Genomic DNA, 57,053 nt, shown 5'->3' on the forward strand with positions numbered 1-57,053 from the left:
CGCACGTCGCCATCACCGTTCCAGCGGCGGGCGCGTACCGTGCCGGGGGCATAGGTTGCTGCCATGCGTGGGCGGTTCGTGGTGTCGTGGCTCATGGGCGAAATCCTCGGCATGAAGCGCCCCGGTGGAACCGGGGCGCTTATCTGCGGTGCAAGGTCACGCGGCCAGTGCCTCGGCCTGCGGCTGCTCATCCGCCACCGCGGCGGCATCCTCCGGCGCTTCGGCTTCGGCCGCCGCGTCCTGCTCGGCCTGCTGCGAGGTTTCGGGGCGGAAGATGGCGGGCATCCAGCCGGTGCCATCGGCCAGCCGCTCGGCTTCGCTGGCAATGTCGCCCTTCTTCAACTTCGACAGACGGGTGACATGCGCCGGGGCGTACTGGCTGACGGCTTCCAGAATCGCGGGCTTGGCGATGTGGCTGAAATAACCTTCGGCAGTCGGCTTCCACCATGCGGCCATGTCCAAGCCGACAGCCTGCGCCAGTTCCGCGCCGGGCTGGTGCTGCGTGGCGCGGGGTGTCACCACGTCCACCGTGGACGCCACGCACACGGCCAGCAGGCGCACCAGTTCATCTTGCGACTTCGCCAGCAAGGCGGCGAACAGTTCTGCGCTGTCCTCCGGCAACGCTTCGCCCGCGACTTCCTGCAAGGTGCGCAGCGCCACGGCGGCGGGCGATTCCGACACGTCCGGGGCAAGGCTTTCCAGCCGGTCTTGCACTTTCAGGCTCACGCCAAGCGGCAAGTCCTGGCCGTGGTAGCGGTCTTGCAACACGGTTTGCACCATGCCATGCACCAGCGCGGCCAGCGCCACCAGCGGATGCCGTGCAACTTCGATTTGCAGCGCGGCGGTGCGGTGGGCGCTCAACCGCTGCGCCAGCCGGTCGGACATGGCGGCGGTCTTGGGTTGCTCGTCGTCCTCGCCTTCGTCGTCGTGCGTTTCATCGCTCTGGCCGCTGAAACCTTGCCGCAGCCGTTGCAGCGTCCGCAGCGCCTTGGCTTCCGCTTCGCGCAGCAGGCCGCGATGAATCACGGCCTCGCCTTCGCGGTCGAGCGTAACGATGGCACCGGCCACGGCGCGAACGTCCGGGGCGTAGTCGCGCAAGCCTTCTTCGACGGCTTGCAGTTCCCCGGCCACCTGCTCGCGCCGTTCTTCCAGCGTTGCGGCCTTGTCCTCGTCCTCGGCGTCGTAGGCGTCTTCCAGTTCGGCGTCGATTTTCTCGATGCGGTTTTCCAGCGAGGCGATGCGGCGGGCCTCACGGGCGGTCGGTTCGCGGCGCAGGCGCGGCGCGTTCTGGAACGTCTGCCGCTCGGCATGGTTCAACTGCGGCACCGCTTCCACCCACGCCCAGCCCTCTACGCGCACAGCCTCGGCCTGCGCGTCCAGCTTGTCGCGCACCAGCGTTTCCAGTAACGCAGCATCGGTCAGGTAGGTTCCGGCATCGCCTTCGGCGAACAGGTCGCGGCGGATGCCGCCGCCTGCCGCCGTGTAGGTATCCAGCCCGACGAACCGCACCAGCGGATGCGTGGCGGTGGTTTCGCGCTCGGTCAAGCGCCCGCGCAGCGCGGTCGGGTTGCGCTGCCATTCGGGCGCAGCGTAGAACGCGGCTTCCTGCGCGGCGTGGTCGTCGGTGATGGTCAAGGCCATCAACTGTTCCAGCGTCGCGGCACCGGCGCGGTAGTCGGTCAGCAGGCGCGGCGATACGTTGGCGAGTTTGAGGCGGCGCTGCACCACCAGCGGGGACACGCCGAAGTCGGCGGCAATGTCCTCGATGGGCCGGCCTTCCTTCACCAGCGCGTTGAATGCCTCGAACTGGTCGGCTGGGTGCATCTGCTCACGCATCAAATTTTCGGCGAGGCTGACGGTACGGGCCGAAGCGTCGGGCACCAGCAGGCACGGCACTTCGTAGTCGGCGGCGATGCGCTTCTTCTTCGCCAGCAGCTTCAAGGCCGTGCGGCGACGATCCCCGGCCGCTACCTCGTATTTCTCTCCATTGGCGGCGAGAGTGACAACGAGGTTTTGCAGCAGGCCGACGCGGGCGATGCTCGCGGCCAGTTCGGGGATGGACTGGCGCGGGGTCGTGCGGACGTTGCGCTTGGAACGGCGCGGCAACAACTGCGACAGCGGAACCAGAATCAGGTTCTTGGTTGGGTCGGCCACTTCCAGCGGCGCGGCGGTTTCGAGGGCGATGGTTTCGGTCTTCAGAACGGCGTTCATGGTGATAACTCCTAGCGGTTGGGATGCAGCAGCGAGAGAAGCGGCAAGGGCTGCTGCCTGCCCCTGCCGCTGAGGGGTTCAGGCTTTCAACTGGCGCAGGCCATCGGCCAGCAGCCACAAGGCGCGATTGAGGCGGATGCCGTTGTCGATGCCTTGCACCGGGCGCGTGGTCTGGCGGCGACCATTCGCGGTGCGGGCGGACAGGCCACCTTTGATGAGGTTTTCTTGCGTGCGGTTGAACACGCTCCACAAGTCGCGGCGGCTGTCGTCGTGACGGCGCGGCATCAGGATTTGCGATTCGGTGATGGGCGCGGGCGTGTCGTCGTCGTACTTCAACGCCAGCGCGGCGCGGGCGAACACTTCCGATTCCCCGCTGTCCAGCGTGATGGCCTGCATGGCATCGCGGGATTCCTGCGCCCGGTCGAAACCGTGCAGGACTTCGTATGCGCCTTCGATGACGTGCCCGGATACGTCGCCCTTGTGGGGTACGCGCACGTCCGCCACGGTGTCGCCGCAAACGAGGCCGTTCTGGCACACGAAGCGGAACATCCCGGCCAGCATCTGATAGCTGCTCGTGCCGTCATGCGAGTTCAGCAGGATGATTTCGTTGGCTTCGCGGCCGTTGATCTGGCTGGCGTGGCGCAGCCGAATCATGTGCTTGGTGTATTCGCGGCGGTCGTCGTGGCGCACGCGGGTCTGGCACACCATGAATGGCTCGAAGCCTTCCCCGCGCAGTTCTTGCAGCACGGTCGCGGTGGGGATATAGCTGTACCGCTCGGAGCGGCTTTCGTGCGGCGCGTCGGCGAAGATGGAAGGCGCTACTGCGCGGATTTGGTCGTCGGACAAGGGACGTTCCGAACGCAGCACCGGCGAACGGGAAGCGAAGCGGGATGCGAGTTGCACGGTCGTTTCTCCTGACAAAGAAAAAGAGATTTGCTGTTCACACCGCACCGGATTCCTAGATTCGGAGCCCGCCTTTCGGTTTTCCGGTGTGGTTGGCGCGAAGAACCCGGTCGGCCTTGTTGCCCCGTCTTTCCTGAGTTCATCGCCCGCGAAAACCGGGCGCTTGCCGAAGGGCCGTCAAGGAAGAAGTGCGGGGTTGGTGCGGCCCGCAGCCGCAGGCGAGGACACGGCCACGCACGCCTTGACGGCACGCAGGCACGCGCTACGGTCGCGGGAATGGCGATGAAGGAGAGGAAAGACGGAGACAGGCAACGGGCGTCCCATTGCGCAGACCACACGCAAGCGAAGCGCGCAGGCCCGAAGCTGGAAGCCGGGCCGTAGGCGTCAGCGATGGAAGCCCGTCAGGGGGCGAAACTCGCGCAGCGAGGTTCGATGCGCAGCACGACAGCGCGCCCCGGCCGTGCCTTTCGGCCGGGAGACGCCCATGCCGCAGTGAAGATGCCGCATGGATCTCCGGTGTCGAACAACGATCTGCGACGGCTGCGGGGTTGCCGCGCCGGCGCAGCCGGGGCGGCGGGCGTTGAGGGGCGCCAAGCGCAGCGCGGCGGGGATGGCCGCATGGCCTTCCCCTGGAGTGCAAGCCAAGCGCGCAGCGCCGCAGGCGCGAAGGCATCCAGCGGCGCAGCAGAAAAAAAAGCGCGCCGCCCGCAAGGACGACGCGCCGGATGCAGCCGCGCGATCAGTGCGCAGTCATCGACTGCAACTGCTCGATCACGCCGGGTTCGACGAACACGCACGGCTGCTTGTCCGCGATCGGCACGTTGAACACGCGAGCGAACACCTCGCGTTTCAGGTGCGCCAAACGCCCCGTCCGGTACGCCTGTTCGGGCTTCATGCGATCAGCGCCGGAAGGCGAGCCGCAGCGCTGCGGGTCGCACTCGACCAGCGCGACAAAGCCATCGTCGGACAGCTTCTGGTGTTCGGGGCACAAGCCCCAGCCTGTCGCCGTGTGGCGCTCCATGCTCGCGCGCAGGCGCTTGTCCAGCAGGATCGCGCCGGTGTCGAAGCGAGCGCCGCAGACCAGGCAAACGTGTTGTTCGAGGGAAACGTGCGATTTGTCGTTCATGACGATCTCCGGTTGCACGGGCGGAATTGCCCGGAACCGTCGCCAGCACGGCGCAGCGCAAGCCGTCAGGGGTCAAGGACGGCCGCCAGGCCGCAAGTGTGCAAGCACGCGCAGCCCTTGACGGCGAGAACGCCGTGGCACGATTAAGGGGACAGCAAGACCGCCCCATACCTCCATGCAGGCCATGAATTTCCGAAACGCTGTCTCGGAAATCCGAGGCAGCGTTTTCGCCCGGCCCGCGCCGGGCGCAGCAAGAAAGGGCCGAAGCCCCTTCGTCAGATCAGGCCACGTTCGGCAAACGATGTGGTGTCGGTGCCCGCGACGATGACGTGATCCAACACGCGCACGTCCACCAGCCCCAGCGCCTCCTTGAGCCGCTGGGTCAATGCCCTGTCGGCCCCGCTCGGCTCGGGATTGCCGCTCGGGTGGTTGTGCGACACGATGACCGCCGCCGCATTGAGCCGCAGCGCCTCCTTGACCAGCTCGCGCGGATACACCGATGCGCCGTCGATGGTGCCGCGGAACATTTCGGCGTATTCGATCAGCCGATGCTGCGTGTCCATGAACAGCACCGCGAACACCTCATGCTCGAAGCCGGCCAGCTTGGCGCGCAGGTACTCCTTGACCGTCGCCGGCGACGTGAACGACGTACCGCGCTGCATCTTGCGTTCGATGGCCTGGCGCGCGGCCTCCAGAATTTGCTCGGCAGTCGCCAGCAGATAGCGGCCCTGTGCATCACGCACCATCAGCGAGGAATCGAACGAGGAAAAGGACAGTTGCGACATGATCGTGCTCCGGTTGCTCGGGCGGAATTGCCCGGAACCGTGGAGAGCACGGCGCAGCGCAAGCAGTCAGGGGTCGAGGACGGCCGACAGGCCGCAAGCGTGCAAGCACGCGCAGCCCTTGACGGCGAGAACGCCGTGATACGGTGAAGGGAACAGCAAGACCGCCCACACCCGCCCACTACACACACTCGTCTTTTGCAAGCGGAGCGCGCAGGCCCGCGAGGGCCGAAGGCGGCAGGGGTCAAAGCCGGATGGCCGCGATTCGGCACGAGGCGCGGGGCGCAGCCCGCGAACCCGACGGCGGCACGCCGGGACGCACGAATGCTGTTTGGGCTACTCGGTGTCTTGCTGGCGCTGCTCGATCTGCAACCGCGCCCGCTCGGTCGCCTGCTGCAACTTCTCGCCCAGCACCGCACGGGGCGGCAAGCTGGTCAGGTACTCGGCAACGTGGATGCCCGATTTATCCAGCTCCAGCAATTCGATCTGTTCGCGCTTCTTGCCCGTGCAGAGGATGATCCCCAGCGGCGAGGCTTCCTCCGGCTCCCGCTCGTGCTTGTCCAGCCAGCGCAAGTAAAGCTCCATCTGCCCTTTGTACGCCGCCTTGAACTCGCCGACCTTCAACTCCACCGCCACCAGCCGCCGCAGCTTGCGGTTGTAGAACAGCAGGTCGAGATGAAAATCCTCATCGTCAATCGGGATGCGCTTCTGCCGGGCGACAAAGGAAAAGCCGGCACCCAGTTCCAGCAGGAAGGATTCCATTTCGCGGATGATCGCCGCCTCAAGGTCGCTTTCCTGCCAGCTATCCCGCAAGCCAAGGAAGTCGAGGATGTACGGGTCGCGCATCACCAGCGCCGGCGTCATGCGCTGCGCATCGCGCAGGGTCGCCAGCTCCTGCGCAATGGTTTCTTCCGGCTTTTGGGATAGCGCCGTGCGCTCGTACAGCATCGAGTCAATGCGCTCGCGCAGCGTCCGCACGCTCCAGCGTTCGGCGCTGGCCATCTGCACGTAGTAGTCTCGCTGGAGCGGGTCTTTCAGCGGCAGCAGCGCCAGGAAATGCGACCAGCTCAATTGTCGTGACAGCGTCACGACAATTGGCTCGTCCGGGTAGGTAGCGGCGAACTGCACCATCCGGCGCAGGTTTTTGTCGGCGAAGCCGCGCCCGTAGTCGCGGACAAGTTGCACGGCCAGGGTCGGCAGGATTTCCTCGCCGTACCCGGCCCGCTGCCCGGCCAGCACCTCCGTATGGATGCGCTGGCCGATGCGCCAGAACAGCAAGGTCAGTTCCGCATTGACCGCCGAGGCGGCGCGCTGGCGCGATCCCTCGATCAGTGCCCGAATGTCGCCCAGCAGCGCCTTTGGCGCTGCGGGTGACGCGACGGATGCCTTGCGCCTGGTCATGCCGTTGCCTCCGCAGGGAGCCGCTTGGCGCCGGTGATCGTCTTGCGCCGGTTCGCCACCAGTTCGGCCGCCTTGCGCACCGGGTCATCCTCGGTGTGGACGTAGCGCATGAACATCGCCACGGTCTTGTGCGCGGTCAGCGCCATGCCGACCTTGACCGGGATGCCCGAGTTGGCAATGTCGGTCGCCGAGCGGTGGCGAATGCCGTGCGTGCCTACATGCGCCGCGCCTGCTGCCTTGAGCGCACGGCTCCAGCCGTTGTAATACTCGCCCGTGGTCAGGTGCTGGCCGGGATGGTTCGGAGATGGCAGCACATACGGGCAATCGTCCCGGCGCGGTGCCGTCGAAAGCAGCCGGTAGGCTTCCTCGCTCATGGGCTTGGACATGCCGCCGGTCTTGCTGTCGGGCCAGACGACGCGCCGGTTCTCGAAGTCCACCCAATCCCATTGGAGCGTGACGATTTCGCCGCGACGGCCGGCGAACTCGAATTGCAGCCGGATCGCCAGCGGGATGACGTAATGCTCCAGCCCCTCGGCTTCCAGGTGGTCAAGATGGCGGAACAGCTTGCCCATGTCCTCGTCGCTGATGAGGTGGGTGGCCTTGCCGTTGGGGAACATCGGAACATGGCGGCACGGGTTGGTGCCGTCGGGCCGATAGCCCCACACTTCGGCCAGATTGAACATGCGGCGCATGACGCTGAACGTGCGGTTCGCGTCGGCCGGCTTGTGCGTCATCTTCTTCATCATCCCGGCCACGTCCGGGCGCTTCACGTCCTGAACCTTCATCCGGCCGATCATCGGGACGATGTTGCGGTCGATGACGCTCTGATAGCCTTCCTGCGTGCTGGGCTTGTTGCGCAGCTTGGAGTAGTCCTCCATGAACTTCGTGCAAAGCTCCTTGACCGTGGGTGCCTTGCGCGCCTGCGCCTTGTCTGCGGCCGGGTCGCCGCCCCGGCGCACCTGGGCCAGCCATTCCTGAGCCAGCGAGCGGGCCTGTTCGACGGTCAGTTCCCCGTACTGACCCAAGGCAGGCTTGCGGCGCTCGCCGGCGTTCGTCCGGTACTGGAGCATGAACACCTTGCGGCCCGATGGGGTAATCTTGCACAAGAAGCCGGGCACCAGGGTATCCCGGAGTTCGACGGCCTGCGTCTGGGGTTGTGCCGCGTCGATAGCGGACTTGGTGAGCTTGATCTTAGCCATGATGACTCCTCGGAAAGACCCGATTCCCAAGAGCCTCATAGGGGCCACCAGCCGGGAAGTTGGGTCAGGTTTCGGAAAGCACCGGCATATGTTGAACTCGCCTAAGTCCTTGATAAACCTGCTGTATCGAGCTTGGGCGTAGTCCAGCAAAGTTCGGTGCTGGAGTCATCGTGAAATGAAAAATGCCGTTTCCCCCATAGGGAGAAACGGCATTCTTTTCTTCACCGCCGAGGCGGACTCGACTCAACGCGGCGCGCTGACACCGCCCTGGGACATGCCGAAGAGGAACAGCAACAGGTCGTGGTCGGGACGCGCCGCCTGCTTGGCCTGCACGTTCGCCGGCACGCGGCAGCTGGCCTGCTGGCCGTGGGAGCCGATCACTTCGGGGCCCGGCTCGTGCCAGGCAGCTGCCGCCAGCGTTGCCACGCCCAGGGCGCCAACGAGGAGCAAACTTCGTGTGATTTCTAGTTTCATGTCTGCAACCCTTTGATGGCGCTGCCAAACGCCGCTTCGTAACCATAGACAAAGGCCTGCCACTGCGCTTCCGTCCACGACGAACGGCGCTTCACCTGGCGCAGGTCGTGACGGGCCGCGCGCCTGGCGCTGAAGCGCTGGCGGGCCTTTTCCATGTCGATCAGGGCAACGTCGATCTGCTCGCCCTCGACCTTGACGAAGACATGCTTGAGGTACAGGCAGCCATGCTGCCAGCGGCCCAGGTTGAGCCTGGCCAGGGTCCTGCCGTACTGCTGCAGGACGCGCTGGTGCACGGCCTCGCCCCAGCGCTCGTGGTCGCCGCGGGCGTAGCAGTCTTCCAGGCTCGAATAGCCGTCCAGCGACTCGGTGACCAGCAGGGCCTGCCATTCGCCGTCCACCTTGCGGCAGCCGGCGTAGACCAGGGTCGGTACCTTGACGCCGAGGGACGCGGCGGCCTGCAGCGCATCGCGCTCGCGGATGGCGGTCGGGTAGCCGAAGGGGTGCAGCAGGTCACGGTAGATGTGCCCGACCTGCTGCTTGCGATAGAGCAGGCGGCCATCGTCGGTCAGCACGCGCTGGACCCCGCTCTCGCCGCCGCGGCGCCGGTTCGGCTCCTCTACCCATTTGCCGGGAATCTGCAACCAGCGGTCGATGGCATCTTCACCGGAAATTCGCTGCAGAGCTGCCAAATCAGCGCCCATCATTACTCCTTACGCAGAATGTAGACCCGCCACATGTGCACCAGCGGGACGAAATCGATATGGTCCTGCACCGCGAACCCGGCCTGGCGGAACTCCTCCTCGATGGTACGGGCAGGAATCACGAAGCGGTTCTGGTACGTGTGCTTCTTGCGCCCAGTCTCGGCGCGACGACGTTTCCAGGCCTTGAAGTTGCCGTCGACCCACAGCGAGAGGATCACACTGTCGCGGGTCACGCGGTGGAACTCGCGCAGCATGGTCATGCGGTCGCTCGATTCACCGATGTGGTGCATCAGGCGCATGCTGAAGATGCTGTCGACGGCGTTGTCCGGCAAATCGATGGCGAATGCCGAAGTCTGCAAAGGCCGCACGCGTTTGACAACCTCCACCGGCTGGCCGGCGCAGGCCACGGCGATCATGTCGGCGGAATTGTCCGCACCGATGATCACCCGGTTGTCCTTCTCGGCCAGCATCGGCCAGAAGCGGCCGGCGCCGCACGGCAGGTCCAGCACCAGGTTCGGCTGGCCGGCCAGCTTGAGCGCCTGGCGGGCGATCTGGACATCGCGCCAATGGGAAAGTTTCCGGGACAGCCCACTGCGATGCTTGCGCAGGTAGCGCTCGGCATGCTGACGGTCGTACTTCTGGGAAAACTCGAGCTCGACGGGCTTGTCGCTCATGATGGGGTTCCTGCTCATTTTTTATACGAAACTACGGGTGATTCTGTATCCATGCGGTCATGCGCATGTGAAAAATTCGTCAAGCCTCGCCGACCAGGCGGACCTCGAAACGGCAGCCGTGCGGCTGGGCCGGCGTCAGCTTGACCTCCCAGCCTTCCGCCGAGCAGATCCTCTTCACCAGCGAAAGGCCCAGGCCAAGGCCCTCGCCGCGCTGTTGCGGGCCGCGGACGAAGGGCTGGAACATGCGCTCGCGCTGCTCCTCGGGGATGCCTTGGCCACTGTCCTCGACGACGAAACCGCTGGCGGACAATTGCAAGCGGATGTGTCCTGCATCCGTGTAGTGCATGGCGTTGCGCAGCAGGTTGCTCATCACCGAGCGCAGGAAGGCCGCGTTGTATTGCTCCGGCGGCACCGCCTGTACCTCGTAGATCAGCTGCAGCCCCTTGGCCTCGATCGGCCCGCGCCATTGCCCGGCCAGGTCGTCGGCGATGCGCTGCAGGCCGGCCCGCGGGGCGATGTCCAGCTCCTTGGTGCGCGAGCGCGCCAGCATCAGGAAGGTCTGCACCAGGTCGCGCATTTCCTCGCTGGCGGTGGTGATCCGCGCCAGCTGGGTACGCGCCTTCGGGCTCAGGCCCGGTTCCTCGGCGAGCAGCTCGCTGCTGCTGGCGATCACCATCAGCGGCGTGCGCAGCTCATGGCTGACATCGCTGGTGAACAGTTTTTCCCGGGTCAGCACCTGGTGCAGTTGCCCGATGGCATAGTCGAACGCCGCCGCCAGCTCGCCGACCTCGTCGTGGGCGTAGTCCGGCGCCAGCGGCGGCGCCAGGTCCAGCAACTGGTCGCGGTGCCGCACCTGGCGCGCCAGGCGCACCACCGGCTCCATCACCTTGCGCGAGAGCAGCCAGCCGAGCAGGCCGGCCAGCGCCAGGCTGAGCACGTAGCCGGTCACCACGGCGGCGTACAGGACCTGCTCGCGCGCCTCGAAATCGCTCTGGTCCTGCAGCAGCACGTAGCGGCGGCCATCGGCGTCGCGCACCAGCGCATGGAACGACAGCTCGCCGTCGAACACCTCGTGGAAGCCCGACTCCAGGCGCTGCAGCGCCGGCGGCATGGCATAGACGCCGACGCCGTCGCTGACGAAGAAGCGCATGCCGGGGTCCAGCCGCGGGCCCCTGCCGCTGCGCAGGTCCTCGTTGATGATGCGGTCCAGCTCGCCCCCAGGTCACGGGAAATCAGGCGCTCCTCGACCACGTGCACCACGCCGACGATGCTCAGCGAAAACAGGCCGCCGACCAGCGCGGTCATGAACACGAAAGCAAAGACGATCCGGCGGGAAAGGCTCTGCCTATACTCCATTCGTTTCCTCCGCCAGGCGGTAGCCGACACCGTGGACGGTGTGCAGCAAGGGCATGGCGAAAGGCTTGTCGATCACCTGGCGCAGCTGGTGGACGTGGCTGCGCAGGCTGTCGCTGTCCGGGCAGTCGTCGCCCCAGACGGCTTCCTCGAGCACGTCGCGGCGCACCACGTGCGGGCTCTTCTGCATCAGCACCGCCAGCAGCTTGAGGCCGATGGGGTTGAGCTTGAGCGGCCTGCCGCCGCGGTTCACTTCCAGGGTATCGAGGTTGTAGCTCAGGTCCGCCACTTGCAGTTCTCGGCGGCCGCCGCCCTGGGTCCGGCGCAGCACCGCCTCGATGCGCGCGGCCAGCTCCGACAGGGCGAAGGGCTTGAGCAGGTAGTCGTCGGCGCCGGAACGGAAGCCCTGCAGGCGGTCGTCCAGTTGGTCGCGGGCGGTCAGCATGATCACCGGGGTGTCGCGCCGCGCGTCCTCGCGCAGGCGCCGGCACAGGGTGAAACCGTCCAGGCCGGGCAGCATCACGTCCAGGACGATCAGGTCGTAGTGCGCGGTCGCCGCCAGGTGCAGGCCGGACAAGCCGTCCTGCGCGCAGTCCACCGTGTAACCCTTGAGCCCCAGGTAATCCGCCATATTGGCCAGGATGTCCCGATTGTCTTCAACCAACAGAATCCGCATGTTCCTCTCCGCTTTGCAGGGCACCCTAGACTAGCTCGCTTAATTGGAACTTAAGCGTCTTTGACGTTTTTTTCACAACACCTCGGGCCGGCGGCGAGGCCGCGCCAGCCTTGGCGTGAAGGGAGCAGATACGAGGTGCTGCGAATGCGCGGGGGGCTTGCGTGCGGGGCTGCCATCCGGCGCCCCCGCGACGGCTCACTTGCCCATCAGCCAGTTGCCGGTGAACAGGCCGAGCAGGGTCATCGCCAGGGAACCGCTGACGTGCACGGCGATCGCCCCCATGGCCCAGGCCAGGCGGCCTTCCTGCAGCAGGGTGACGACCTCCGCGGAGAAGGTCGAGAAGGTGGTCAGGCCACCGCAGAAGCCGGTGATGATCAACAGCCGCCACTCCGGCGCTATGCCCTGGGCGCTGGCGAAGTAGGCGACGGCGAGGCCGATGATGTAGCCGCCGATCAGGTTGGCGGCCAGGGTGCCGGGGGGACGGTGGGCATCAGGCTGTTCAGCTTGAGGCCGAGGTACCAGCGCAGCAACGCGCCGATGGCGGCGCCGAGGGCGATGGCGAGAACGGGTTTCCACATGATCCTGTCCTTGAGGGGCTTTCGGACAGGCCGCAGGCGAACGCCTACGCGCCTGGTCCAGGTGAATGCGTAGGCATCATCAGCCACGGGGGCGGTTGAAGGAGGAATGCCATCTCCTGCGCGGCACATCTTGGCACAAAGCGCCGGAAACGAAAAAGCCCCGCCGAAGCGGGGCTCTTTCTCAGCCAGGGGCCGGGAGGCTTACATCATGCCGCCCATGCCACCCATGCCGCCCATGTCCGGCATGGCCGGAGCGGCCTTGTCGTCGACCACTTCGGCAACCATCGCCTCGGTGGTGACCATCAGGCCGCCGATGGAGGCAGCGGCCTGCAGCGCCGAACGGGTGACCTTGGCCGGATCGAGGATACCCATCTCGATCATGTCGCCGTAGACACCGGTAGCGGCGTTGTAGCCGTAGTTGCCCGAACCTTGCTTGACCTTGTCGACCACCACGCTCGGCTCGTCGCCGGAGTTGGCGACGATCTGGCGCAGCGGCGCTTCGACAGCGCGACGCAGCAGGGCGATACCGACGTTCTGGTCTTCGTTGTCACCCTTCAGGCCTTCGATGGCCTGCAGGGCACGCACCAGGGCGACGCCGCCGCCAGGAACCACGCCTTCTTCCACCGCGGCACGGGTAGCGTGCAGGGCGTCTTCGACGCGGGCTTTCTTCTCTTTCATCTCGACTTCGGTGGCAGCGCCGACCTTGATCACGGCAACACCCCCGGCCAGCTTGGCCAGGCGCTCTTGCAGCTTCTCGCGGTCGTAGTCGGAGGAAGTCTCTTCGACCTGCTTGCGGATCTGCAGGACGCGGGCTTCGATGTCGGCTTGGGCGCCGGCGCCATCGATGATGGTGGTGTTCTCTTTGCTCAGAACCACGCGCTTGGCGTTACCCAGGTGCTCCAGGGTGGCGCCTTCCAGGCTCAGGCCGACTTCTTCGGAGATGACGGTACCGCCGGTCAGGATGGCGATGTCCTGCAGCATGGCCTTGCGGCGGTCGCCGAAGCCCGGAGCCTTGACGGCCGCGACCTTGACGATGCCACGCATGTTGTTGACCACCAGGGTGGCCAGGGCTTCGCCTTCGACGTCTTCGGCGACGATCAGCAGCGGGCGGCCGGCCTTGGCGACAGCTTCCAGCACCGGCAGCATTTCGCGGATGTTGGAGATCTTCTTGTCGACCAGCAGCAGCAGCGGGCCTTCCAGCTCGGCAACCATGGTGTCCGGCTTGTTGATGAAGTAGGGCGACAGGTAGCCACGGTCGAACTGCATGCCTTCTACGACCGACAGTTCGTTTTCCAGGCCCGAGCCTTCTTCGACGGTGATCACGCCTTCTTTGCCGACCTTGTCCATGGCTTCGGCAATGATGTTGCCGATGGAGTCGTCGGAGTTGGCGGAGATGGTGCCGACCTGGGCGATGGCCTTGGTGTCGGCGCAGGGCTTGGCCTGCTCCTTGAGCTGGGCGACGATGGCGACGGTCGCCTTGTCGATGCCGCGCTTCAGGTCCATCGGGTTCATGCCGGCAGCGACGGCCTTCAGGCCTTCGTTGACGATGGCCTGGGCCAGGACGGTAGCGGTGGTGGTGCCGTCACCGGCAGCGTCGTTGGCCTTGGAGGCAACGTCTTTCACCAGTTGGGCGCCCATGTTCTCGAACTTGTCCTTGAGTTCGATTTCCTTGGCGACGGAAACGCCGTCCTTGGTGATGGTCGGAGCGCCGAAGCTCTTGTCCAGGATGACGTTACGGCCTTTCGGGCCGAGGGTGGCCTTGACGGCATCGGCCAGCACGTTTACGCCGACCAGCATTTTCTTGCGAGCGGAATCGCCGAACTTAACTTCTTTGGCAGCCATGTTCTGTTTCCTCGTAAATCGAATTCAGTGGGGGTTGGGGCGGACTGATCAGTCTTCCAGGACGGCGAGAATCTCGGACTCGCCCATCACCAGCAGCTCTTCGCCGTCGACCTTGATGGCGTTGCTGCCGGAGTACGGGCCGAACACCACCTTGTCACCCACTTTCACTGCCAGAGCGCGAACTTCGCCGCTGTCCAGCACGCGGCCGGTACCGACGGCGACGACTTCGCCACGGTTCGGTTTCTCGGCGGCGGAACCCGGCAGCACGATGCCGCCTGCGGTCTTGGTTTCTTCCTCGCTGCGACGAATGACGACGCGGTCATGCAGAGGACGAAGCTTCATAGTCGTAACTCTCCCAAACAGTGGTTTCCAACGGCCGGATCGATGTCCGGCAGGTTTTGTTGAAGCCGGCTTCGCCGGTTTGCGGCCCGACGGGCGAGCCGCGTAAGACAGCCTGTCCGAATGACAGGGACCTTGCGGTGCCTGCTACATGAGGTCGTCGTGGGGCATTTCAAGGCCGTGGGGAAAAAAATTTCAGCGCAGGCGATCGTTGTCGCGGCGTTCGAACTCGCCCTCGATCACGTTCGGCCCTTGCGGGCCGCGCGATTGCGCCGACGGGTCGCCGGCGAAGGCGCGGCGGCGCTCCTCCTGCTCGCGCATGCGCCGGCGCAGCCCGCCCAGCAGCAGGCTGCGGGTGAACGGCAGCAGGCAGAGCAGGCCGAGGATGTCGCTGATGAAACCCGGCAGCATCAGCAAGGCACCGCCGACCGCGATCAGCAGGCCCTCGAGCATTTCCTGCTCGGGCACCTCGCCGCGGGACAGGCGCTCGCGGGCGCGCCACAGGGTGGCCAGGCCGGCCACGCGCAGCAGCGCCGCGCCGAGGAAGGCGCTGGCGACCAGCAACAGCAGGGTCCAGCCCACGCCGATGACGCTGCCGACCTTGATCAGTACGGCCAGTTCGATCAGCGGGAAGAGCAGCAGGAAGAACAGGGTGACTCGCATTTCAGGGGTCCTTGGCGGGGCGTCGGCCCGGATATTCCGTAGTTGGCGCCGACACCCGCCTATTTCAAGCCTGGATCACCTCGTTGCCCGGCCAGGCCTGCGCCCGCGCCAGTTGCACCAGCGCCTGGCGCACCTCGCCAGGGTTGGCACAGGGCGCCGGGAACGGCAGCCAGTGGAGGATGGAGCCGACGCGCAGGTGGAAACCTTCTGTATCGATTCCCACCAGTTCCGGGGCCTCGCCCACCGGCAGGCCGGCCAGTTCCAGGTAGTGCACGATGGCATTGGCGTGGTCCTGGTTCATGTGCCCGGCCATGCCCTGCTCCACCTCGCCGGCGAAGGGGTTGGCCAGCGGCACGCTGTCGGCGCCCAGCCAGTGGATGTCGCCGAAACCGCCGATGAAGCGCCACTGCACCGGCTGCAGCACCCAGAAATCGAAGTCGTGGGCCTTGTGGTAGTCGCGCGAGCCGGGGAAGTAGGCGTAGTAGCGCTGCGCCGCGGCCTCGATCTCCTCGACGTCCTCCAGCGGACGGGCCTCGGCCAGCAGGGTCAGGCGGCCGGCGGCCTGGATGTCGTCGGCGCCACGTTCGCCCACCAGCAGCGAGCACTTGGCGTCGGCCTGCAGGTTGTGGGTGTGCTGGGCGATCCGGCTGATCAGGATCAGCGGCCGGCCGGCGCCATCCAGGCAGTATGGGACCACCGAGCCGAAGGGGTAGCCCGGCCACTTCTTCGACTGGGTGGAAAGCACTGCGCGGTATTCCTTGAGCAGCAATTCTCGGGCATTCTTGGCAGCTTTCACGCTCACCTTATGACTCCTCGCTAAGAATCCGTCGCAAACGGACGGGCACAGAAAATTCGTTCACCGTTGCCGGCGAGGCCATTCACCAGACATTGCCGTGGGGATTCCAACCATGCAATTGCAAGACAAGGTCATCATCATCACCGGCGGCGGCCAGGGCCTGGGCCGCGCCATGGGCGAGTTCCTCGCCGCCAAGGGAGCGAAACTGGCGCTGGTCGACCTGAACCAGGAGAAACTGGACGAGGCGGTCGCCGCCTGCAAGGCCGCCGGCGGCGACGCCCGCGCCTACCTGTGCAACGTGGCCAACGAGGAACAGGTTAGCCACATGGTGGCCCAGGTGGCCAGCGACTTCGGCGCCATCAACGGCCTGGTGAACAACGCCGGCATCCTGCGCGACGGCCTGACCATCAAGGTCAAGGACGGCCAGCTGAGCAAGATGAGCCTGGCCCAGTGGCAGGCGGTGATCGACGTCAACCTGACCGGCGTGTTCCTCTGCACCCGCGAAGTGGCGGCGAAGATGATCGAGCTGGACAACCAGGGCGCGATCGTCAATATCTCCTCCATCTCCCGCGCCGGCAACATGGGCCAGGCCAACTACTCCGCGGCCAAGGCCGGCGTCGCCGCCGACACCGTGGTCTGGGCCAAGGAACTGGCGCGCTACGGCATCCGCGTGGCCGGCGTGGCGCCGGGCTTCATCGAGACCGACATGGTCGCCAGCATGAAGCCCGAGGCCCTGGAGAAAATGACCGCCGGCATCCCGCTCAAGCGCCTGGGCCGCCCGGACGAGATCGCCCACTCGGTGGCCTACATCCTCGAGAACGACTACTACACCGGCCGCGTGCTGGAGCTGGATGGGGGCTGAGGCTGTAAAGCGGCGACAGGCTTCAGGCGGCAGGCTGCAGGCAGGAGCGAAGAGCCGAATCGCTACGCTCTTCGCCTGTAGCCTGTAGCCTGTAGCCTGTAGCCTGTAGCCTGTAGCCTGCCGCCTGTAGCCCTCTCTTACCAACCCACCCCGATCCCCAGCGTATAGCGCCGCTGGTTCACACCGCCGTCCTCGGCGCTCAGGCGGTCCCACTCGCCCTTCAGGCTCAGCGCCGCCCAGGAGGTCAGCTTGTAGCGGATGCCCGCCTCGCTCTCCACCTCGTAGTCCACCTTCGACGACAGCGGCTTGCCCACCTCGCCGTTGGTGAAGATCTCGAACTGCTTGGCCAGCAGGTAGCGGTTGTAGTCCCACTTCACGCTCGCCGAGTAGAAATGATCCTTCTCGCCGCCCACGAAGTCGTAGTCGTTGCGGTTGACCAGGGTGGCCAGGGAGAAGGCGCCCAGCTCGTTGTCCCAGAACTGGTAGCCGGGGCCGGTACCGACGGTGCGCTTCTTCTCCAGGTCCTCGACCCAGTCGCGCTTGTATTCCACCTTGCCCTGCCAGAACCAGTGCTCGTCCAGGAAGCGGTCCAGGGCGTACTCGGCGGAGTAATTGTTGACGCTGACCGAGTCGTCCTTCTTCTCGCGGTTGTACTCGCCCTGCAGGTTGTGCCGCCACATGCCGTGGCGGGCGTTGGTCTTGAAGTCGACGTCGTAGTCCTCGACGTCGTTCTCGGCCATGCTGTGGTCGACGGAGAAGTCCACCTGGCCCTTCCACACCCAGTCCTGCAACAGCGGACGCGGCGGCACTATCTGCTCGATGCTGGCCAGGGGCACCGTTTCCTCGGCGCCGTTGACCAGGGTGACCTTGCCCGGCTCGGCGGCCTTCAGGCCCTTGGAATGCTCGCCGGTAGCGTCCTCGTCGTGCTTGACCAGCAGGTTCTGCTCGGTTTGCAGGGTGGAGATCTTGTCGCCGGTCAGGGTGACCTCGCCGGCGTAGTCGGTGGCCAGCACCAGGCGGCCCCCGTCGTAGAGCTTGATCTTGCCGGTCAGCCGGTCACCGTTCTTCAACCAGACGGTATCGGCCAGGGAGGTCAGCGGAGCGGCGGCGACGGCAAGGCACAGCAGGGTTCTCGACAGCATGAGTGGCATTCAATTCGGACGGCTGGAACAAAAGCCGGGCATTATCCGCACACCCGACACCAGAGCAACGACTGACCGGCCCCCATGCGGGGAGTTCAACTGGATGGATGAAGGGCACCTCCTGCATCATGGCGGCTCTATGCTGTCGACCAGGCCCCACTGCCAGTGGAAAACCGCCCCATGCCCTCGAGAAAACCGCCCGCGCCCCTTCCGGAAAACACCGCAGACCTGGGCCTGGAAAGCCTGCAGGTACGCCGCGAGGCCATCTACCTGGCCTTGTCGCAGGTACCCGAAGGCTACGTGGTGAGCTACGGCGAGCTGGCCCGCATGGCCGGCCTGGGCCGCTCGGCGCGCCTGGTGGGCCGGGTGCTCAGCCAGTTGCCGGAGGGCTCGCGCCTGCCCTGGCACCGAGTGATCGCCGCCGGCGGGCGCATCAGCCTGCCGCTGGGCAGCCCGGGTGGCGACGAACAGCGGGCACGATTGCGCGCCGAGGGAGTCCGAATCCACAACGATCGGGTGGACATACGTCGGCACGGCTGGCTTCACGGCGGGCTCTGCGAGTAGAGTTCGCGTAATTTTTTGCGTGCTGGAAACCTTTCATGAAGAAGCACTCCTGGCGAGAGGCACTGGTTGCCTACAAGTCTCCCGCCAGTCTCGCGCTTTTGCTGCTCGGCTTCGCCGCCGGGCTGCCGACGATGCTGGTCTTCACCACCCTCTCGGTGTGGCTGCGGGAAGCCGGCGTGGCGCGGGAAACCATCGGCTTCGCCAGTTGGCTGGGGCTGGTCTACGCGTTCAAGTGGGTGTGGTCGCCGATGCTCGACCAGTGGCGCCTGCCCATCGTCGGCCGGCTCGGCCGGCGCCGCTCCTGGCTGGTGTTCTCCCAGGCGCTGATCGCCATCGGCCTGCTCGGCATGGCCCTGTGCAACCCGCAGAGCCACCTGCCCTGGCTGATCGGCCTGGCCCTGGTGGTGGCCTTCGCCTCGGCCACCCAGGACATCGCCATCGACGCCTACCGCCTGGAGATCGCCGAGAACACCCGCCAGGCCGCCCTGGCCGCCTGCTACATGACCGGCTACCGCGGCGCCGTGCTGCTGGCCAGCGCCGGCGCGCTGTTCCTCGCCGAGTGGCTGGGCTCCAGCAGCCTGCACTACAGCCAGACGGCCTGGGGCCTGACCTACGCGCTGTTCGCCCTGCTGATCCTGCCCGGCCTGATCACCAGCCTGCTGATCCGCGAGCCCGACGTGAACGTCCAGCCGCAGGCGGTGGGCAACTCCGCCTACGCCTTCAACCACCAGTTGCTCTCGGTGCTGCAACTGCTGGTGCTGCTGATCTCGGTGCCGGCCATGCTCACCGCGCTGACCAACCAGGCCTGGCCGCGGGCGGGGCTCTACGCCCTGTTCATCGTCCTCTGCCTGAGCCCGCGCGGGCGCAAGCAGATCCGCCCGGTGCGCGAGCTGCTCTCGCGGGTGCGCCGGCCATTGCTGGTCGCCGCCCACGGCAAGGGCGTGCCGCAGTTCGACTTCGTCCACCAGGCGGTATCGGTGATAGTGCTGATCATCCTGCTGGTGACCGGCACCGCCATGACCAACTCCGCGGGCGCCGGCAAATGGTGGCTGGCGAGCCTCTACCTGCTGATCGCCCTGAGCTGCCTGTCGGCCCCCGGCCGCCTGCTGATGGCGCCGGTGCTCACGCCCATCACCGAGTTCATCCGCCGCTACCGCTGGCAGGCGCTGCTGCTGCTCGGGCTGATCTCCACCTACCGGCTCTCCGACACCGTGATGGGCGTGATGGCCGGGGTGTTCTACATCGACATGGGCTTCTCCAAGGAAGTGATCGCCACCGTCAGCAAGCTGTTCGGCGTCATCATGACCCTGGTCGGCGCGGCGGCCGGCGGCCTGCTCATCGCCCGCTTCAGCATCCTGCCGATCCTGTTCCTCGCCGGCGCCGCCTCGGCCGGCACCAACCTGCTGTTCGCCATGCTGGCGCACATGGGGCCAATCACCGACCCGAGCGTGATCGGCGAGGACGTCTTCACCCTGCTGCGCGAGTTCGAGCCCCACGTCAGCATGTTCGTGCTGACCATCATGCTCGACAACTTCAGCGGCGGCCTGGCCGCCTCGGCCTTCGTCGCCTACCTGTCGAGCCTGACCAACCTGAAGTTCTCCGCCACCCAGTACGCCATGCTCAGCTCCACCATGCTGCTGCTGCCGCGTTTCATCGGCGGCTATTCGGGCAAGATGGTCGAGCACATGGGCTACGAGCACTTCTTCTTCGTCACCGCCGTGCTCGGCATCCCCACCCTGCTGCTGATCGGCTGGCTGTGGCTGCGCCGCGACAAAGGCATGCCCGACGGCGTGCCGCGCGAACCGGAAGAGCCGGTAGCGCCCCCGCGCAGCGCAGGTTCGTAGGGCGCATAACGCCTACGGCGTTATCCGCCGAATCGCGGACGGAGTCCGCTCCTACGACCGCCCCCCCTGTAGGAGCGGACTCCGTCCGCGATTGGACTCACCGGCCACGCAGGACATCCCGGTGGCACGGATGGCGGCGAACGGTTATCCGCCCTACACGGCGCAGAAACGAAAAAGGCCGGCTATATGCCGTAATGCTGTTCACTTAAGCGATGGGTGGTGGTTCAGCGAAGGTGTTCCAGCCTGGCTCCGCTCCCTCACCCCAGCCCTCTCCCGGAGGGAGAGGGGGCTGTCCTGAGTCGCCGGAAAATCCTGAGTCATCCTGAAACGCCCAACCCCACCCTGTCATTCCCGCGAACGCGGGAATCCAAGGTTCGCGAGCAAGCTCGCTCCTACGAAGAGCAAAAGCGCTTTTGCTCTGGCGTTTGGGATTTCCAGAGAAACAACCGAGCGCACCGGAACGCCCCTTCAGAAGGCCGAGCGAAACCGGCGCTCAGGAGGTCATGCGACATGGATGTCGCGAGAGCCCCGATCAGTACAGGGACGTGCTGTCGGGGCGGGCCTCCGTGGCGGGGGAGTTCGTGAGGGTAGCCCGGCTCCATCGGGCCCGTATGTCGGGGCAAGCCTTTTTGGTTCCTTTTGTGGCGACTGACAAAAGGGACTCGCCCGAGGGGCGAAACAAGAAACATCCGAACACTCGGAGCGGCGCGCTACACCCAAACCCGACGTCATTGGGTTCCCCGCGTTCGCGGGAATGGCGGGGGTGAGGATCGGAGCGAGGGATCAGGATTTGCAAGCGAATCCACAGCCCCTCCCATATGAAAAATGCCGTTTCCCCCAGCCAGAGAAACGGCATTCTCTCTCTTAAGTGAACAGCATTACGGCTATATGCCGGCCTTTTTCATGGGCTCGCCCTCACTCGGCGAAGGCTTCCTCCTCGGCCCCCCTGACCACCCGCACCACCCGGCTCGGCAGCGCCAGGTCGATACCGCGGTCGCGCAGGCACAGGCGCACCTGCTCGTTGAGCATGAAGGTCACCGCGCCGAAATCGGCATTGGCGGTCCACAGGCGCAGCGACAGGGTCACCGAGTTCTCGCCCAGGGCCGAGACCACCACCACCGGCGCGGGGGTCTTGAGCACGCGCGGGTCCTGGGCCAGCTCCAGGAGAATGCCGCGGGCCGCGTCCAGGTCGGCGTCGAAGGCCAGCTTGATGTCGAAGATCACCTGGCGCGTGGCCTGGCTCGAGACGTTGGTGATGATGCCGTTGGACAGCGCGCCGTTGGGCATGATGACCGTGCGGTTGTCACCGGTGCGCAGCACGGTGTGGAAGATCTGGATGCTGTCCACGGTGCCGGCGACGCCCTGCGCCTCGATGGCATCGCCGACCTTGAACGGGCGGAACAGCAGGATCAGCACCCCACCGGCGAAGTTCGACAGGCTGCCCTGCAGGGCCAGGCCGATGGCCAGGCCGGCGGCGCCGATGGCGGCGACGAAGCTGGTGGTCTGGATGCCGATCATCGAGGCCACGCTGACCACCAGGAGGATCTTCAGCACGATGTTGACCAGGCTGCCGATGAAGCCCTGGAGGGTCTTGTCCACCCGCTGGCTGGCCAGCAGCCCGCCCACCCGGCGGGTCAGCAGGTTGATCAGCCACCAGCCGACCAGCAGGGTGATCAGCGCCAGCACGGCGTTGCCCAGGTAACTCAGCACCAGCGGCGTCCAGGCCTCAGCGCTCCGTACTATCTGGTCGTAGTTCATGTCCATGGAATGGGGCCCCCTTGGTTTCGATCCGTAGAAATGCGATCGCCATGGCGAACCATGGCGATCGGTGTTCGCCGAGCGGCACTCTAATTGCGACGCCGCCCGGTCGACGAGGTTCCGCTCAATCGCGGAAGTTGTTGAACTGCAGCGGCATGCCCAGGGATTCGCTGCGCAGCAGGGCGATCACTTCCTGCAGGTCGTCGCGCTTCTTGCCGGTGACGCGCACCTGCTCGCCCTGGATGGCGGCCTGGACCTTCATCTTGCGGTCCTTGATCAGGCCGACGATCTTCTTCGCCAGGTCCTTGTCGATGCCCTCGCGGAAGTCCACTTCCTGCTTGACCACCTTGCCCGAGGGGTAGGCGTCCTTGAGCTCCATGCACTGGATGTCGATCTTGCGCTTGATCAGGTTGCTGCGCAGGATGTCGAGCATCTGCTCCAGCATGAAATCGGCCTCGGCGGTCAGGGTAACCGACTTGTCCTTGGGCTCGAAGCTGCACTTGCCCTTGAGGTCGAAACGGCGATCGAGCTCCTTGCCGGCGTTGTCCAGGGCGTTGGTCAGTTCGTGCTTGTCCAGTTCGGACACCACGTCGAACGAAGGCATGTCATCTCTCCAGATGGACGGCGCGACCCGGTTCACAGTCGGGCATGCGCCTGGCTTGACGGTAAAAATGCGCGCTCATTATAACTGAGCCACAAGCGCGCGCCCGGCCAAGAACCGGCGAACTCCCCCCCGCCTCCTCCGAGTCCCCTGCCCCATGCCAACCAACCATCTGAGCATCCTGGTGGTCGATGACGCGAAATTCTCCAGCGCCATGATCGGCCGGGCACTGAGCCAGGCCGGCTACCAGAACGTGCGCTTCGCCAGCAGCGCCAGCGAAGCCCTGCAACTGCTGGAACGGGAACCGGTGAGCGTGCTCCTGGCCGACTGGCTGATGCCGGAGATGGACGGCCTGGAGCTCACCGCGCGGGTACGCCAGCTGGACGAGAGCGGCGACCACTACACCTACATCATGCTGCTCACCGGCAAGGAGGGCGACAACGCCCTGGCCGAAGCCTTCGACCGCGGCGTGGACGACTTCGTCAGCAAGGCGGCGATGAGCGAACAGCTGGTGCCACGGGTGCTGGCCGCCGACCGCCTGTGCAACACCCTGCAGCGCCTGCTGGTGGAAAACCGCCTGCTCACCGAGAACATCAACCGCCTGGAGGAACGCAACCTGGTGGACGCCGCCACCGGCCTGGGCAACCTGCGCTACCTGCGGCAGAAGCTCGCCGACAGCATCCGCCAGGTGGAGTCCCGCGGCGGCGCGGTGTGCTACCTGCTGATCGGCATCCCCGCCCTGCTGGAGCAGGACGGCCAGCACTTCCCCGGCTTCCACCAGGAGCTGCTGCACGGCATCGGCCGGCGCCTGCAGCAACTGGTGCGGCCGCTGGACGTGCTGGCGCGCATCGACGAGCAGCACTTCGGCCTCATCACCCTGATCGACGACCTCCAGGAATGCTCGCCGAGCAGCTTCCGCCGCCTGCACGAGGGCCTCAACCTCAAGGCCTTCAAGACCAGCCGCGGCTTCGTCACCCTCAAGGCCGGCATCGGCCTGGTGGGGCTGGACGCCAAGTCCCTGCCGCTGCAGGCCGAGGCCGTGCTGGAACAGGCCCGCCAGCTGCTGCCCGACGCCTACGCCAGCGGACGGATCAACGCCAGCCGGCTGCCCGGGGTGCGCTAGACTTCGCAGTACGCCCATCGACCCGCGAAGCCCCACCATGAACTGGACCATCCTCGGCGCCGGCAGCCTCGGCAGCCTCTGGGCCGCCCGCCTGGCCCGTGCCGGCCTTCCCGTGCAGCTGCTGCTGCGTGACCGCCAGCGCCTGGCGGCGTACCGCGCCCGCGGTGGCGTCAGCCTGTGCGAGGACGGCCGCGAGAGCCTCTACCCGATCCCGGCGGAAACCGCCGGCCAGCTGAACGCCCCGATCCAGCGCCTGCTCCTGGCCAGCAAGGCCTACGACGCCGAGGAGGCCGCCGCCAGCGTGGCCGCGCACCTGGCCCCCGGCGCCGAGATCATCCTCCTGCAGAACGGCCTGGGCAGCCAGCAGGCGGTGGCCGCGCACCTGCCGCGGGCACGTTGCCTGTACGCCTCCAGCACCGAAGGGGCGTTCCGCGACGGCGACTTCCGCGTGGTCTTCGCCGGCCGCGGGCAGACCTGGCTCGGCGACGAGCGCGGCGGCCCGGCACCAGCCTGGCTGGCCGAGCTGGCCAGCGCCGGGATTCCCGCGCAATGGAGCGACGACATCCTCGAACGGCTGTGGCGCAAGCTGGCGCTGAACTGCGCGATCAACCCGCTGACCGTGCTCCACCACTGCCGCAATGGCGAGCTGGCCGGCCATGCCGAGCAGGTCGCCGGCCTGTGCGACGAACTCGGCCAGTTGCTCCATGCCTGCGGCTACGACGCCGCGGCGCGGGAGCTGCAGGGCGAAGTGGAACGGGTGATCGCCGCCACCGCGGCCAACTACTCCTCCATGTACCAGGACGTGGCCAGCGGCCGCCGCACCGAGGTCGCCTACCTGCTCGGCCATGCCTGCGCCGAAGGCCGCCGCCGCGGCCTGCCGCTGCCCGGGCTGAACGCCCTGCACCAGCGCCTGCGCGACGCGCTGCGCCAACGCGGATTGCCCGAGGCCTGAACGGCGGGCTAACCTGCCCGCCTCGCCTTCGATCGCCGAGCCCCTATGCCGTCCTTCATCAACCTGCGTCAGCGCCTGGAAAACCTGCCGGTCGGCCAGAAGATCCTCGCCGCCCTGCTGGTGCTGCTGGCCACCGTGTTGCTGGCGGCCAACCTGGCGTTCATCAGCGCAGCCTACTGGATCTCCCAGGACAGCGTGGCGCCCCAGGCCCTGCAGACCATCGGCCGGCTGATCGCCAACCCGGCGCTCAGCTACCCGGCGCTGAGTTCCCCGGAGCAGGCCGACACCCTGCTGCACCAGCTCGACGACTACCAGCCGCTGCGCGCCGCGGCGCTCTACGACGCCAACGGCACGCGCATCGCCCAGTCGCCCCGGGAAGGCTCGCTGCCCAGGCACCTGGAAGACCTGGAGCGCTGGCGCGCCCGCGAATACCGCCTCAACGCCCTGTTCGAGCTGCCGCAACCCGGCGGGCGCAACGGCTACCTGCTGCTGGTGGCCAGCAGCGAGCTGCCCGGCGCCTTCTATACCGGCACCCTGACCGCCAGCCTGGCGATCCTGGCGGTGAGCGTGCTGCTGTGGATGCTCATCGCCCGGCAGATCCGCCGCCTGATCACCCGGCCGATCCGCAGCCTGGAGGAACTGTCGCGCCAGGTCACCCGCGAGGAGAACTACTCGCTGCGCGCCGAACGCGGCAACGCCGACGAGATCGGCCGCCTGTCCGACGCCTTCAACACCATGCTGACCCGCATCGAGGCCCGCGAGCAGCAGCTCAAGCGCGCCCGCGACGACGCCCAGGACGCCATGGCCCAGGCCCAGGACCTGGCCGAGGAAACCCGCCGCTCGAACCGCAAGCTGGAACTGGAAGTCCAGGTGCGCAGCAAGATCGAGAAGAAGCTCACCGGCTTCCAGCACTACCTCAACAGCATCATCGACTCCATGCCCTCGGCCCTGATCGCGGTGGACGAGCAGCTCTACGTCACCCAGTGGAACCAGGAGGCCAGCCGGCTCTCCGGCACCAGCCTGGACGACGCGGTGAACCAGCCGGTGTTCCTCGCCTTCCCCTCGCTCAAGCCCTTCCTGCTGCAGCTCACCCGCGCCGCCGAGCAGCACAAGGTGGAGCGCGTCGAGCGCGTCACCTGGGCCTTGATCGACTCGCCGCGGCACTATGCCCTGACCTTCTACCCGCTGATGGGCGGCACCGGCCGCGGCGCGGTGATCCGCATCGACGACATCACCGAGCGCCTGGGCATGGAGGAGCTGATGGTGCAGTCGGAGAAGATGCTCTCGGTGGGCGGCCTGGCCGCCGGCATGGCCCACGAGATCAACAACCCGCTGGGGGCCATCCTGCACAACGTGCAGAACATCCGCCGGCGGCTGTCGCCGGAGCTGCCGAAGAACCTGGAGGTGGCCGCCGAGGTGGGCATCGCCCTGGACGACCTCAACCACTACCTGGAGGCGCGGGAGATTCCCAGGCTGATGGACGGCATCCAGTACGCCGGCTCGCGCGCGGCCAAGATCGTCACCCACATGCTCGCCTTCAGCCGCCGCAGCCACCGGCAGATGGCGCCCTGCGAGCTGCCATCGCTGATCGAGCAGGCGGTGGAGATCGCCGGCAACGACTTCGACCTGGCCGGCGGCTTCGACTTCAAGTCGCTGGAGATCGTCCACGAGTTCGACCCGCGCCTGGGCCCGGTGCCGGTGATCGCCAACGAGTTCGAGCAGGTGCTGCTCAACCTGCTGAAGAACGCCGCCCAGGCCATCCACCTGCGCGACGACGAGGAGGAAGGCGAACAGGGCCGGATCATCCTGCGCACCCGGCTGAACCCGCCGTGGGCGGAGGTACAGGTGCAGGACAACGGCTGCGGCATGCCGGAGACGGTGCGCAAGCGCATCTTCGAGCCCTTCTTCACCACCAAGGAAGTGGGCCAGGGCACCGGCCTGGGCCTGTCGGTGTCCTATTTCATCATCACCAACAACCACAAGGGGCAGATGGAAGTGCAGTCGGAACTCGGCCAGGGCACCTGCTTCACCCTGCGCCTGCCGCTGGGCGACGAGCCCGTGGCGCCGGTGGCGCTGCCGCCCCCGCAGAACAAGGAGCTCTGAGGCATGGGCTACCGCCTGTCGAAGATCTACACCCGCACCGGCGACGCCGGCGAAACCGGCCTGGCCGATGGTAGCCGGGTGCCCAAGCACCACCCGCGCATCGAGGCCATCGGTTGCGTGGACGAACTGAACAGCCAGTTGGGACTGCTGCTGGCCGACCTGCAGGAAGCCCACAGCGCCGCGCTGGACCAGCTGCTGACGGTGCTGGCGCCGGTGCAGCACCGCCTGTTCGACCTCGGTGGCGAACTGGCGATGCCGGAATACCGGGCCCTGGACGACCACGAGGTGGCCCGCCTGGAGCAGGCCATCGATGCCTGGAACGAGGAGCTGGAACCGCTGAAGGACTTCATCCTCCCCGGCGGCTCCCGCCTGGTGGCGCAGATCCACGTGTGCCGCGCCCTCGCGCGCAAGGCCGAGCGCCGCTGCCAGCAGCTCAACGCCGAGGAGCCGCTGCAGGGCGCGGGGCTGCGCTACCTGAACCGGCTGTCGGACCTGCTGTTCGTCGCCGCGCGCATCGCCGCCAAGCGCCAGGGCGTTGCCGAGGTGTTGTGGAAGGCGGCGGAAAAACCCGCCTGAACCCTCCCGGCCCACCGTAGGGCGCATAACGCCTATGGCGTTATCCGCCATCGCCGTCGGGCACCGAGGCTCCGGCCGGCGGCGGATAACCGCGAACGGTTATTCGCCCTACGCTCCTGAAACACCATGCCTCCTGCAATGGGAATGGCGTGGGAGCGGTTGTAGGAGCGGGCCCTGCCCGCGATTCGCGCGCAGGGCGCGCTCCTACAGTGGGAATGGCGTAGGGGCGGTTGTAGGAGCGGATTTCAGCCGATACGTCCGGCTATCGCGGACGGAGTCCGCTCCTACAGGTCGTACGGCCTACGCTTCGCTCTTCGGCCAGAACGCGCGGATGCCGGCCACGCCCTGGGCGCCTGCCTGCCAGGCGCGCTCCAGGTCCTGCGGGCCCAGGCCGCCGAGGAGGAATACCGGCTGGTTGAAGCCTTCCACCAGTTGCTGCGCCGCGTCCCAGCCCAGCGCCGGTTCGCCCGGGTGGCTCTGGGTGGGCTGCACCGGCGACAGGGTGACGAAGTCCACGCCCATGGCGCTGGCCAGCGCCAGCTCCTCGGCGCCGTGGCAGGAGGCCGCGAGCAGGCGCTCCTGGGGGAAGGGACGGCCGTTGGGGGCGTACTTGCGCAGTTGCTCGGCGGTCAGGTGCCAGCCCGCGGAGGGGAAGTCGCCCAGCCATTCCAGCGGGCCCTTGAGCATCAGCTGCGCCTTGCCGGCGCACAGCCCCACGGCGTCCACCGCCATGTCGCGGTATTCCGGGCTGTACATGTTCGGCGCGCGCAGCTGGATCAGGCGCACGCCACCGGCCACGGCGGCGCGGATGCCCTGCAGGACTTCCTGCGGCTCCAGGCCGTCGGGGGTGATCAGGTAGCGCTCGGGCAGGCGCGCGGCGTGCACGATGGGCCGGTTGGCGGCGGGGAACTCGTAGTCGGGCAGCTCCCGCGGGGCCACCCAGGCCAGCGGCTGGCCCTCGGCGCCGTGGGGCTCGCCGGAGAACCCCGAGACCTCCCAGACGTCCAGCAGCACCTGCTTGTCCGGGTAGTCGTGGGCCACGCGGATCAGCGGCCGGGCGCGCTCGACGCGGATGCCCAACTCCTCTTCCAGCTCGCGGGCCAGCGCCGCCTGCACCGGCTCGCCCTCCTCCACCTTGCCGCCGGGGAACTCCCAGAGGCCGCCCTGGTGCTTGTCGTCCGGGCGCCGGGCGATCAGCACGCGGCCATCGGCGCCACGGATCACGGCGGCGGCGACATGTACTCGTTTCACTGCATAACTCCTCGTCGGTTGCCGGCGCTCAGGGGCGCTCGGCCAGCGCGGCCTGCAGCCAGGGCTGGAAGGCCGCCCACTGGTAGATGGTGTCCACGTAGGCCTTGGCCAGCGGCGGCAGCTCCACGGCGTAGCTGCGCAGGCGCGTGGCCACCGGCGCGTAGAAGGCGTCGGCGATGCTGGCGTGGCCGAACAGGAAAGGCCCGTCCTGGCCGAAACCCTGGCGGCACAGGGTCCACAGCTCGATGACGCGGGCGATGTCGGTTTCCACTTCGGCCGGCACCTTGGCCAGCGGCTTGTGCCGCTGCAGGTCCATGGGCATGTGCGAGCGCAGGGCGGGGAAGCCGCTGTGCATCTCCGCGCAGATCGACCGCGCCAGCGCCCGGGCCGCCTCGCCGCGCGGCCACAGGTGCGCCTCGGGGAAGCGTTCGGCCAGGTACTCGGCGATCGCCAGGGAGTCCCAGATCACCCCGTCCTCGCACTCGAGCACCGGCACCTTGCCGGTGGGCGAGTGCTCGCGGATGCGCCGCGAGGTGTCGACGCCCCCCAGCGGAATCAGCACCTCTTCGAATTCCGCACCGGTCAGTTGCATGGCCAGCCAGCCACGCAACGACCAGGACGACAGGTTCTTGCTGCCAATGACCAGTTTCATCGCTCGTTCCTCGCGCCGGCTACAGGCTACAGGCTACAGGCTACAGGCTACAGGCTACAGGCTACAGGCGAAGAGCATAGCGGGCTCGCTCCCAGGGGGCGGGCTTTTCGCTCTTGCCTGCAGCCTGCCGCCTGAAGCCTGCAGCCGCCTTCGATCAGGTCCTGTATTCCGCGTTGATCTTCACGTACTCGTGGGACAGGTCGGTGGTCCAGATGGTCTCGCTGCAGTCGCCGCGGCCCAGTTCGATGCGGATGGTGATCTCTTCCTGGGCCATCACCCGCGCGCCCTGGTCCTCGGTGTAGCTGGCGGCGCGGCAGCCGCGGCTGGCGATGCAGACTTCGTCGAGGAACACGTCGATCTTGCTGACGTCCAGGTTCGGCACGCCGGCGTAGCCGACCGCGGCGAGGATGCGGCCCCAGTTCGGGTCGGAGGCGAACAGCGCGGTCTTGATCAGCGGCGAGTGGGCCACGGCGTAGCCGACGTCCAGGCACTCCTGGTGGGTGCCGCCGCCGTTGACCTGCACGGTGACGAACTTGGTGGCGCCTTCGCCGTCGCGGACGATGGCCTGGGCCAGCTCCATGGACACCTCGATCACCGCCTGCTTCAGGGCGCCGAACAGCGCGCCGCTGGCCTGGGTGATCTCCGGCAGCGCGGCCTGGCCGGTGGCGACCAGGGTGCAGCTGTCGTTGGTGGAGGTGTCGCCGTCGATGGTGATGCGGTTGAACGACTTGTTCGCCGCGTCGCGCAGCAGGTCCTGCAGCACGCCCTGGGCGACCTTGGCGTCGGTGGCGATGTAGCCGAGCATGGTGGCCATGTTCGGCTTGATCATGCCGGCGCCCTTGCTGATGCCGGTGACGGTGACGGTCACGCCGTCATGCTCGAACTGGCGGCTGGCCCCCTTGGGCAGGGTGTCGGTGGTCATGATGCCGGCGGCGGCCTCGGCCCAGTTGTCCGGGCCCAGGGCGGCCAGGGCGGCTGGCAGCGCGGCCTCGATCTTGGCCACCGGCAGCGGCTCGCCGATCACCCCGGTGGAGAACGGCAGCACCTGGCTTTCGTCCACCCCGGCCAGCTCGGCCAGCCTGGCGCACACCGCCGAGGCGTTGGCCAGGCCCGGCTCGCCGGTGCCGGCGTTGGCGTTGCCGGTGTTGGTCACCAGGTAGCGCACCGGCCCGAGGAAGCGCTTCTTGCACAGCAGCACGGGCGCGGCGCAGAAGGCGTTGGTGGTGAACACCCCGGCTACGGTGGAGCCTTCGGCGCAGCGCATCACCACGACGTCCTTGCGACCGGGGCGCTTGATGCCGGCGGAAGCGATGCCCAGTTCGAAGCCGGGGACCGGATGCAGGGTGGAGATGGGGCCGAGACCGACAGCCATGGATGTGCTCCTTACGAAAAAGGGTGGATCGAATGTGAAAAACGCCGCGAGCGGCAGGGCCGGTCGCGGCGTCGTGTGGTCAGGTCAGGCGGATCAGTTCACCTGGCCATGGCAATGCTTGTACTTCTTGCCGGAACCGCAGGGGCACAGCTCGTTGCGGCCGATCTTCGGCTCGGCGCGCACCGGCTCCAGCGGCACGACCTGGGCCGGGCCCTGCTCGCCCTCCTCGCCTTCCTCGGCATCGGGGGCCTGGTCGATGGACGGCGCCTCGGCGTGCTGGAACTGCATGCGCTTGGCCATTTCCTCGGCCTCGCGGCGCAGGCGCGCCTCTTCCTCGGCCGGGTCCTCGCGGCGGACCTGGACGAAGGACAGCACGCGGATGGTGTCGCGCTTGATGGAATCCAGCAGTTCCTGGAACAGGTTGAAGGACTCGCGCTTGTACTCCTGCTTCGGGTTCTTCTGCGCGTAGCCGCGCAGGTGGATGCCGTGGCGCAGGTGGTCCATGGTGGACAGGTGGTCCTTCCACAGGTCGTCCAGCACGCGCAGCAGCATCTGCTTCTCGAAGGTGCGCAGCGCCTCGGCGCCGGCCAGCTCTTCCTTCTCGTTGTAGGCGGCGACCAGCTCGGCGAGGATCTTCTCGCGCAGGGTCTCCTCGTAGAGTTTCTCGTCGTCGTCCAGCCACTGCTGGACCGGCAGCTTCAGGCCGAAGTCGCTGTACAGCGAGGCTTCCAGGCCGGAGATGTCCCATTGCTCGGGCAGCGACTGCGGCGGGATGTGCTGGCTGATGGTGTTGTTCAGCACTTCCTCGCGGAACTCGGCGATGGTGTCGCCGATGTTCTCCGCGGCCAGCAGGCTGTTGCGCATGTGGTAGATCACCTTGCGCTGCTCGTTGGCCACGTCGTCGAACTCGAGCAGCTGCTTGCGGATGTCGAAGTTGCGGCCTTCGACCTTGCGCTGCGCCTTCTCGATGGCGTTGCTGACCATGCGGTGCTCGATGGCCTCGCCCGGCTGCATGCCCAGGGCCTTCATGAAGTTCTTCACCCGGTCGGAGGCGAAGATGCGCATCAGGTTGTCTTCCAGCGACAGGTAGAAGCGGCTGGAACCCGGGTCACCCTGGCGGCCGGAACGGCCCCGCAGCTGGTTGTCGATGCGGCGGGACTCGTGGCGCTCGGAGGCGATCACGTGCAGGCCGCCGGCCTCGATCACCTGCTGGTGGCGCTTCTGCCATTCGGCCTTGATCTGGGCGATCTGCTCGTCGCTGGGGTTTTCCAGGCCGGCGATCTCGGCTTCCCAGTTGCCGCCCAGGAGGATGTCGGTACCGCGGCCGGCCATGTTGGTGGCGATGGTCACCGAGCCCGGCGCACCGGCCTGGGCGATGATCTCGGCTTCCTTCTCGTGGTACTTGGCGTTGAGCACCTTGTGCTCGATGCCGGCCTGCTCCAGCAGCTTGGACACGTACTCGGAGGTCTCGATGGACGCGGTACCGACCAGGATCGGCCGGCCCAGGGCCTGGCTCTGCTGGATGTCGGTGATGATCGCGGCGTACTTCTCTTCCTGGGTCAGGTAGACCAGGTCGTTGAAGTCCTTGCGGGCGATCGGCCGGTGGGTCGGGATCACCACCACGTCCAGGCCGTAGATCTGGCGGAACTCGAAGGCCTCGGTGTCGGCGGTGCCGGTCATGCCGGACAGCTTGGTGTAGAGGCGGAAGTAGTTCTGGAAGGTGGTGGAGGCCAGGGTCTGGCTCTCGGCCTGGATCGGCAGGTTTTCCTTGGCCTCGATGGCCTGGTGCAGGCCCTCGGAGAGGCGGCGGCCGGGCATGGTGCGGCCGGTGTGCTCGTCGATCAGCAGGACCTGGTCGCCCTGGACGATGTACTCGACGTTGCGGTGGAACAGGGTGTGGGCGCGCAGCGCGGCGTAGACGTGGGTCAGCAGGCTGAGGTTGTGCGCCGAGTAGAGGCTCTCGCCCTCGCCCAGCAGGCCGGCCTGGCTCAGCAGTTCCTCGACGTAGGCGTGGCCCTGCTCGTTGAGTTCGACCTGGCGGGTCTTCTCGTCGATGCTGTAGTGGCCCTGCTGGGTCACCTGGCCCTCGACTTCCTCGATGTGGCGCTTCAGGCGCGGGATCAGCTTGTTGATCTTGATGTACAGCTCGGAGCTGTCTTCGGCCTGGCCGGAGATGATCAGCGGGGTGCGCGCCTCGTCGATGAGGATGGAGTCCACTTCGTCGACCACGGCGAAGTTCAGCTCACGCTGGAACTTGTCCTGCAGGCTGAAGGCCATGTTGTCGCGCAGGTAGTCGAAACCGAATTCGTTGTTGGTGCCGTAGGTGATGTCCGAGGCGTAGGCCGCGCGCTTCTCCTCCGGCGGCTGGAACGGCGTGACCACGCCGACCGACAGGCCGAGGAATTCGTACAGCGGACGCATCCAGTTGGCGTCGCGGCGGGCCAGGTAGTCGTTCACGGTGACCACGTGCACGCCCTTGCCGGACAGCGCGTTCAGGTACACCGCCAGGGTGCCCACCAGGGTCTTGCCCTCGCCGGTGCGCATCTCGGCGATCTTGCCTTCGTGCAGGCTCATGCCGCCGATCAGCTGGACGTCGAAGTGACGCATGCCCATCACCCGCTTGCCCGCCTCGCGGGCCACGGCGAAGGCTTCGGGAAGCAGGTCGTCGAGGCTTTCGCCCTTGGCCACGCGCGCCTTGAACTCTTCGGTCTTGGCCTTCAGTTGCTCATCGGAAAGCGCCACCATCTGTGGCTCGAGCGCATTGATGGCCTGGACCTGCTTGGCCATGCGCTTCACTTCACGCTCGTTCTTGCTTCCAAAGAGTTTTTTCAACAAAGGCGCAAACATATCGACTGGGTCATCCGAACTTGGGGAATGGAGGGCTGCCCGACTGGCTGGCCGCGGCTTGCATCGACGGCAAAGGGGGCATTCTACTCGGAAACGTGAACGAAAGAAGTGCCCAGGTCATGCCGGGGACTTTCCCAGCATGCACATTGCCTGGCCGGAACGCGGGGGCGGACTGGCAGCCCGCCTGCTTTATATTGTGTCGCACGGGGAAAGTTCAAGGCTCGGCTGCGACGGACGTCGGCGCGGCGGCCCGGGATGCCCCCATTCTGATACCATCGCCGCTCAACAACCCCGGAATTTTCGCCATGGCGTTCCGCCCGCTGCCGGCACAGGCCACCACCAAGCTGCTGCGCGAAGCCAAGCCGTTGCAGACGCTGTTCAACGAGGCCCAGCGCCTCGCCCAGTTGCAACAGCTGCTCGACAGCCAGCTGCAGCCGGCCGCGCGCCCGCACTGCCGGGTCGCCGCCTGGCGCGCCGGCAGCCTGCTGCTGGTGCTGACCGACGCGCACTGGGCCACGCGCCTGCGCTACCAGCAGAAACGCCTGCTGCGCCAGTTGCAGATGTTCGACGAGTTCGCCGGGCTGCAGCACATCCTGTTCAAGGTCCAGCCCCAGGTCGAGCGCCAGGCGCCGGTGCGCAGCCACCAGCTCTCCGTCGCCGCCGCCGAAGCCCTGCAGGAAGCCGCCGAAGGCATCAGCAACCCGCGCCTGAAGGCCGCCCTGGAACGCCTGGCCAGCCGCAGCCGTCCGCGCGAAGACTGAGCCCCGCCCCTACCGCCGATCCGTTCGGGCCTTTCATCGGCCTTTGCCGGTGAACTCGTGTGAATTTTCCTTCTCCAACCTCCAAGCATCCTGCCCGCGTCATTTCGCGCACATAAAAAAAAGGCCACCCGGAGGTGGCCTTCAATATGTACAGCTTGAAAGGAGGAAGGTTTCCTCAAACGGCCGCAGCGGGCCGCATGTAGGAAATCGGCGCGGTGCTCGCGTCTTCGAAGGTGACCACTTCCCAGGCCTCCTTGTCCGCGATGAGTGCGCGGAGCAGGCGGTTGTTCAGGGCATGGCCGGACTTGAAGCCGCGGAACTCGCCGATAAGGCTGTTACCAAGCAGGTACAGGTCACCGATGGCGTCCAGGATCTTGTGCTTGACGAACTCGTCCTCGTAACGAAGACCATCTTCGTTGAGCACGCGATACTCGTCGACCACGATGGCGTTCTCCACGCTGCCACCGAGCGCCAGGTTCTGCGAACGCAGGTACTCGATGTCGCGCATGAACCCGAAGGTCCGCGCGCGGCTGACTTCCTTGACGAAGGAAGTGCTGGAGAAGTCCACCGTCGCCTTCTGGGTGCGACCACGGAAGACCGGGTGATCGAAATCGATCTCGAAGCTCACCTTGAAGCCGTCGAAGGGAACGAAAGTGGCGCGCTTGTCGCCCTCTTCCACGGTCACTTCACGCTTGATGCGGATGAACTTCTTGGCCGCCTCCTGCTCCTGCAGGCCGGCGGATTGGATCAGGAATACGAAGGGCCCCGCGCTGCCGTCCATGATCGGCACTTCCGAGGCGGACAGCTCGACATAGGCGTTGTCGATGCCCAGGCCAGCCATGGCCGAGAGCAGATGCTCCACCGTATCCACTTTGACGTCACCCTTGACCAGGGTGGTCGACATGGTGGTCTCGCCGACGTTCGAGGCCCGTGCCGGGATTTCCACCACCGGGTCGAGGTCGGTACGGACGAACACGATACCGCTGTCCACCGGAGCCGGCTTCAGGGTGAGGTAGACCTTCTCCCCCGAGTGCAGACCGACGCCGGTGGCCCGGATGATGTTCTTCAAGGTGCGTTGTCTGATCATGGCTTTGGCCGCTTTCGCGCAAGTTGCGAACTGTTGTCAACAATGGGCGGCGATGATAGCAGAACCGCCCTTTGCTGAACACCAATCACGTTCATACTCCTGATAAATTGCCTCAATCGGCCTGGCGACGCAGGAATGCCGGGATATCCAGGTAGTCCAGGTCGTCCTGCGGGTTGAGCTTGGCCGCGGTGGCCGCGCTGCCGTGCGCCTGGTTGCGCATCACGGTCGGGCGGTCCAGGTCGCGGTAGTTCACCGACTGCTGCTCGCGCTGTACCGGAGCCTGGCTGCTGACCGCCTGGGTCTGCACGGTGTTGTCGACCACCTTGACCGGTTTTTCCAGGCGCGCGCCCAGACCGGTGGCGACCACGGTGACGTGCAGTTCGTCGCGCATGTCCGGATCGATCACGGTGCCCACCTTGACGGTGGCGTGCTCGGAGGCGAACTGCTCGATGATGTTGCCCACGTCGGAGTACTCGCCCAGGGACAGGTCGGGACCGGCGGTGATGTTCACCAGGATGCCGCGGGCGCCCTGCAGGTTGACGTCTTCCAGCAGCGGGTTGCGGATCGCCGCCTCGGTGGCCTCGCGGGCACGGTTCGGGCCGCTGGCGGCGCCAGTGCCCATCATGGCCATGCCCATCTCGCTCATCACGGTCTTCACGTCGGCGAAGTCGACGTTGATCATGCCCGGACGCTTGATGATGTCGGAGATGCCGCGCACGGCGCCAGCCAGCACGTCGTCGGCCTTGGCGAAGGCAGCCAGCAGGCTCGCGTCCTTGCCGAGGATGGTCAGCAGCTTCTCGTTGGGGATGGTGATCAGCGAGTCGACGCTTTCCGCCAGGGAGCGGATGCCCTCGTCGGCGATCTGCATGCGCTTGCGGCCCTCGAACGGGAACGGACGGGTGACCACCGCGACGGTCAGGATGCCCATTTCCTTGGCCACCTCGGCGATGATCGGCGCCGCACCGGTACCGGTGCCGCCACCCATGCCGGTGGTGATGAAGACCATGTCGGCGCCTTCCAGCACCTCGGCGATGCGCTCGCGATCCTCGATCGCGGCCTGGCGGCCGACTTCAGGGTTGGCGCCGGCGCCCAGGCCCTTGGTCACGCCCGGACCGAGCTGCAGCACGGTGCGCGCCGCGATGTTCTTCAGCGCCTGGGCGTCGGTGTTGGCGCAGATGAACTCCACGCCGTCGACGTTGTTCTTGGCCATGTGGTTCACGGCGTTGCCGCCGCCACCACCGACACCGATGACTTTGATTACTGCCGTTTGTGGGACGTTATCGACGAGCTCGAACATTTTCCCTTCTCCTTCCTTTCTAGTTGTGTCGCCTACGTTTTACCGCGCCGGTAAATCAGAAATTGCCCTGGACCCAGCGTTTGAGCCGTTCCAGAACAGGTGTCTTGGGTTCATCGCTGAAGCCGCTGCCGCCGGACATGGAGACGCCGTCGGACTGCTTCTGCAGGCCATACATGAGCAGGCCCACGCCGGTGGAATAGATGGGGTTGCGCACGACGTCGGTCAGCCCCTTGACGCCCTGCGGCACGCCCAGGCGCACCGGCATGTGGAAGATCTCCTCGGCGAGCTCCACGGCGCCTTCCATCTTGGCGGTGCCACCGGTCAGGACGATCCCGGCCGGGATCAGGTCCTCGTAGCCGCTGCGCCGCAGCTCGGCCTGGACCAGGGTGAAGAGCTCGTCGTAACGCGGCTCCACGACCTCGGCCAGGGCCTGGCGCGACAGTTCCCGCGGCGGCCGGTCGCCGACGCTGGGCACCTTGATGGTTTCGCCCGCGCCGGCCAGCTTGGCCAGTGCGCAGGCGTAGCGGATCTTGATTTCCTCGGCGTACTGCGTGGGGGTGCGCAGGGCCATGGCGATGTCGTTGGTGACCTGGTCGCCGGCGATCGGGATCACCGCCGTATGGCGGATGGCGCCCTCGGTGAAGATGGCGATGTCGGTGGTGCCGCCGCCGATGTCCACCAGGCACACGCCCAGCTCCTTCTCGTCCTCGGTGATCACCGAGTAGGCCGAGGCCAGTTGCTCGAGGATGATGTCGTCGACTTCCAGGCCGCAGCGGCGCACGCACTTCTCGATGTTCTGCGCGGCGTTCACCGCGCAGGTCACCACGTGCACCTTGGCTTCCAGGCGCACGCCGGACATGCCCAGCGGCTCGCGCACGCCTTCCTGGTTGTCGATCACGTAGTCCTGGGCCAGGGTGTGCAGCACCCGCTGGTCGGCCGGGATGGCCACGGCCTGGGCGGCGTCGAGCACGCGGTCGATGTCGGCCGGGCTGACCTCGCGGTCGCGGATGGCCACGATGCCGTGGGAATTCAGGCTGCGGATGTGGTTGCCGGCGATGCCGACGAAGGCCGAGTGGATCCGGCAGCCAGCCATCTGCTGCGCCTCGTCGATGGCGCGCTGGATGGACTGCACGGTGGACTCGATGTTCACCACCACGCCCTTCTTCAGGCCGCGCGACGGGTGGGTGCCGATGCCGACGATCTCCAGCTTGCCATCGGCCGCGACCTCGCCCACCAGTGCCACCACCTTGGAGGTACCGATGTCCAGGCCGACCACCATCTTGCCGCTCTGCACGCTTGCCATGGTTATTGCTGTCTCCTCAAATCACTGCGCGGCCGCGGCCTGGGCCACGTCCGTCTGCGGCAGCGGGTCGCGCCACGCCACGGCCAGGCCGTTGGGGTAGCGCATGTCGATGCGCGCAATCTTCGATATCTGTTCTTTCAGGGCCTTTTCGTAGATGGTCACGAAACGGCGGATCTGTTCGACCGTGTGGTCGCGGCCCAGGACGATCTGCACGCCCTGGGCGGTGTCCAGCGTCCAGGCGCCGCGCGAGCTCATCTCCAGGCTGGCGATGGTGAAGCCCAGGGGCCGCAGCAGCTGGCTGAGGATCTGGTACTGCTGCATCACCTTCTGCTGGGCGAACTGCGGGCCGGACAGGCGCGGCAGGTGCTCGTAGTGCGACACCTCGTGGGGCGCGAAGGCCTGGCCCTGGTTGTTCAGCAGCGCCTCGTCGCCCCAGCGGGCCACCGGCAGCTGTTCCTCCAGGTGGATCACCACCTGGTCCGGCCAGACGCGGCGCACCTCGGCGTGGGCGATCCAGGGCATCTGCTCCAGCTCCTGGCGCATGCCGGCCAGGTCGATGGTGAAGAAGCTGGCCGAGACGAACGGCGCGATGCGCTGCTGCACCGCCTGCTGGCTGATGTAGCTGAGGTCGCCTTCGACGCTGATCTTGGCGATCGGGCGGTCGGCGTAGGGCAGCACGTACTGCGCGCCCTGGTAGGCGCCGAAGCCCAGCACGGCCAGCAGCACCGGCCACATCAGGATGCGCAGGAAGCCGAAGCTGGGCCTGGGCAGGCGAGCGCTGATCGGCTCCTTCGCCACCAGGCGGCTGGCGCCGCGCGGCACCGGCTTGCGCGCGGGCGCGCGGCCGATACCGGGTTGCGAGTGGCGGAGCATCGCGCCGTTCATGGTCTTACCCCTTGCCTCGACGCTGTCGGCGAGGATCGCCAGCACCAGTTGCTGGAAATCCAGGCCGGCCGCGCGCGCGGCCATGGGCACCAGGCTGTGGTCGGTCATGCCCGGTGCGGTGTTGACTTCGAGCAGCCAGAAACGCCCCTCGGCGTCCTGCATCACGTCGGTCCGCCCCCAGCCCTGGATGCCCAGCGCCTCGCAGGCGCGGGCGCACAGGTCCTGCAGCTCGCGCTCCTTCTCGGGGCTGAGGCCGCAGGGGATGCGGTACTGGGTATCGCTGGCCAGGTACTTGGCGTCGTAGTCGTAGAAGCTGTGCGGGGTGCCCAGGCCGATGGCCGGCAGCACCTGGCCGCGCAGGGTGGCCACGGTGAACTCGGGGCCGCTGATCCACTGCTCGACCAGCACTTGCGAATCGTATTCGGCGGCGCTGCGCCAGGCCGCGATCAGCGCTTCCACGCCGTCCACCTTGGCCATGCCGATGCTGGAGCCTTCATGGGCCGGTTTGACGATCAGCGGGAAGCCCAGTTCCGTCGCGGCGCGGCGGCAGTCGTCCTCGCTGGCCAGCACGGCATAGGCCGGCGTCGGCAGGCCCAGGCTCAGCCACACGCGCTTGGTGCGCAGCTTGTCCATGGCCAGCGCCGAGGCCAGCACGCCGCTGCCGGTGTAGGGAATCCCCGCCACTTCCAGCAGGCCCTGCATGCTGCCGTCCTCGCCGCCACGGCCGTGGAGGATGATGAAGGCGCGGTCGATCTTCTCGCTGACCAGGCGCTGCAGCAGGTCGTCGCCCACGTCGATGCCGAAGGCGTCCACGCCGGCGTCCCGCAGGGCCGCCAGGACCATGCCGCCGGACTTCAGCGACACTTCGCGCTCGGCGCTCTTGCCGCCGTAGAGCACGGCGACGCGGCCGAAGGCGCGGGGGTCGAGGGTGGATTTGAGTGCGTCGCTCATCACGCCGCCCCCGTGGCTTTGCCACCGAACACCGGGTTCTTGATCAGCGCCGGGGCCAGGCCGCCGATGTCGCCGGCACCCTGGCAGAGCAGGATGTCGCCGGCGCGCAGCAGCGGCTTGAGCAGCGCGGCGAGGTCGCCGTCACGCTCCAGGTAGATGGGGTCGAGCTGGCCGCGCTGGCGGATGCTGTGGCACAGCTGGCGGCTGTCGGCGCCGGGGATCGGCTCCTCCCCGGCCGGGTAGACTTCCATCAGCAGCAGCACGTTGGCCTCGCCGAGCACCTGCACGAAGTCTTCGTAGAGGTCGCGGGTACGGGTGTAGCGGTGCGGCTGGTAGACCATCACCAGGCGCCGCTCCGGCCAGCCGCCGCGCACGGCCTTGATCACCGCGGCGACTTCGCGCGGGTGGTGGCCGTAGTCGTCGACCAGCATCACGCTGCCGCCGTCGACCTGCAGCTCGCCATACACCTGGAAGCGCCGGCCCACGCCCTGGAAGCCGGACAGGCCCTGGACGATGGCTTCGTCGGCAATGCCTTCGTCGGTGGCGATGACGATGGTCGCCAGGGAGTTCAGCACGTTGTGCAGGCCGGGCATGTTCACCGAGACGTCCAGCGGCTCGCGCTCCGGGCGCAGCACGGTGAAGTAGGTGCGCATGCCTTCCTGGCGGATGTTGATGGCGCGCACGTCGGCGTCTTCGCTCAGGCCGTAGGTGACGGTCGGACGCGCCACCTGCGGGAGGATTTCGCGGACCACCGGATCGTCCACGCACATCACCGCCAGCCCGTAGAACGGCAGGTTGTGCAGGAAGTCGACGAAGGTCTTCTTCAGCTTGTTGAAGTCGCCGCCGTAGGTGGCCATATGGTCGGCGTCGATATTGGTGACCACCGCGACCATCGGCTGCAGGTGCAGGAAGCTGGCGTCGCTCTCGTCGGCCTCGGCCACCAGGTAGCGGCTGGTGCCCAGCTGCGCATTGGTGCCGGCGGCGTTCAGGCGGCCGCCGATGACGAAGGTCGGGTCCAGGTGGCCCGCGGCGAACACCGAGGCGATAAGGCTGGTGGTGGTGGTCTTGCCGTGGGTGCCGGCCACCGCGATGCCGTGGCGGTAGCGCATCAGCTCGGCGAGCATTTCCGCGCGCGGCACCACCGGCACGCGGCGCTCCAGGGCGGCGGCGACTTCCGGGTTGGCCTTGTTCACCGCGCTGGAAACCACCAGCACGTCGGCGCCGTCGGCGTTCTCCGCGCGGTGCCCGATGAAGACCTGGGCACCGAACTTCTCCAGGCGGTCGGTCACCGCCGAAGCCTTGAGGTCGGAGCCGGAGACCTGGTAGCCGAGGTTCAGCAGCACTTCGGCGATGCCGCACATACCGGCGCCGCCGATGCCGACGAAGTGGATGCGGCGGATGCGCCGCATGGTACGGGTGCCGCTGGGTTCGTTAACCACGGGCCACCTCCAGGCAAGCGTCGACCACCGTGCGGGTAGCCTCGGGCATGGCCAGGCGCCGGGCGCTGGCGGCCATCTGCTTCAGGGATTCGGGATGCATCAATACCTCGGACAGCTGCGCGGCCAGGTCGGCGGCGCCGGTAGACTTTTGCGGCAGCAGGCGGGCGGCGCCCTCCCGTACCAGGAATTCGGCATTGCGCGTCTGGTGGTCGTCGATCGCGTGGGGCAACGGCACCAGGAAGGACGGCAGGCCGGCGGCGGTCAGCTCGCTGACGGTCAGGGCGCCGGCACGGCAGATCACCAGGTCGGCCCAGGCGTAGGCCGCGGCCATGTCGCCGATGAACGGAGCGACGTCGGCTTGGACACCGGCCTGGGCGTAACGCTCCGCGGTGACCTCGGCATGCTGACGACCGGCCTGGTGGCGAATGGCCGGGCGCTGCTCGGCGGGGATCAGCCTCAGCGCCTCGGGCAGCAGCTTGTTCAGCGGCTCGGCGCCCAGGCTGCCGCCCAGCACCAGCAGGTTGACCTTGCGGCCGGCCAGCTCGGCGCGGGCGTCGGCGTCGAGGAACAGCTCGGCGCGCACCGGATTGCCGGTGGTCAGGCGCTTGGCGCTGGCCGGGAAGGTGTCCGGGAAGGCCTCGCAGACGCGCCTGGCCAGCGGCGCCAGGCCACGGTTGGCGGTGCCGGCGACGGCGTTCTGTTCGTGGATCACCAGGGGCGCGCCGCTCAGCTTCGCCGCCACGCCGCCGGGGCCGGTGACATAGCCGCCCAGGCCGAGCACGCAGACCGGCTTGAGCTTGCGAACCACGCCCAGGGCCTGGAACAGCGACTTGAGCAGGTCGAAGGGCGCGCGCAGCAGCGCCAGGCGGCCCTTGCCACGCAGGCCGCTGACGTTGATCAGGTGCAGCGGCAGGCCGGCCTTGGGCACCAGGTCGTTCTCGATGCCGCGCGGCGTGCCGAGCCAGTGCACGGCGTAGCCGCGGGCCTGGAACTCGCGGGCGCAGGCCAGGGCCGGGAACACGTGGCCGCCGGTGCCGCCAGCCATGATGAGGACGTTACCTTTCATCGGCGAAGTCCTCCTCGGTGAATTCGTACTCTTCGCTGCCCACCGCCGTGCGCCGCTCCCATTCGATGCGCAGCAGCATGCCCAGGCAGGCGCAGCAGATGACCAGCGACGAACCGCCGTAGCTGAGGAACGGCAGGGTCAGGCCCTTGGTCGGCAGCAGGCCGACGTTCACGCCCACGTTGATGAGGAACTGGCCGATCCACAGGAAGGCCAGGCCGTAGGCCACGTAGGCGGAGAAATACTGCTTGGCCTGCTCGGCCCAGATGCCGATGTAGAGCGCGCGCAGGCCGACGAAGACGAACAGGCCGACGGTGGCCAGGGCGCCGACGATGCCCAGCTCCTCGGCCAGCACGGCGAACACGAAGTCGGTGTGCGCCTCGGGCAGGTAGAACTGCTTCTGGATGCTGTTGCCCAGGCCCATGCCCAGCCAGCCGCCGCGGCCGAAGGCGATCAGCGCCTGGCTGAGCTGGTAGCCGGCGCCGAACTGGTCGGCCCAGGGGTCGCTGAAGTTGGTCAGGCGCGCCATCCGGTAGGGCTGGGTCCAGATCAGCAGGGCCACCGCGCCCACCGCCAGGGCCACCATCAGGCCGAAGCGGAACAGGCCGACGCCGCCGAGGAACAGCATGGCCGCCGCGGCGCCCATCATCACCACGGTGGCGCCGAAATCCGGCTCGCGCAGCAGCAGGCCGGCGAACGGCAGCAGCACGGCGAAGGGCTTGAAGAAGCCGATCCAGCTCTCGCGCACCTCGTGCTGGCGGCGCACCAGGTAACCGGCCATGAACACCACCACGAAGACCTTGGCGATCTCCGAGGGCTGGATGTTGAACAGGCCGAAGCCGATCCAGCGCATGGACCCGTTGACCTCGCGGCCGAGGCCGGGGGTGATCACCGCCACCAGCAGCAGGAAGGCCACGCCCAGCAGCTTCCAGCTGTGGCGCTGCCAGGTCTCCATCGGCGTCAGCATGGTCACGCCGCAGGCGACGAAGCCGATGGCCAGGTAGATCAGGTGGCGCACCGAGAAGTACAGCGGGTTGCCCGACTGCGCCGCCGCCACTTCCGAGGACGCCGAGGTCACCATCACCAGGCCCAGGCCGAGCAGCGCCAGGCAACCGGCGAGCAGCGGGAAGTCCAGGTCGATGCCGTTGCGGCTGATCAGCGGGGACGGGTATGGGCGCAGGAAGGAGAACATCAGGCGATCTCCTCCACGGCCTTGGCGAACAGGCGGCCGCGCTCTTCGAAGTTCCTGAACATGTCCAGGCTGGCGCAGGCCGGCGACAGCAGCACGGCGTCGCCCGCCTTGGCGAGCTCGGCGGCCTTGCGCACGGCTTCGTCCAGCGTCTGCACGCGCACTTTCGGCGTCTGGTCGCTCAGCGCGGCGCCAACCAGCTCGGCGTCGCGGCCGAGCAGCACCACGGCGCGGCAGAACTTCGCCACCGGCTCGCGCAGGGCGCTGAAGTCCGCGCCCTTGCCGTCGCCGCCGGCGATCAGCACCAGCTTGCCGTCGATATCGGCGCCCAGGCCCTCGATGGCGGCCAGCGCGGCGCCGACGTTGGTGGCCTTGGAGTCGTCGTAGAAGCTCACCCCGGCGCGCTCGCCGACCCACTGGCAACGGTGGGCCAGGCCGGCGAAGCGGCGCAGGGTCTGCAGCATGGGCTCGAACGGCAGGCCCACGGCATGGCCCAGGGCCAGGGCGGCCAGGGCATTGGACTGGTTGTGGGCGCCGCGGATCTTCAGCTCGCGCACCGGCATCAGCGCCTCGAACTGGAAGGCCAGGCACTTCTCGCCGCCCTCTTCCACCAGGCCGAAGGCCTTGAAGTCGGGCTTGTCGGTGCCGAAGGTCCAGCACGGCACGGTGTCAGCGATCAGCGGACGACTGAGGGCATCGGCGCGGTTCACCACGACCTGGCGGGCGCCGCGGAAGATGCGGTGCTTGGCCAGGTGGTAATCGGCCATGCCGTCGTAGCGGTCCATGTGATCTTCGCTGACGTTCAGGCAAGTGGCGACCTCGGCGTTCAGCCGCTCGCAGGTCTCCAGCTGGAAGCTCGACAGCTCCAGCACGTACAGCTCGACGTCGTCGGCCAGCAGGTCCAGGGCCGGGGTGCCCAGGTTGCCGCCCACCGCCACGCGCTTGCCGGCCGCCGCGGCCATCTCGCCGACCAGGGTGGTCACGGTGCTCTTGGCGTTGGAACCGGTGATGGCGACGATCGGCGCCTTGGCATGGCGGGCGAACAGGTCGATGTCGCCGGACAGGCGCACGCCTCGGGCGGCAGCTTCCACCAGCGCCGGCATGCGCAGCGACAGGCCGGGGCTGACGTACAGCTCGCGGGCGCGGCAGAGGAACTCGGCGTCCAGCTCGCCGCAACGCACGTCCACCTGCGGGTACTGGGCGCGCAGGGTGGCCAGCTCCGGCGGATTCTCGCGGGTGTCGGCCACGGCGAAAGGCACGCCCTGGCGCGCCAGGAAGCGCACCAGCGACATGCCGCTCTTGCCGAGGCCGACAACGATGCGGAAATTGTCCGAAGCGATCAGGCTCATGCTGCTTTTGCCCTCAACGCAGTTTCAACGTGGCCAGGCCGATCAGCACGAGAATCACCGTGATGATCCAGAAGCGCACGATCACGCGCGGCTCCGGCCAGCCCTTGAGTTCGAAGTGGTGGTGGATGGGCGCCATGCGGAACACCCGTTTCCCGGTCAGCTTGAAGCTGGCAACCTGGATGACCACCGACAGGGTTTCCATGACGAACACCCCGCCCATGATGAACAGCACGATCTCCTGGCGGACGATGACCGCGATGGTGCCCAGCGCGGCGCCCAGGGCCAGTGCGCCGACGTCGCCCATGAAGACCTGCGCCGGGTAGGTGTTGAACCAGAGGAAGCCAAGGCCCGCGCCGACGATGGCGGAGCAGAAGATGATCAGCTCGCCGGCCCCGGGCACGCTGGGGATCAGCAGGTATTCGGCGAACTTCACGTTGCCCGACAGGTAGCAGAAGATGCCCAGGGCGCCGCCGACCATCACCGTCGGCATGATCGCCAGGCCATCCAGGCCGTCGGTCAGGTTCACCGCGTTGCTGGAGCCGACGATGACGAAGTAGGTCAGCACCACGAAGAAGATGCCCAGGGGAATCTCGATGTTCTTCAGCAGCGGCAGGATCAGGGTGGTTTCCACCGGGGTCTCGGCGGTCAGGTAGAGGAAGACCGCGGCGCCCAGGCCGAACACCGACTGCCAGAAATACTTCCAGCGGCTCGGCAGGCCGCGGGAGTTCTTCTCGATCACCTTGCGGTAGTCGTCGACCCAGCCGATGGCGCCGAACAGCAGGGTCACGGCCAGCACCACCCAGACGTAGCGGTTCGACCAGTCGGCCCAGAGCAGGGTGCTGATGGCGATGGCGGTGAGGATCAGGGCGCCGCCCATGGTCGGGGTGCCCTTCTTCGACAGGTGCGACTGCGGCCCGTCGTTGCGCACGGCCTGGCCGATCTGGCGGATCTGCAGGGTGCGGATCATCCAGGGGCCCAGCCACAGCGACAGGGCGAGCGCGGTCAGCACGCTGAGGATGCCGCGCAGGGTCAGGTACTGGAAGACGCCGAAGCCCTTGTAGAACTGTTGCAGGTACTCGGCGAGCAGCAGCAGCATCAATGTTTCTCCTCGGGGAGGCGCACAGCGCCGCGACGACCTTGTCCATCGCCGCGCTGCGCGAGCCCTTGATCAGAATGGTGGTGGTAGAGGGTTCGCCGGCCAGGGCCTGGATCAGGCTGGCCTGGTCGGCGAAGTGCCGGCCCGCCGCGCCGAACGCCTCGACGGCGTTGCGCATCAGTGGCCCCACGGCATAGAGCGCACCGACCTTGCCCGCGGCGTAGGCGCCCACCTCGCGGTGCGCAGCCTCGGCCCAGGCGCCCAGTTCGCCCATGTCCCCGAGGACCAGGACGGTCCGGCCGGAAAAGCCGGCGAGTATATCAACGGCCGCGCAGATTGACGCCGGGTTGGCGTTGTAGCTGTCGTCGATCACCCGCATCCCGTTCGTCGCCAGCTGGGCAACCGCGCGGCCCTTGACCGGCTGCAGTTGCGCAAGACCCCGGGCGATCCCGACCAGCGGCACGCCCAGGGCGTGGGCCGCGGCCGCGGCGGCCAGGGCGTTGGCGACGTTGTGTTCGCCCAGCAGGTTGAGCTGGATGCGCGCCTCGCCGGCCAGCCCCAGCAGGGTGAAGCCGACGCAGCCGCGGGCATCGCGCTGCAGGTCGCGGGCGCGGAAGTCGGCGTTGCCGTTGTTCAGCGCGAAACTCAGCACCCGGCGGCCGGCGGCGCGGGCCTTCCAGGTGTCGAAGGCGCGGTCGTCGAGGTTGAGCACGGCGCTGCCGGCCGCATCCAGGCCTTCGAGGATCTCGCCCTTGGCCAGGACGATCCTGTCCTGGCCGCCGAACTCGCCGACGTGGGCGGTGCCGGCGTTGGTGATGATGGCCACCTGCGGGCGGGTCAGGCCGACGGTGTAGGCGATCTCGCCGACCCGCGAGGCACCCAGCTCGATCACCGCGCTGGCATGCTGCGGGCCGATCTGCAGCAGGGTCAGGGGCGCGCCCAGGTCGTTGTTCAGGTTGCCGCGGGTGGCCAGGACCTCGCCCTGGGTCCGCAGGATGCTGGCGAGCATCTCCTTGACCGTGGTCTTGCCGCTGGAGCCGGTCACCGCCGCCACCTGGCCGGCGAAGGCGGCGCGGTTCAGCGCGCCGAGGCGGCCGAGGGCCTCGCGGGTGTCGGCCACCAGCAGCTGCGGCAACGGCGCATCCGCCACCTCGCGCTGCACCAGGGCGGCGACGGCGCCCTTGGCGGCGACCTCGGCGAGGTAGTCGTGGCCGTCGAAGCGCGGCCCGCTCAGGGCGACGAACAGCTGGCCGGCCTCGATGGCGCGGCTGTCGGTGCTCACCGCGTCGAAGGCGACGTCGGCGCCCAGCACGCGGCCTTCCAGGGCGGCGGCGACTTCACTGAGCAGCAGCGGCTTAAGCATCTTTCTTCACCTCCCAGGCGGCCAGCGCCTTGGCGGCTTCTTGCAGATCGGAGAACGGCTGGCGGACGCCGGCGATCTCCTGGTAATCCTCGTGGCCCTTGCCGGCCAGCAGCACCACGTCGGCGGCGCCGGCGCCGGCGACCAGCTGGGCGATGGCCTGGCCGCGGCCCGGCACGAAGCGCACCGCCTCGGGCCTGGCGAAGCCGGCACGGATGTCGTCGATGATCCGCGCGCTGTCTTCGCTGCGCGGGTTGTCGTCGGTCACCAGCACGCCGTCGGCATGCCGTTCGGCCACCTGAGCCATGAGCGGGCGCTTGCCGCGGTCGCGGTCGCCGCCGCAGCCGAACAGGCACAGCAGCTTGCCGTGGGCATGCGGGCGCAGCGCCAGCAGGACCTTCTCCAGGGCATCGGGGGTATGGGCGTAGTCCACCACCACCAGCGGCTTGTCGCCGCCACCCAGGCGCTGCACGCGGCCCACCGGCCCCTGCAGTCGCGGCAGCACCTTGAGGATGTCGCCCAGCGGGTAGTCCAGGCCGAGCAGCGCGCCGACCACCGCCAGCAGGTTGCTCAGGTTGAAGCGGCCGAGCAGCGAGCTGCGCAGCACGCCCTCGCCCTTGGGCGAGACCAGGTGGGCTTCGACGCCGGCATCGCTGAAGCGCGCCTCGCGGCAATAGAGGAAGGCGCTGGCGTCTTCCAGGCTGTAGCCCATCAGGCGCGAGGGGTGCGCCTCGCCGGCCAGTTGGCGGCCGAAGGCGTCGTCCAGGTTGATCACCCGGCACTTCAGGCCCGGCCAGGCGAACAGCCTGGCCTTGGCGGCGCCATAGGCTTCCATGGTGCCGTGGTAGTCCAGGTGGTCGCGGGACAGGTTGGTGAACACCGCGACGTCGAATTCGAGGGCGGCCACGCGGCCCTGCTCCAGGCCATGGGAGGACACCTCCATGGCCACGGCGCGCGCGCCGTCCTGCTTCAGCCGCGCCAGGGTGGCCTGTAGCGCCAGGGCGTCGGGCGTGGTGTGCTTGCCGCTTTCCAGGGCGCCGTGGAAACCGCTGCCGAGGGTGCCGACGATGCCGCAGCGCTGGCCGAGCAGGTCCAGGGCCTGGGCCAGCAGCTGGCTGACGCTGGTCTTGCCGTTGGTGCCGGTGACGCCGATCAGCTCGATGCCACGGCTGGGCTCGCCGTAGAAGCGCCCGGCGATGGCCGAGAGCTGGGCGGCCAGGCCCTTGATGGCGACCAGCGGCGTATCGCCGATGGGCGCGACGGACGCCCCCGCGGCCTCGTAGGCGATGGCGGCGGCGCCACGGGCGACGGCGTCGGCGATGTGCACGCGGCCGTCGTGCAGGGCACCGGGAATGGCCAGGAACAGGTCGCCCGGCTTGACCGCGCGGCTGTCCAGGGTCAGCTCGCGGATCAGCACGCCGGTTTCAGCCTGCGGCAGCAGTTGGTTAAGGCTCATCGGCATCAGCCACGCCCTCCTTTCATGGGCGCAGCATCGGCTTGCTGCTGCGGGGTCGTCTGCAGGTTGTCTGGCGGAATGTTCATCAATCGCAGCGTGCCGGACATCACCTTGCTGAACACCGGAGCCGAGACCAGGCCGCCGAAGTAACCGGCCTTGCTGGGCTCGTCGATTACCACGACGACCACGAAACGCGGGTTGCTCATCGGCCCGAAGCCGGCGAACAGCGAGCGGTAGGAATTCTCGGCGTAGCCCTTGGCGCCGGTCTGGGTCTTGCGCGCGGTACCGGACTTGCCGGCCACATGATAGCCGGGGACCTGGGCGCGATAGACGCCGTTCGGCGCCTCGACCACCTGCTGCAGCATGCCCTGCATGGTCTTGGCGACCGGCTCCGGGATCACCTGGCTGGCGGTCGGCTGGCGGTCGGCGCGGACCATGGTCAGCGGCACCGTCTGGCCGTTGTTGGCCAGGGCCGCGTAGGCGTGGGCCAGCTGGATGGCGGTGACCGACAGGCCGTAGCCGTAGGACAGGGTGGCGGTCTCGGCCTTGCGCCACTCGCGGTAGTTGGGCAGGTTGCCGACGCGCTCGCCGGGGAAGCCCAGGCCGGTGTCCTGGCCCAGGCCGACCTTCTGCATCAGTTGGTAGATGGCCTCGCCGCCGATGTCGAAGGCGACCTTGCTCATGCCCACGTTGCTGGAGCGGATGAGGATGCCGGTGAGGTCCAGCACCGGGCCTTCGGTGCGCGACACGTCGCGGATGGTGTAGCGGCCGATCTGCAGCGTGCCCGGGTAGACCTCGACTGTGTCGCTGGGCTTCCAGCGCCCGGTCTCCAGCGCCGCGCTCATGGAGAACGGCTTCATGGTCGAGCCCGGCTCGAAGACGTCGATCATGGCGCGGTTGCGCATCATCTCCGGCTGCATGTCGCGGCGGTTGTTCGGGTTGTAGGTCGGCTGGTTGGCCATGGCCAGGACCTCGCCGGTCTTCACGTCGAGGATCACCAGGCTGCCGGCCTTGGCGCCGTTCTCGACGATGGCGTTGCGCAGCTCGCGGTTGGCCAGGTACTGCAGACGCAGGTCGATGGACAGCGCCAGGGTCTTGCCGGCCTTGGCGTTGCGCGTGACCTGCAGGTCGCGGATCAGGTGGCCGCGGCGGTCCTTGAGCACCTGGCGCTTGCCTGGCACGCCGGCCAGCCAGCTGTCGTAGGACAGCTCGACGCCTTCGCGGCCGCGGTCGTCCACGTCGGTGAAGCCGACCACCTGGGCGGTCACGTCGCCGGCCGGGTAGAAACGACGAAACTCCTCGATGGAGTAGACGCCGGGAATCCTGTTGGCCTTGACCTCGGCCATCACCGCTTCGCCCTGCTCGGGCGTGAGCCCGCGGACCAGGTAGATGAATTCCTTGTCGGCCATCTGCTCCAGGCGCGCGCTCAGCGCGTCGCGGTTGACCCCCAGGGCGTGGGCCAGGATCGGCCACTTGTCGCGCTCCAGCACCAGTTCCTTGGGGTTGGCCCAGAGGGTGGCGACCGGGGTGCTCACCGCCAGCGGCTCGCCGTTGCGGTCGGTGATCTGCCCGCGGTGGGCCGGAATGGAGATGTGCCGCACGCTGCGCGCGTCGCCCTGCTCCTGGAGGAAGTCGTGGTCGATCACGTGCAGGTCGACGATGCGCCAGACGATGGCGGCCACCATCGCCAGCAGCAGCCCGACGGCGACGCGGAAACGCCAGGGGTAGAGCGCGCCGTTGAGGTTCTTCATGGCGCCACCATGATGATTTCCGCCGGGTCCGGCACGCGCATCTTCAACTGGCCGGTGGCCAGGGTCTCGATGCGGTTGTAGGCGGTCCAGGTGCTCTGCTCCAGGACCAGCCGGCCGTACTCGGCCTGCGCCTTGTCGCGCACGCTCAGCTCGGTGTACAGGGTGTTCAGCAGCTGGCGGTTCCAGTAGGCGCTGTAGGCCACGGAAATCGCCGACAGCAGCACGCCGATGAACAGCAGCAGCATGATGAAGCTGCCGGTGGGCAGGCGCTTGGCGAACAGGCGGCTCATCGCAGCTTCTCCGCCACGCGCATCACCGCGCTGCGCGAGCGCGGGTTGGCCTTGAGCTCGGCGTCGGAAGCGTATTGCGGCTTGCCCAGCAGCTTCAGGCGCGGGTCGAAGGCCTTGGCTCGGATCGGCAGGTCGCGCGGCAGGTTGTCCGCCTCGCCCTTGGCGTGCTTGCGCATGAACTGCTTGACGATGCGGTCTTCCAGGGAGTGGAAGCTGATCACCACCAGCCGGCCACCCACCGCCAGCGCCTCCAGGGCGGCGTCCAGGCCGCGCTCGAGGTCGCCCAGTTCGTTGTTGACGTGGATACGCAGGCCCTGGAAGGCCCGGGTAGCCGGGTTCTTGCCCTTTTCCCAGGCCGGGTTGGCCTCGGTGATCACGGCCGCGAGGTCGGCGGTGCGCTCGAAGGGTTTCTCCGCCCGGCGCTGCACGATGGCGCGGGCCATGCGCTTGGCGAAGCGTTCCTCGCCGTACTCCTTGAACACCCGGGCGATCTCGTCCTCGGCGGCGTTGGCGATCCACTCGGCGGCGCTGACGCCGCGGCTCGGGTCCATGCGCATGTCCAGCGGGCCGTCGTTGAGGAAGCTGAAGCCGCGCTCGGGGTCGTCCAGCTGCGGCGAGGACACGCCCAGGTCCAGCAACACGCCGTCGACGCGGCCGGTCAGGCCGCGCGCGGCCAGCTCTTCGCCCATCTCGGCGAACGACCTTTGTACAACGACGAAGCGGCCGTCTTCGGCCGCCAGTGCTTGACCCGTGGCTATCGCCTGGGGGTCCTTGTCGAACCCGAGCAACTGTCCGCCCGGGTCCAGCCTGCCAAGCAAGGCCCGGCTGTGCCCTCCCCTGCCGAAGGTACCGTCCACATAACAGCCGCCCGCCCTCGGGGCCAGCGCGTCGACGGCCTCCTGGAGCAGAACGGTGATGTGTTGGTAGGTGGCGTTCACAGGCAGGCTCACAAAATCAGGTCGCGTAGTTCATCCGGCAGTCCGCCGGGTTCCTTGATGGCGGCGAGGTCGGCCTCGGCCACCGCATTCCACTTGTCTTCGTCCCACAGCTGGAACTTGTTCAACTGGCCGACGAGCATCGCCCGCTTGTCCAGCCCGGCGTACTCGCGCAGCCGCGGCGGCACCAGGAAACGCCCGTTGCCGTCCAGTTCCAGGTCCACCGCGTTGCCGATCAGCAAACGCTGCAGGCGCCGCGTTTCTTCACGCAGCGAGGGCAGCTCGCGGAGCTTGGCTTCGATGAGTTCCCATTCGGGCAAGGGGTAGACGGTCAGGCAGGGGTCGACGGCATCGATGGTGACGATGAGCTGGCCATTGCAACGCGAAACGAACTCGTCACGATACCGACTCGGCATCGCGAGGCGCCCTTTGGCGTCGAGACTGATGGCGTTTGCTCCGCGAAACACGTCAGCGTTTCCCCCGGTGGTTGGCTTTCCTTGCCAGTTGATCCCACTTTTACCCACTTCATACCACTTGCGCACACTATAGAAATGCGCACTCCCCACCGTCAAGGCGAGGCCGGAGGGAAAAATCCTTATAGGACGGAGATTTAGCGTGCTTTTAAGAGGTTTCGTAGCGTTTTTGACGCTACCTGGAAAGGCAAAAAGCCCAGTGTTTTCAAAACACTGGGCTTTTCTACTTAAAGCAACTTCTTAAGATTTATGCTTCTTCCATCGCGCGACAAATGGTCGTTGTGGGAAGAAGTGGGAAAAGAGGAGAGAGTCGATCTGTAAGCCGGGTTCTGTCGAGGACAGCCATTCCTCTGGGACGCCCATCACTGAACGCCTCAAGCGACCTACCCGAATCCAGCGCGGGCCACGCAACGGATTCCTATTTGGTCTTGCTCCGAGTGGGGTTTACCTAGCCACGCACTGTTGCCAGCCGTGCGGTGCGCTCTTACCGCACCTTTTCACCCTTACCGGCGCTGTAGCGCTTAGGCGGTTATTTTCTGTGGCACTTTCCGTAGGCTCGCGCCTCCCAGGCGTTACCTGGCACTCTGCCCTATGGAGCCCGGACTTTCCTCCCCCATGTGGAAACCACATGGCAGCGACTGTCCAATCGACTCTCCGGCGCCAAGGTTAGCGGCAGCGGCTGCCTGCCGCAAGGGCAATCCGCCAGCCAGGGACGAAGGTCCCGGATTCGCCGGCAGGCGCTTCAGTCCGCCTTGCGCTCCAGCGCCGCCTGGTACAGCAGGTTCTTGCGCACTCCGGTGATCTCCGCCGCCAGCGCCGCCGCGCGCTTGACCGGCAGCTCCGCCAGCAGCAGGTCGAGCACCCGCAGCGCTTCGGCGTCGATGCCTTCCTCCTGCGGCGCCTCCCAGCCGGCCAGCAGCAGCACGCACTCGCCGCGCTGCTGGTTGGCGTCCGCCGCCACCCACTCGCGCAACTCGCCCAGGGGCAGGCCCTTGAGGGTCTCGAAGGTCTTGGTCAGCTCGCGGGCCAGCACCGCCTGGCGCGCCTCGCCGAACACCTCGGCCATGTCCTGGATGCACTCCAGCAGGCGGTGCGGCGCCTCGTAGAAGATCAGCGTGCGCGGCTCCTCGCGCAGCGCTTCCAGGCGCGCCTTGCGCCCGGCCGTCTTGGCCGGCAGGAACCCTTCGAAGACGAAGCGGTCCGACGGCAGGCCCGCCGCCGACAGCCCGGCGATCAGTGCGCAGGCCCCCGGCACCGGGACCACCCGGATGCCCGCGGCGCGCGCCTGGCGCACCAGGTGGTAGCCGGGATCGGAAATCAGCGGCGTGCCGGCATCGGAGACCAGCGCCACGTCGTCCCCCGCCAGCAGGCGGGTGATGAAGCGCCCGCCCTGCTCGCGCTCGTTGTGCTCGTGGCAGGCGGCCAGCGGCGTCTCGATGCCGAAGTGCTGCAGCAGGCGGATCGAGTGGCGGGTGTCCTCGGCGGCGATCAGGGCCACCTCGCGCAGGGTGCGCTGGGCACGGGCGCTGATGTCGTCGAGATTGCCGATGGGCGTAGCCACCACATACAAGGTACCGAGGGACACGCAGCACTCCTTAATCCCGAACCGGAAAATTCCCCATTGTATCCCGTTTCAGGCGCCTGCCATCGCCTCGGCCAGCCGCCTTGGGTACAATTGCCGACTCTTTGAATGCGCCACGAGAAGCCCGATGATGATCGCTCGACTGCGTCCGCTTTCCGCCCTGTGCCTGGCCACCCTGCTGGCCGCCTGCGCCAGCTCGCCCTCTTCCAACCTCGGCGAGTTGCCGCGCACCCCGAACGCCAGCATCGAGCAACTGCTGCAGCAGGCCGCCACCGCCAAGCCCGAGGAAGCCGTGCTGCTCAAGCTGTCGGCCGCGGACCTTGCCTACCAGCAGAAGGACATCGCCCGCGCCGCGCAGATCCTCGAGCAACTGCCGATGGATAGCCTCAAGCCGGCGCAGCAGATCTTCGCCAGCACCCTGGATGCGCAGATTTCCCTGGCCCGCAACAAGCCCAAGGCCGCCCTCAAGGCCTTCGACCACCCCAGCTTCGCCCACCTGGGCGAGCTGCCGGTGGAACAGCAGGCGCGCAGCGGCCTGGTCAAGGCCCAGGCCCTGGCCGCCGATGGCCAGGCCCTGGCCGCCGCCCGCGAGCGCGTGTTCGTCGACCCGCTGCTCAACGCCGAGGCCAGCAAGGCCAACCACGAGGCCATCTGGGGCCTGGTCTCCAGCCTGCCGGTGGAGCAGTTGCAACCGGTGGCCAACGAAGGCGACCTGAACGGCTGGCTGGACCTGGCCCGCGTAGTGAAGAGCGCCTCGACCCTGCAGGAGCAGCAGGCCAACATCGACACCTGGCGCCAGCAGAACCCGCAGCACCCGGCGGCCAAGCAACTGCCGGACGCCCTGGAGAAGCTCAAGTCGCTGGCCGCCCAGCCGCTGAACAAGATCGGCCTGCTGCTGCCCCAGCAGGGCCAGTTGGCCGGCGTTGCCCGCGCCCTGCAGGACGGTTTCATGGCCGCCTACTACCAGGCCCAGCAGGGCGGCAGCCAGCAGCCGGCCATCCAGCTCTACGACAGCAGCCAGGTGCGCTCGCTGGACGACTTCTACCGCCAGGCCCAGGCCGACGGCGTGCAACTGGTGGTCGGCCCGCTGGAGAAGCCGCTGGTCAAGCAGCTCGGCGATCGCCCGCAACTGCCCATCACCACCCTGGCCCTGAACTACACCGACAGCGCCCAGACCGGCCCGGCCCAATTGTTCCAGTTCGGCCTATCGGCCGAGGACGAGGCCCGCGAGGTGGCCCGCAAGGCCTGGGACGACGGCATGCGCCGCGCCGTGGCGCTGGTGCCGCGCGGCGACTGGGGCGACCGCGTGCTGGCGGCCTTCAGCCGTGACTGGCAGGCCCGCGGCGGCACCCTGATCGCCGCCGAGCACGTCGACCAGCCGGTGGAGCTGGCCCAGCAGATCGCCGACCTGCTCCAACTGCGCCAGAGCGAAGGCCGCGCCAAGCGCCTGCAGGGCGTGCTCGACAGCAACGTCGACACCCAGCCCTCGCGCCGCCAGGACATCGACTTCATCTTCCTCGCCTCGACCCCGCAGCAGGCGCGCCAGATCAAGCCGACCCTGGCCTTCCAGTACGCCGGCGACCTGCCGGTCTACGCCACCTCCAACCTCTACACCGGCCAGAGCAACCCGGCGCAGGACCAGGACCTCAACGGCATCCGCTTCTGCGAGACGCCCTGGCTGCTGCAGACCGGCAACCCGCTGCGCCAGCAGGTCGTGGCCCAGTGGCCGCAGGCCGCCACCAGCCTCGGCCGCCTCTACGCCATGGGCGCCGACGCCTACCGCCTGGCCCCGCGCCTGCCGGAGCTGAAGGCCCTGCCGAGCATGCAGCTCGACGGCTTCACCGGCAACCTGAGCCTGGCGCCCAACCAGCGCATCCAGCGCCAGCTGCCCTGGGCGGAGTTCCGCAATGGCCAGGCGCAGGCACTGGAGAACGGCGGCCTTTGATCGGCGGGCGCGGCGGCTCCGCCGAACTCGGGCGCCGCGCCGAGCAGCTCGCCCGCGAGCACCTGCAAGGCCAGGGCCTGCGCCTGCTGGCGCAGAACTGGCGGTGCCGCCGCGGCGAGCTCGATCTGGTCATGCTGGACGGCGATACAGTAGTATTCGTCGAAGTTCGCTGCCGCCGGCACCAGGCCTGGGGCGGCGCCCTGGAAAGCGTGGACGCGCACAAGCGCCAGCGGCTGGTCGCCGCCGCCGAACATTTTCTGCAACAGGAAGCCCGCTGGTCCCGGCACCCCTGCCGGTTCGACGTAGTGGCGGTGCAGCCCTCCGCGGGAACCCCACCCGCTCAACTGAACTGGATCACCAACGCCTTTGACACCTGATCAGACGCTCGACGAAAGGTCACACCTGATGGACATGCAATCCCGTATCCGCCAGCTCTTCCATGCCAGCATCGAGACCAAGCAGCAGGCCACGGAAGTGCTGATTCCGCATATCGAACAGGCCAGCATGGTGATGGTCAATGCCCTGCTCAACGAAGGCAAGATCCTCAGTTGCGGCAACGGCGGCTCGGCGGGCGACGCCCAGCATTTCTCCTCGGAACTGCTCAACCGCTTCGAGCGCGAGCGCCCGAGCCTGCCCGCCGTGGCCCTGACCACCGACAGCTCGACCATCACCTCGATCGCCAACGACTACAGCTACAACGAGGTGTTCTCCAAGCAGATCCGCGCCCTCGGCCAGCCCGGCGACGTGCTGCTGGCTATTTCCACCAGCGGCAACTCGGCCAACGTCATCCAGGCCATCCAGGCTGCCCACGACCGCGAGATGGTGGTGGTGGCCCTGACCGGCCGCGACGGCGGCGGCATGGCCTCGCTGCTGCTGCCGGAGGATGTCGAGATCCGCGTGCCGGCCAAGGTGACCGCACGCATCCAGGAAGTGCACCTGCTGGTGATCCACTGCCTGTGCGACCTCATCGATCGTCAACTGTTCGGGAGTGAAGAATGAGTCGTAGTCCGCTGACCCTCGCCGGCCTCCTTGCCCTGACCCTGGTCATGGGCGGCTGCAGCAGCTTCCTCAGCGCCACCCGCGAGGAGCCCATCGACGACAACCGCGGCACCCGCACCATCGGCAGCACCATCGACGACTCGCTGATCGAGACCAAGGTCGCGGTCAACGTCGCCAAGGCCGATCCGGACCTGGACCGCAACTCGCACGTCGTCGTCATCAGCTACAACGGCGTGGTCCTGCTGGCCGGCCAGACGCCACGCGCCGACCTGAAGAACAAGGCCGAGCAGGCCGCGCGCAACGTGCAGAAGGTCAAGACCGTGCACAACGAGCTGCAGGTCATCCAGCCCTCCTCGCTGCTGGCGCGCAACAACGACACCTGGCTGACCACCAAGATCAAGACGCAGATGCTGGCCGACGCCAACGTGCCGTCCTCGCGCATCAAGGTCGTCACCGAGAACGGCATCGTCTACATGC

General features: G+C 67.4%; 49 protein-coding genes, 1 other RNA gene, 4 pseudogenes and 1 riboswitch (2 of these 55 running past the window's edge). Of the genes and pseudogenes, 12 read left to right on the forward strand and 42 right to left on the reverse strand.

The window, feature by feature from the left end; translation table 11 throughout:
* The 17 genes and pseudogenes from PKO50_RS24950 to PKO50_RS25030 all read right to left on the reverse strand — a co-directional run.
* Positions 1–95: the 5' end (the start) of a hypothetical protein gene (locus PKO50_RS24950; RefSeq protein WP_275627551.1), read on the reverse strand. 115 nt of this gene lie to the left of the window's left edge; only the first 95 of its 210 coding nucleotides appear in the window; the start codon lies at positions 93–95; the stop codon falls past the left edge of the window.
* A gap of 61 nt (positions 96–156) precedes the next feature.
* Positions 157–2,211: a ParB N-terminal domain-containing protein gene (locus PKO50_RS24955; RefSeq protein WP_275627552.1), complete on the reverse strand. Its 2,055-nt coding sequence runs from the start codon at positions 2,209–2,211 to the stop codon at positions 157–159.
* Between the two features lie 78 nt (positions 2,212–2,289).
* Positions 2,290–3,114, reverse strand: coding sequence for a DUF932 domain-containing protein (locus PKO50_RS24960; RefSeq protein ID WP_275627553.1), 825 nt, complete (start codon positions 3,112–3,114; stop codon positions 2,290–2,292).
* Between the two features lie 739 nt (positions 3,115–3,853).
* Positions 3,854–4,240, reverse strand: coding sequence for an ATPase (locus PKO50_RS24965; protein WP_275627554.1), 387 nt, complete (start codon positions 4,238–4,240; stop codon positions 3,854–3,856).
* 275 nt (positions 4,241–4,515) lie between these two features.
* Entirely contained in the window at positions 4,516–5,025 is a 510-nt protein-coding gene (radC, locus tag PKO50_RS24970; RefSeq protein WP_275627555.1) for a DNA repair protein RadC, read from the reverse strand.
* Positions 5,026–5,358: 333 nt separating this feature from the next.
* Complete coding sequence (locus tag PKO50_RS24975; RefSeq protein ID WP_275627556.1) at positions 5,359–6,423, reverse strand: PDDEXK nuclease domain-containing protein; 1,065 nt, start codon at positions 6,421–6,423, stop codon at positions 5,359–5,361.
* The gene (locus PKO50_RS24980) at positions 6,420–7,622 is read right to left on the reverse strand and encodes a site-specific integrase (RefSeq protein ID WP_275627557.1); all 1,203 of its coding nucleotides are present in this window, start codon (positions 7,620–7,622) and stop codon (positions 6,420–6,422) included. The genes PKO50_RS24975 and PKO50_RS24980 overlap by 4 nt, the downstream gene beginning before the upstream one ends.
* Before the next feature lie 243 nt (positions 7,623–7,865).
* Complete coding sequence (locus tag PKO50_RS24985; protein WP_089390683.1) at positions 7,866–8,096, reverse strand: hypothetical protein; 231 nt, start codon at positions 8,094–8,096, stop codon at positions 7,866–7,868.
* Entirely contained in the window at positions 8,093–8,797 is a 705-nt protein-coding gene (locus tag PKO50_RS24990; protein ID WP_275627558.1) for a lipopolysaccharide kinase InaA family protein, read from the reverse strand. Before PKO50_RS24990 ends, PKO50_RS24985 begins: the two co-directional genes overlap by 4 nt.
* Positions 8,798–8,799: 2 nt before the next feature.
* Entirely contained in the window at positions 8,800–9,471 is a 672-nt protein-coding gene (locus PKO50_RS24995; RefSeq protein ID WP_109934424.1) for a class I SAM-dependent methyltransferase, read from the reverse strand.
* Between the two features lie 79 nt (positions 9,472–9,550).
* Positions 9,551–10,827: pseudogene (locus PKO50_RS25000) on the reverse strand (HAMP domain-containing sensor histidine kinase).
* The gene (locus PKO50_RS25005) at positions 10,817–11,500 is read right to left on the reverse strand and encodes a response regulator transcription factor (protein ID WP_089390679.1); all 684 of its coding nucleotides are present in this window, start codon (positions 11,498–11,500) and stop codon (positions 10,817–10,819) included. Before PKO50_RS25005 ends, PKO50_RS25000 begins: the two are co-directional and overlap by 11 nt.
* Before the next feature lie 195 nt (positions 11,501–11,695).
* Positions 11,696–12,078: pseudogene (crcB, locus tag PKO50_RS25010) on the reverse strand (fluoride efflux transporter CrcB).
* Positions 12,079–12,141: 63 nt separating this feature from the next.
* Positions 12,142–12,204, reverse strand: a riboswitch (Fluoride riboswitch).
* Positions 12,205–12,279: 75 nt separating this feature from the next.
* Positions 12,280–13,920 (reverse strand): chaperonin GroEL, encoded by a 1,641-nt coding sequence (gene groL, locus PKO50_RS25015; RefSeq protein WP_275627559.1) that lies wholly within the window; start codon positions 13,918–13,920, stop codon positions 12,280–12,282.
* A 48-nt stretch (positions 13,921–13,968) separates the two neighbouring features.
* Positions 13,969–14,262, reverse strand: coding sequence for a co-chaperone GroES (locus tag PKO50_RS25020; protein ID WP_207883833.1), 294 nt, complete (start codon positions 14,260–14,262; stop codon positions 13,969–13,971).
* 192 nt (positions 14,263–14,454) lie between these two features.
* On the reverse strand, positions 14,455–14,922 hold the full coding sequence (locus tag PKO50_RS25025; protein ID WP_275627560.1) for an FxsA family protein: 468 nt from the start codon (positions 14,920–14,922) through the stop codon (positions 14,455–14,457).
* A 64-nt stretch (positions 14,923–14,986) separates the two neighbouring features.
* A complete protein-coding gene (locus PKO50_RS25030) occupies positions 14,987–15,724 on the reverse strand; it encodes a HugZ family protein (protein WP_109934427.1) in 738 nt (245 codons plus the stop codon).
* Between the two features lie 106 nt (positions 15,725–15,830).
* Between PKO50_RS25030 and PKO50_RS25035 the strand changes: the two genes are divergently transcribed.
* On the forward strand, positions 15,831–16,580 hold the full coding sequence (locus PKO50_RS25035; RefSeq protein WP_275627561.1) for an SDR family oxidoreductase: 750 nt from the start codon (positions 15,831–15,833) through the stop codon (positions 16,578–16,580).
* A 137-nt stretch (positions 16,581–16,717) separates the two neighbouring features.
* Here the strand turns inward: PKO50_RS25035 and PKO50_RS25040 are convergent, their stop codons facing one another.
* Complete coding sequence (locus tag PKO50_RS25040; protein ID WP_275627562.1) at positions 16,718–17,722, reverse strand: DUF481 domain-containing protein; 1,005 nt, start codon at positions 17,720–17,722, stop codon at positions 16,718–16,720.
* A 180-nt stretch (positions 17,723–17,902) separates the two neighbouring features.
* Here PKO50_RS25040 and PKO50_RS25045 point away from each other — a divergent pair, with 180 nt between their 5' ends.
* Both PKO50_RS25045 and ampG read left to right on the forward strand, forming a co-directional pair.
* Positions 17,903–18,286 carry an MGMT family protein gene (locus tag PKO50_RS25045; RefSeq protein ID WP_177412065.1) on the forward strand — a complete coding sequence of 128 codons (384 nt, stop codon included), beginning with the start codon at positions 17,903–17,905 and terminating at the stop codon, positions 18,284–18,286.
* A gap of 35 nt (positions 18,287–18,321) precedes the next feature.
* Positions 18,322–20,130, forward strand: a complete 1,809-nt coding sequence (gene ampG / locus PKO50_RS25050; RefSeq protein ID WP_275627563.1) for an MFS transporter AmpG — start codon at positions 18,322–18,324, stop codon at positions 20,128–20,130.
* Positions 20,131–21,045: 915 nt separating this feature from the next.
* Here ampG and PKO50_RS25055 read toward each other — a convergent pair.
* On the reverse strand, positions 21,046–21,894 hold the full coding sequence (locus PKO50_RS25055; RefSeq protein ID WP_275627564.1) for a mechanosensitive ion channel domain-containing protein: 849 nt from the start codon (positions 21,892–21,894) through the stop codon (positions 21,046–21,048).
* Between the two features lie 118 nt (positions 21,895–22,012).
* Positions 22,013–22,492 carry a YajQ family cyclic di-GMP-binding protein gene (locus tag PKO50_RS25060; protein WP_089390669.1) on the reverse strand — a complete coding sequence of 160 codons (480 nt, stop codon included), beginning with the start codon at positions 22,490–22,492 and terminating at the stop codon, positions 22,013–22,015.
* 154 nt (positions 22,493–22,646) lie between these two features.
* Here PKO50_RS25060 and PKO50_RS25065 point away from each other — a divergent pair, with 154 nt between their 5' ends.
* The 4 genes from PKO50_RS25065 to PKO50_RS25080 are packed head-to-tail and all read left to right on the forward strand — an operon-like array spanning position 22,647 to position 27,243.
* Positions 22,647–23,612 carry a response regulator gene (locus PKO50_RS25065; protein WP_109932010.1) on the forward strand — a complete coding sequence of 322 codons (966 nt, stop codon included), beginning with the start codon at positions 22,647–22,649 and terminating at the stop codon, positions 23,610–23,612.
* Positions 23,613–23,649: 37 nt separating this feature from the next.
* Positions 23,650–24,564 carry a putative 2-dehydropantoate 2-reductase gene (locus tag PKO50_RS25070; protein ID WP_109932012.1) on the forward strand — a complete coding sequence of 305 codons (915 nt, stop codon included), beginning with the start codon at positions 23,650–23,652 and terminating at the stop codon, positions 24,562–24,564.
* A 57-nt stretch (positions 24,565–24,621) separates the two neighbouring features.
* The gene (locus tag PKO50_RS25075) at positions 24,622–26,667 is read left to right on the forward strand and encodes an ATP-binding protein (RefSeq protein ID WP_109932939.1); all 2,046 of its coding nucleotides are present in this window, start codon (positions 24,622–24,624) and stop codon (positions 26,665–26,667) included.
* 3 nt (positions 26,668–26,670) lie between these two features.
* Positions 26,671–27,243 (forward strand): cob(I)yrinic acid a,c-diamide adenosyltransferase, encoded by a 573-nt coding sequence (locus PKO50_RS25080; protein WP_275627565.1) that lies wholly within the window; start codon positions 26,671–26,673, stop codon positions 27,241–27,243.
* Positions 27,244–27,543: 300 nt separating this feature from the next.
* Here the strand turns inward: PKO50_RS25080 and PKO50_RS25085 are convergent, their stop codons facing one another.
* The 4 genes from PKO50_RS25085 to secA all read right to left on the reverse strand — a co-directional run bounded on the left by PKO50_RS25085 (position 27,544) and on the right by secA (position 33,365).
* Positions 27,544–28,494, reverse strand: a complete 951-nt coding sequence (locus PKO50_RS25085; protein WP_275627566.1) for a Nudix family hydrolase — start codon at positions 28,492–28,494, stop codon at positions 27,544–27,546.
* Between the two features lie 28 nt (positions 28,495–28,522).
* Entirely contained in the window at positions 28,523–29,146 is a 624-nt protein-coding gene (locus PKO50_RS25090) for a glutathione S-transferase family protein (RefSeq protein WP_109932018.1), read from the reverse strand.
* 154 nt (positions 29,147–29,300) lie between these two features.
* Positions 29,301–30,518, reverse strand: coding sequence for a bifunctional glutamate N-acetyltransferase/amino-acid acetyltransferase ArgJ (gene argJ / locus PKO50_RS25095; protein WP_275627567.1), 1,218 nt, complete (start codon positions 30,516–30,518; stop codon positions 29,301–29,303).
* 93 nt (positions 30,519–30,611) lie between these two features.
* Entirely contained in the window at positions 30,612–33,365 is a 2,754-nt protein-coding gene (gene secA, locus PKO50_RS25100; RefSeq protein WP_275627568.1) for a preprotein translocase subunit SecA, read from the reverse strand.
* Positions 33,366–33,670: 305 nt separating this feature from the next.
* Between secA and PKO50_RS25105 the strand changes: the two genes are divergently transcribed.
* Positions 33,671–34,126, forward strand: a complete 456-nt coding sequence (locus tag PKO50_RS25105) for a DciA family protein (RefSeq protein ID WP_275627569.1) — start codon at positions 33,671–33,673, stop codon at positions 34,124–34,126.
* 175 nt (positions 34,127–34,301) lie between these two features.
* Here PKO50_RS25105 and lpxC read toward each other — a convergent pair whose 3' ends face one another.
* The 18 genes and pseudogenes from lpxC to rsmI all read right to left on the reverse strand — a co-directional run bounded on the left by lpxC (position 34,302) and on the right by rsmI (position 53,635).
* Positions 34,302–35,213: a UDP-3-O-acyl-N-acetylglucosamine deacetylase gene (lpxC, locus tag PKO50_RS25110; protein WP_009617927.1), complete on the reverse strand. Its 912-nt coding sequence runs from the start codon at positions 35,211–35,213 to the stop codon at positions 34,302–34,304.
* 112 nt (positions 35,214–35,325) lie between these two features.
* A complete protein-coding gene (ftsZ, locus tag PKO50_RS25115; protein ID WP_009617925.1) occupies positions 35,326–36,510 on the reverse strand; it encodes a cell division protein FtsZ in 1,185 nt (394 codons plus the stop codon).
* Positions 36,511–36,565: 55 nt separating this feature from the next.
* On the reverse strand, positions 36,566–37,813 hold the full coding sequence (gene ftsA, locus PKO50_RS25120; protein ID WP_089390660.1) for a cell division protein FtsA: 1,248 nt from the start codon (positions 37,811–37,813) through the stop codon (positions 36,566–36,568).
* Positions 37,814–37,834: 21 nt separating this feature from the next.
* Positions 37,835–38,698 (reverse strand): cell division protein FtsQ/DivIB, encoded by an 864-nt coding sequence (locus PKO50_RS25125; RefSeq protein ID WP_275630526.1) that lies wholly within the window; start codon positions 38,696–38,698, stop codon positions 37,835–37,837.
* Between the two features lie 6 nt (positions 38,699–38,704).
* Positions 38,705–39,649 (reverse strand): annotated as a pseudogene (locus tag PKO50_RS25130) (D-alanine--D-alanine ligase); the annotation flags it as partial.
* Positions 39,649–41,088 (reverse strand): UDP-N-acetylmuramate--L-alanine ligase, encoded by a 1,440-nt coding sequence (murC, locus tag PKO50_RS25135; RefSeq protein WP_275627570.1) that lies wholly within the window; start codon positions 41,086–41,088, stop codon positions 39,649–39,651. The pseudogene PKO50_RS25130 and the gene murC, both read right to left, overlap by 1 nt.
* Positions 41,081–42,154, reverse strand: coding sequence for an undecaprenyldiphospho-muramoylpentapeptide beta-N-acetylglucosaminyltransferase (gene murG / locus PKO50_RS25140; RefSeq protein ID WP_109932030.1), 1,074 nt, complete (start codon positions 42,152–42,154; stop codon positions 41,081–41,083). Before murG ends, murC begins: the two co-directional genes overlap by 8 nt.
* The gene (ftsW, locus tag PKO50_RS25145; RefSeq protein WP_109932032.1) at positions 42,144–43,343 is read right to left on the reverse strand and encodes a putative lipid II flippase FtsW; all 1,200 of its coding nucleotides are present in this window, start codon (positions 43,341–43,343) and stop codon (positions 42,144–42,146) included. The genes murG and ftsW overlap by 11 nt, the downstream gene beginning before the upstream one ends.
* Positions 43,343–44,689 (reverse strand): UDP-N-acetylmuramoyl-L-alanine--D-glutamate ligase, encoded by a 1,347-nt coding sequence (gene murD / locus PKO50_RS25150; RefSeq protein ID WP_275627571.1) that lies wholly within the window; start codon positions 44,687–44,689, stop codon positions 43,343–43,345. The genes ftsW and murD overlap by 1 nt, the downstream gene beginning before the upstream one ends.
* A gap of 13 nt (positions 44,690–44,702) precedes the next feature.
* Entirely contained in the window at positions 44,703–45,785 is a 1,083-nt protein-coding gene (gene mraY / locus PKO50_RS25155; protein WP_109932036.1) for a phospho-N-acetylmuramoyl-pentapeptide-transferase, read from the reverse strand.
* Between the two features lie 22 nt (positions 45,786–45,807).
* Positions 45,808–47,148: pseudogene (gene murF, locus PKO50_RS25160) on the reverse strand (UDP-N-acetylmuramoyl-tripeptide--D-alanyl-D-alanine ligase); the annotation flags it as partial.
* Positions 47,141–48,607 (reverse strand): UDP-N-acetylmuramoyl-L-alanyl-D-glutamate--2,6-diaminopimelate ligase, encoded by a 1,467-nt coding sequence (locus PKO50_RS25165; RefSeq protein ID WP_275627572.1) that lies wholly within the window; start codon positions 48,605–48,607, stop codon positions 47,141–47,143. The pseudogene murF and the gene PKO50_RS25165, both read right to left, overlap by 8 nt.
* A complete protein-coding gene (locus PKO50_RS25170; protein WP_109932042.1) occupies positions 48,607–50,352 on the reverse strand; it encodes a penicillin-binding protein 2 in 1,746 nt (581 codons plus the stop codon). The genes PKO50_RS25165 and PKO50_RS25170 overlap by 1 nt, the downstream gene beginning before the upstream one ends.
* Positions 50,349–50,642 (reverse strand): cell division protein FtsL, encoded by a 294-nt coding sequence (gene ftsL, locus PKO50_RS25175; RefSeq protein WP_009617905.1) that lies wholly within the window; start codon positions 50,640–50,642, stop codon positions 50,349–50,351. Before ftsL ends, PKO50_RS25170 begins: the two co-directional genes overlap by 4 nt.
* The gene (gene rsmH / locus PKO50_RS25180; RefSeq protein WP_275630527.1) at positions 50,639–51,580 is read right to left on the reverse strand and encodes a 16S rRNA (cytosine(1402)-N(4))-methyltransferase RsmH; all 942 of its coding nucleotides are present in this window, start codon (positions 51,578–51,580) and stop codon (positions 50,639–50,641) included. The genes ftsL and rsmH overlap by 4 nt, the downstream gene beginning before the upstream one ends.
* Before the next feature lie 8 nt (positions 51,581–51,588).
* The gene (gene mraZ / locus PKO50_RS25185) at positions 51,589–52,044 is read right to left on the reverse strand and encodes a division/cell wall cluster transcriptional repressor MraZ (RefSeq protein ID WP_275627573.1); all 456 of its coding nucleotides are present in this window, start codon (positions 52,042–52,044) and stop codon (positions 51,589–51,591) included.
* 308 nt (positions 52,045–52,352) lie between these two features.
* Positions 52,353–52,704, reverse strand: an RNA gene (gene rnpB / locus PKO50_RS25190) — RNase P RNA component class A.
* A gap of 88 nt (positions 52,705–52,792) precedes the next feature.
* Positions 52,793–53,635 carry a 16S rRNA (cytidine(1402)-2'-O)-methyltransferase gene (rsmI, locus tag PKO50_RS25195; RefSeq protein WP_109932044.1) on the reverse strand — a complete coding sequence of 281 codons (843 nt, stop codon included), beginning with the start codon at positions 53,633–53,635 and terminating at the stop codon, positions 52,793–52,795.
* A gap of 127 nt (positions 53,636–53,762) precedes the next feature.
* Here rsmI and PKO50_RS25200 point away from each other — a divergent pair, with 127 nt between their 5' ends.
* The 4 genes in view from PKO50_RS25200 to PKO50_RS25215 are tightly spaced (at most 28 nt apart) and all read left to right on the forward strand, a layout consistent with a single transcriptional unit that may run on beyond the window.
* Entirely contained in the window at positions 53,763–55,577 is a 1,815-nt protein-coding gene (locus tag PKO50_RS25200) for a penicillin-binding protein activator (protein ID WP_109932944.1), read from the forward strand.
* The gene (locus PKO50_RS25205) at positions 55,574–55,954 is read left to right on the forward strand and encodes a YraN family protein (RefSeq protein ID WP_109932046.1); all 381 of its coding nucleotides are present in this window, start codon (positions 55,574–55,576) and stop codon (positions 55,952–55,954) included. The genes PKO50_RS25200 and PKO50_RS25205 overlap by 4 nt, the downstream gene beginning before the upstream one ends.
* Before the next feature lie 28 nt (positions 55,955–55,982).
* On the forward strand, positions 55,983–56,576 hold the full coding sequence (locus PKO50_RS25210) for a phosphoheptose isomerase (protein WP_009617899.1): 594 nt from the start codon (positions 55,983–55,985) through the stop codon (positions 56,574–56,576).
* Positions 56,573–57,053, forward strand: the 5' portion of a protein-coding gene (locus tag PKO50_RS25215; protein WP_109932048.1) for a BON domain-containing protein. Its footprint extends 101 nt past the window's final position; only the first 481 of its 582 coding nucleotides appear in the window; the start codon lies at positions 56,573–56,575; its stop codon lies beyond the right edge, outside the window. The genes PKO50_RS25210 and PKO50_RS25215 overlap by 4 nt, the downstream gene beginning before the upstream one ends.

It is taken from the genome of Pseudomonas sp. 273 (genome assembly GCF_029201425.1).
GTDB classification, from domain to species: Bacteria; Pseudomonadota; Gammaproteobacteria; order Pseudomonadales; family Pseudomonadaceae; genus Pseudomonas; species Pseudomonas delhiensis.

Coding starts and splice junctions, on each gene's coding strand:
- PKO50_RS24955 (WP_275627552.1), bottom strand. CDS start 2,211: ATGAACGCCGTTCTGAAGACCGAAACCATCGCCCTCGAAACCGCCGCG.
- PKO50_RS24965 (WP_275627554.1), bottom strand. CDS start 4,240: ATGAACGACAAATCGCACGTTTCCCTCGAACAACACGTTTGCCTGGTC.
- radC (WP_275627555.1), bottom strand. CDS start 5,025: ATGTCGCAACTGTCCTTTTCCTCGTTCGATTCCTCGCTGATGGTGCGT.
- PKO50_RS24975 (WP_275627556.1), bottom strand. CDS start 6,423: ATGACCAGGCGCAAGGCATCCGTCGCGTCACCCGCAGCGCCAAAGGCG.
- PKO50_RS24980 (WP_275627557.1), bottom strand. CDS start 7,622: ATGGCTAAGATCAAGCTCACCAAGTCCGCTATCGACGCGGCACAACCC.
- PKO50_RS24985 (WP_089390683.1), bottom strand. CDS start 8,096: ATGAAACTAGAAATCACACGAAGTTTGCTCCTCGTTGGCGCCCTGGGC.
- PKO50_RS24990 (WP_275627558.1), bottom strand. CDS start 8,797: ATGGGCGCTGATTTGGCAGCTCTGCAGCGAATTTCCGGTGAAGATGCC.
- PKO50_RS24995 (WP_109934424.1), bottom strand. CDS start 9,471: ATGAGCGACAAGCCCGTCGAGCTCGAGTTTTCCCAGAAGTACGACCGT.
- PKO50_RS25005 (WP_089390679.1), bottom strand. CDS start 11,500: ATGCGGATTCTGTTGGTTGAAGACAATCGGGACATCCTGGCCAATATG.
- groL (WP_275627559.1), bottom strand. CDS start 13,920: ATGGCTGCCAAAGAAGTTAAGTTCGGCGATTCCGCTCGCAAGAAAATG.
- PKO50_RS25020 (WP_207883833.1), bottom strand. CDS start 14,262: ATGAAGCTTCGTCCTCTGCATGACCGCGTCGTCATTCGTCGCAGCGAG.
- PKO50_RS25025 (WP_275627560.1), bottom strand. CDS start 14,922: ATGCGAGTCACCCTGTTCTTCCTGCTGCTCTTCCCGCTGATCGAACTG.
- PKO50_RS25035 (WP_275627561.1), top strand. CDS start 15,831: ATGCAATTGCAAGACAAGGTCATCATCATCACCGGCGGCGGCCAGGGC.
- PKO50_RS25040 (WP_275627562.1), bottom strand. CDS start 17,722: ATGCTGTCGAGAACCCTGCTGTGCCTTGCCGTCGCCGCCGCTCCGCTG.
- PKO50_RS25045 (WP_177412065.1), top strand. CDS start 17,903: ATGCCCTCGAGAAAACCGCCCGCGCCCCTTCCGGAAAACACCGCAGAC.
- ampG (WP_275627563.1), top strand. CDS start 18,322: ATGAAGAAGCACTCCTGGCGAGAGGCACTGGTTGCCTACAAGTCTCCC.
- PKO50_RS25055 (WP_275627564.1), bottom strand. CDS start 21,894: ATGGACATGAACTACGACCAGATAGTACGGAGCGCTGAGGCCTGGACG.
- PKO50_RS25060 (WP_089390669.1), bottom strand. CDS start 22,492: ATGCCTTCGTTCGACGTGGTGTCCGAACTGGACAAGCACGAACTGACC.
- PKO50_RS25065 (WP_109932010.1), top strand. CDS start 22,647: ATGCCAACCAACCATCTGAGCATCCTGGTGGTCGATGACGCGAAATTC.
- PKO50_RS25070 (WP_109932012.1), top strand. CDS start 23,650: ATGAACTGGACCATCCTCGGCGCCGGCAGCCTCGGCAGCCTCTGGGCC.
- PKO50_RS25080 (WP_275627565.1), top strand. CDS start 26,671: ATGGGCTACCGCCTGTCGAAGATCTACACCCGCACCGGCGACGCCGGC.
- PKO50_RS25090 (WP_109932018.1), bottom strand. CDS start 29,146: ATGAAACTGGTCATTGGCAGCAAGAACCTGTCGTCCTGGTCGTTGCGT.
- argJ (WP_275627567.1), bottom strand. CDS start 30,518: ATGGCTGTCGGTCTCGGCCCCATCTCCACCCTGCATCCGGTCCCCGGC.
- secA (WP_275627568.1), bottom strand. CDS start 33,365: ATGTTTGCGCCTTTGTTGAAAAAACTCTTTGGAAGCAAGAACGAGCGT.
- PKO50_RS25105 (WP_275627569.1), top strand. CDS start 33,671: ATGGCGTTCCGCCCGCTGCCGGCACAGGCCACCACCAAGCTGCTGCGC.
- lpxC (WP_009617927.1), bottom strand. CDS start 35,213: ATGATCAGACAACGCACCTTGAAGAACATCATCCGGGCCACCGGCGTC.
- ftsZ (WP_009617925.1), bottom strand. CDS start 36,510: ATGTTCGAGCTCGTCGATAACGTCCCACAAACGGCAGTAATCAAAGTC.
- ftsA (WP_089390660.1), bottom strand. CDS start 37,813: ATGGCAAGCGTGCAGAGCGGCAAGATGGTGGTCGGCCTGGACATCGGT.
- PKO50_RS25125 (WP_275630526.1), bottom strand. CDS start 38,698: ATGAACGGCGCGATGCTCCGCCACTCGCAACCCGGTATCGGCCGCGCG.
- murG (WP_109932030.1), bottom strand. CDS start 42,154: ATGAAAGGTAACGTCCTCATCATGGCTGGCGGCACCGGCGGCCACGTG.
- ftsW (WP_109932032.1), bottom strand. CDS start 43,343: ATGTTCTCCTTCCTGCGCCCATACCCGTCCCCGCTGATCAGCCGCAAC.
- murD (WP_275627571.1), bottom strand. CDS start 44,689: ATGAGCCTGATCGCTTCGGACAATTTCCGCATCGTTGTCGGCCTCGGC.
- mraY (WP_109932036.1), bottom strand. CDS start 45,785: ATGCTGCTGCTGCTCGCCGAGTACCTGCAACAGTTCTACAAGGGCTTC.
- PKO50_RS25165 (WP_275627572.1), bottom strand. CDS start 48,607: ATGCCGATGAGCCTTAACCAACTGCTGCCGCAGGCTGAAACCGGCGTG.
- PKO50_RS25170 (WP_109932042.1), bottom strand. CDS start 50,352: ATGAAGAACCTCAACGGCGCGCTCTACCCCTGGCGTTTCCGCGTCGCC.
- ftsL (WP_009617905.1), bottom strand. CDS start 50,642: ATGAGCCGCCTGTTCGCCAAGCGCCTGCCCACCGGCAGCTTCATCATG.
- PKO50_RS25200 (WP_109932944.1), top strand. CDS start 53,763: ATGATCGCTCGACTGCGTCCGCTTTCCGCCCTGTGCCTGGCCACCCTG.
- PKO50_RS25210 (WP_009617899.1), top strand. CDS start 55,983: ATGGACATGCAATCCCGTATCCGCCAGCTCTTCCATGCCAGCATCGAG.